Annotated in this window: 48 protein-coding genes and 1 pseudogene (2 of these 49 running past the window's edge); 15 read left to right on the forward strand and 34 right to left on the reverse strand. The window is 47.6% G+C overall.

Features of this window, described 5'->3' with window-relative positions; translation table 11 throughout:
- Positions 1–557, forward strand: partial view of an aminomethyl-transferring glycine dehydrogenase gene (gene gcvP, locus GZ78_RS24655; RefSeq protein WP_034842341.1) — the end only. The gene continues 2374 nt to the left of window position 1, outside the view; the window shows 557 of its 2931 coding nt (coding positions 2375–2931); the start codon falls outside the window, past its left edge; it ends in the stop codon at positions 555–557.
- A 144-nt stretch (positions 558–701) separates the two neighbouring features.
- Complete coding sequence (gcvT, locus tag GZ78_RS24660; RefSeq protein WP_034842343.1) at positions 702–1820, forward strand: glycine cleavage system aminomethyltransferase GcvT; 1119 nt, start codon at positions 702–704, stop codon at positions 1818–1820.
- Positions 1821–1877: 57 nt separating this feature from the next.
- Here the strand turns inward: gcvT and GZ78_RS27875 are convergent, their stop codons facing one another.
- The 6 genes from GZ78_RS27875 to GZ78_RS24690 form a co-directional block, all read right to left on the reverse strand.
- Positions 1878–2909, reverse strand: a complete 1032-nt coding sequence (locus GZ78_RS27875; protein ID WP_051786517.1) for a Wadjet anti-phage system protein JetD domain-containing protein — start codon at positions 2907–2909, stop codon at positions 1878–1880.
- A 5-nt stretch (positions 2910–2914) separates the two neighbouring features.
- A complete protein-coding gene (locus GZ78_RS24670) occupies positions 2915–7774 on the reverse strand; it encodes a coiled-coil domain-containing protein (protein ID WP_034842345.1) in 4860 nt (1619 codons plus the stop codon).
- Positions 7761–8579, reverse strand: a complete 819-nt coding sequence (locus GZ78_RS24675) for a hypothetical protein (protein WP_034842349.1) — start codon at positions 8577–8579, stop codon at positions 7761–7763. The genes GZ78_RS24670 and GZ78_RS24675 overlap by 14 nt, the downstream gene beginning before the upstream one ends.
- Positions 8576–9970 (reverse strand): hypothetical protein, encoded by a 1395-nt coding sequence (locus GZ78_RS24680; RefSeq protein WP_051786518.1) that lies wholly within the window; start codon positions 9968–9970, stop codon positions 8576–8578. The genes GZ78_RS24675 and GZ78_RS24680 overlap by 4 nt, the downstream gene beginning before the upstream one ends.
- A gap of 144 nt (positions 9971–10114) precedes the next feature.
- A complete protein-coding gene (locus tag GZ78_RS24685; protein WP_034842351.1) occupies positions 10115–11416 on the reverse strand; it encodes an anaerobic C4-dicarboxylate transporter in 1302 nt (433 codons plus the stop codon).
- Positions 11417–12035: 619 nt separating this feature from the next.
- Entirely contained in the window at positions 12036–13631 is a 1596-nt protein-coding gene (locus GZ78_RS24690) for a bifunctional aspartate transaminase/aspartate 4-decarboxylase (RefSeq protein WP_034842353.1), read from the reverse strand.
- 301 nt (positions 13632–13932) lie between these two features.
- Between GZ78_RS24690 and GZ78_RS24695 the strand changes: the two genes are divergently transcribed.
- Positions 13933–15015 (forward strand): hypothetical protein, encoded by a 1083-nt coding sequence (locus GZ78_RS24695; RefSeq protein ID WP_034842355.1) that lies wholly within the window; start codon positions 13933–13935, stop codon positions 15013–15015.
- Here the strand turns inward: GZ78_RS24695 and GZ78_RS24700 are convergent.
- The 3 genes from GZ78_RS24700 to GZ78_RS24710 all read right to left on the reverse strand — a co-directional run bounded on the left by GZ78_RS24700 (position 14993) and on the right by GZ78_RS24710 (position 17333).
- Positions 14993–15271 (reverse strand): hypothetical protein, encoded by a 279-nt coding sequence (locus GZ78_RS24700; protein ID WP_152558930.1) that lies wholly within the window; start codon positions 15269–15271, stop codon positions 14993–14995. The genes GZ78_RS24695 and GZ78_RS24700 overlap by 23 nt on opposite strands.
- A gap of 357 nt (positions 15272–15628) precedes the next feature.
- Positions 15629–16105, reverse strand: a complete 477-nt coding sequence (locus tag GZ78_RS24705) for a LabA-like NYN domain-containing protein (RefSeq protein WP_034842357.1) — start codon at positions 16103–16105, stop codon at positions 15629–15631.
- Positions 16106–16172: 67 nt separating this feature from the next.
- Entirely contained in the window at positions 16173–17333 is a 1161-nt protein-coding gene (locus tag GZ78_RS24710; RefSeq protein WP_034842359.1) for an RNA-guided endonuclease TnpB family protein, read from the reverse strand.
- A 68-nt stretch (positions 17334–17401) separates the two neighbouring features.
- Between GZ78_RS24710 and tnpA the strand changes: the two genes are divergently transcribed.
- The 5 genes and pseudogenes from tnpA to GZ78_RS24735 all read left to right on the forward strand — a co-directional run bounded on the left by tnpA (position 17402) and on the right by GZ78_RS24735 (position 22448).
- A complete protein-coding gene (gene tnpA, locus GZ78_RS24715; protein ID WP_034842362.1) occupies positions 17402–17842 on the forward strand; it encodes an IS200/IS605 family transposase in 441 nt (146 codons plus the stop codon).
- Between the two features lie 78 nt (positions 17843–17920).
- Positions 17921–18537 (forward strand): annotated as a pseudogene (locus GZ78_RS30520) (IS1595 family transposase); the annotation flags it as partial.
- A gap of 145 nt (positions 18538–18682) precedes the next feature.
- Complete coding sequence (locus GZ78_RS24725) at positions 18683–20494, forward strand: RING finger protein (RefSeq protein WP_034842364.1); 1812 nt, start codon at positions 18683–18685, stop codon at positions 20492–20494.
- 338 nt (positions 20495–20832) lie between these two features.
- Positions 20833–21930 carry a hypothetical protein gene (locus GZ78_RS24730; protein WP_152558931.1) on the forward strand — a complete coding sequence of 366 codons (1098 nt, stop codon included), beginning with the start codon at positions 20833–20835 and terminating at the stop codon, positions 21928–21930.
- A gap of 173 nt (positions 21931–22103) precedes the next feature.
- Positions 22104–22448 carry a hypothetical protein gene (locus GZ78_RS24735; protein ID WP_152558932.1) on the forward strand — a complete coding sequence of 115 codons (345 nt, stop codon included), beginning with the start codon at positions 22104–22106 and terminating at the stop codon, positions 22446–22448.
- A 338-nt stretch (positions 22449–22786) separates the two neighbouring features.
- On the opposite strand, the gene GZ78_RS24740 is transcribed toward GZ78_RS24735, so the two are convergent.
- On the reverse strand, positions 22787–24532 hold the full coding sequence (locus tag GZ78_RS24740; protein ID WP_034842371.1) for a hypothetical protein: 1746 nt from the start codon (positions 24530–24532) through the stop codon (positions 22787–22789).
- On the opposite strand from GZ78_RS24740, the gene GZ78_RS30095 reads away from it, so the two are divergent.
- Entirely contained in the window at positions 24511–25023 is a 513-nt protein-coding gene (locus tag GZ78_RS30095; RefSeq protein ID WP_201772795.1) for a hypothetical protein, read from the forward strand. The two genes, GZ78_RS24740 and GZ78_RS30095, sit on opposite strands and share 22 nt — an antisense overlap.
- Before the next feature lie 969 nt (positions 25024–25992).
- Here the strand turns inward: GZ78_RS30095 and nqrF are convergent.
- From nqrF to GZ78_RS24780, 7 genes are all read right to left on the reverse strand, one after another.
- Positions 25993–27219 (reverse strand): NADH:ubiquinone reductase (Na(+)-transporting) subunit F, encoded by a 1227-nt coding sequence (nqrF, locus tag GZ78_RS24750; RefSeq protein ID WP_034842374.1) that lies wholly within the window; start codon positions 27217–27219, stop codon positions 25993–25995.
- Positions 27220–27234: 15 nt separating this feature from the next.
- Positions 27235–27831, reverse strand: coding sequence for an NADH:ubiquinone reductase (Na(+)-transporting) subunit E (gene nqrE, locus GZ78_RS24755; RefSeq protein WP_034842376.1), 597 nt, complete (start codon positions 27829–27831; stop codon positions 27235–27237).
- A gap of 3 nt (positions 27832–27834) precedes the next feature.
- Positions 27835–28500, reverse strand: a complete 666-nt coding sequence (locus GZ78_RS24760) for an NADH:ubiquinone reductase (Na(+)-transporting) subunit D (RefSeq protein WP_034842378.1) — start codon at positions 28498–28500, stop codon at positions 27835–27837.
- Positions 28500–29288: a Na(+)-translocating NADH-quinone reductase subunit C gene (locus tag GZ78_RS24765; protein ID WP_034842381.1), complete on the reverse strand. Its 789-nt coding sequence runs from the start codon at positions 29286–29288 to the stop codon at positions 28500–28502. The genes GZ78_RS24760 and GZ78_RS24765 overlap by 1 nt, the downstream gene beginning before the upstream one ends.
- Positions 29288–30487 carry an NADH:ubiquinone reductase (Na(+)-transporting) subunit B gene (locus GZ78_RS24770; protein WP_034842382.1) on the reverse strand — a complete coding sequence of 400 codons (1200 nt, stop codon included), beginning with the start codon at positions 30485–30487 and terminating at the stop codon, positions 29288–29290. Before GZ78_RS24770 ends, GZ78_RS24765 begins: the two co-directional genes overlap by 1 nt.
- Before the next feature lie 6 nt (positions 30488–30493).
- Entirely contained in the window at positions 30494–31843 is a 1350-nt protein-coding gene (locus GZ78_RS24775; protein ID WP_034842385.1) for a Na(+)-translocating NADH-quinone reductase subunit A, read from the reverse strand.
- 763 nt (positions 31844–32606) lie between these two features.
- Positions 32607–33389, reverse strand: a complete 783-nt coding sequence (locus GZ78_RS24780; RefSeq protein WP_034842388.1) for a TatD family hydrolase — start codon at positions 33387–33389, stop codon at positions 32607–32609.
- Between the two features lie 220 nt (positions 33390–33609).
- Between GZ78_RS24780 and GZ78_RS24785 the strand changes: the two genes are divergently transcribed.
- Positions 33610–34842: a dicarboxylate/amino acid:cation symporter gene (locus tag GZ78_RS24785; protein WP_034842393.1), complete on the forward strand. Its 1233-nt coding sequence runs from the start codon at positions 33610–33612 to the stop codon at positions 34840–34842.
- Between the two features lie 176 nt (positions 34843–35018).
- Here GZ78_RS24785 and GZ78_RS24790 read toward each other — a convergent pair whose 3' ends face one another.
- The 13 genes from GZ78_RS24790 to GZ78_RS24855 all read right to left on the reverse strand — a co-directional run bounded on the left by GZ78_RS24790 (position 35019) and on the right by GZ78_RS24855 (position 45940).
- Complete coding sequence (locus GZ78_RS24790) at positions 35019–35288, reverse strand: hypothetical protein (protein WP_152558933.1); 270 nt, start codon at positions 35286–35288, stop codon at positions 35019–35021.
- Positions 35289–35470: 182 nt separating this feature from the next.
- Positions 35471–35815, reverse strand: coding sequence for a PilZ domain-containing protein (locus GZ78_RS24795; RefSeq protein ID WP_034842398.1), 345 nt, complete (start codon positions 35813–35815; stop codon positions 35471–35473).
- A 164-nt stretch (positions 35816–35979) separates the two neighbouring features.
- Positions 35980–36972 carry a DNA polymerase III subunit delta' gene (locus GZ78_RS24800; protein ID WP_051786520.1) on the reverse strand — a complete coding sequence of 331 codons (993 nt, stop codon included), beginning with the start codon at positions 36970–36972 and terminating at the stop codon, positions 35980–35982.
- Positions 36972–37613, reverse strand: a complete 642-nt coding sequence (gene tmk, locus GZ78_RS24805) for a dTMP kinase (RefSeq protein ID WP_034842403.1) — start codon at positions 37611–37613, stop codon at positions 36972–36974. The genes GZ78_RS24800 and tmk overlap by 1 nt, the downstream gene beginning before the upstream one ends.
- Complete coding sequence (gene mltG / locus GZ78_RS24810; RefSeq protein WP_034842405.1) at positions 37613–38659, reverse strand: endolytic transglycosylase MltG; 1047 nt, start codon at positions 38657–38659, stop codon at positions 37613–37615. The genes tmk and mltG overlap by 1 nt, the downstream gene beginning before the upstream one ends.
- Positions 38652–39500 (reverse strand): aminodeoxychorismate lyase, encoded by an 849-nt coding sequence (gene pabC, locus GZ78_RS24815; protein WP_051786521.1) that lies wholly within the window; start codon positions 39498–39500, stop codon positions 38652–38654. The genes mltG and pabC overlap by 8 nt, the downstream gene beginning before the upstream one ends.
- 243 nt (positions 39501–39743) lie before the next feature.
- Positions 39744–40997, reverse strand: coding sequence for a beta-ketoacyl-ACP synthase II (gene fabF, locus GZ78_RS24820; RefSeq protein WP_034842408.1), 1254 nt, complete (start codon positions 40995–40997; stop codon positions 39744–39746).
- Between the two features lie 622 nt (positions 40998–41619).
- Positions 41620–41853, reverse strand: a complete 234-nt coding sequence (gene acpP, locus GZ78_RS24830; protein ID WP_034842413.1) for an acyl carrier protein — start codon at positions 41851–41853, stop codon at positions 41620–41622.
- Positions 41854–42099: 246 nt separating this feature from the next.
- A complete protein-coding gene (gene fabG / locus GZ78_RS24835) occupies positions 42100–42846 on the reverse strand; it encodes a 3-oxoacyl-ACP reductase FabG (RefSeq protein WP_034842416.1) in 747 nt (248 codons plus the stop codon).
- Between the two features lie 173 nt (positions 42847–43019).
- On the reverse strand, positions 43020–43952 hold the full coding sequence (gene fabD / locus GZ78_RS24840) for an ACP S-malonyltransferase (RefSeq protein WP_034842418.1): 933 nt from the start codon (positions 43950–43952) through the stop codon (positions 43020–43022).
- Positions 43953–44152: 200 nt separating this feature from the next.
- Complete coding sequence (gene plsX / locus GZ78_RS24845; protein WP_081870027.1) at positions 44153–45199, reverse strand: phosphate acyltransferase PlsX; 1047 nt, start codon at positions 45197–45199, stop codon at positions 44153–44155.
- Between the two features lie 72 nt (positions 45200–45271).
- Complete coding sequence (gene rpmF, locus GZ78_RS24850) at positions 45272–45451, reverse strand: 50S ribosomal protein L32 (protein WP_034842420.1); 180 nt, start codon at positions 45449–45451, stop codon at positions 45272–45274.
- A gap of 3 nt (positions 45452–45454) precedes the next feature.
- Complete coding sequence (locus tag GZ78_RS24855; protein WP_236631687.1) at positions 45455–45940, reverse strand: YceD family protein; 486 nt, start codon at positions 45938–45940, stop codon at positions 45455–45457.
- Positions 45941–46294: 354 nt separating this feature from the next.
- On the opposite strand from GZ78_RS24855, the gene GZ78_RS24860 reads away from it, so the two are divergent.
- Both GZ78_RS24860 and ccoM read left to right on the forward strand, forming a co-directional pair.
- Positions 46295–46879 (forward strand): Maf family protein, encoded by a 585-nt coding sequence (locus GZ78_RS24860; protein WP_034842548.1) that lies wholly within the window; start codon positions 46295–46297, stop codon positions 46877–46879.
- Positions 46880–46979: 100 nt separating this feature from the next.
- Positions 46980–47096 carry a cytochrome c oxidase subunit CcoM gene (ccoM, locus tag GZ78_RS30835; protein ID WP_330217634.1) on the forward strand — a complete coding sequence of 39 codons (117 nt, stop codon included), beginning with the start codon at positions 46980–46982 and terminating at the stop codon, positions 47094–47096.
- A gap of 23 nt (positions 47097–47119) precedes the next feature.
- Here the strand turns inward: ccoM and GZ78_RS24865 are convergent, their stop codons facing one another.
- Complete coding sequence (locus GZ78_RS24865; protein WP_034842424.1) at positions 47120–48040, reverse strand: LysR family transcriptional regulator; 921 nt, start codon at positions 48038–48040, stop codon at positions 47120–47122.
- A gap of 500 nt (positions 48041–48540) precedes the next feature.
- Here GZ78_RS24865 and GZ78_RS24870 point away from each other — a divergent pair, with 500 nt between their 5' ends.
- Positions 48541–49623, forward strand: coding sequence for a porin (locus GZ78_RS24870; protein WP_034842427.1), 1083 nt, complete (start codon positions 48541–48543; stop codon positions 49621–49623).
- A gap of 761 nt (positions 49624–50384) precedes the next feature.
- Positions 50385–51470 carry a porin gene (locus tag GZ78_RS27880; protein ID WP_152558934.1) on the forward strand — a complete coding sequence of 362 codons (1086 nt, stop codon included), beginning with the start codon at positions 50385–50387 and terminating at the stop codon, positions 51468–51470.
- A 312-nt stretch (positions 51471–51782) separates the two neighbouring features.
- Here the strand turns inward: GZ78_RS27880 and GZ78_RS24880 are convergent, their stop codons facing one another.
- The 3 genes from GZ78_RS24880 to rluC form a co-directional block, all read right to left on the reverse strand.
- A complete protein-coding gene (locus GZ78_RS24880; RefSeq protein WP_051786523.1) occupies positions 51783–52769 on the reverse strand; it encodes a S49 family peptidase in 987 nt (328 codons plus the stop codon).
- An 87-nt stretch (positions 52770–52856) separates the two neighbouring features.
- Positions 52857–53519: an HAD family hydrolase gene (locus GZ78_RS24885; RefSeq protein ID WP_201772796.1), complete on the reverse strand. Its 663-nt coding sequence runs from the start codon at positions 53517–53519 to the stop codon at positions 52857–52859.
- Positions 53520–53698: 179 nt separating this feature from the next.
- A complete protein-coding gene (rluC, locus tag GZ78_RS24890; RefSeq protein ID WP_034842433.1) occupies positions 53699–54682 on the reverse strand; it encodes a 23S rRNA pseudouridine(955/2504/2580) synthase RluC in 984 nt (327 codons plus the stop codon).
- Between the two features lie 569 nt (positions 54683–55251).
- On the opposite strand from rluC, the gene rne reads away from it, so the two are divergent.
- Positions 55252–57671, forward strand: partial view of a ribonuclease E gene (gene rne, locus GZ78_RS24895; RefSeq protein WP_152558935.1) — the 5' portion only. Its footprint extends 565 nt past the window's final position; only the first 2420 of its 2985 coding nucleotides appear in the window; it begins with the start codon at positions 55252–55254; its stop codon lies off the right edge, out of view.

Raw genomic sequence — 57671 nt, forward strand, 5'->3', positions numbered from 1 at the left:
GTGAAGTAGCCATACTCAACGCTAACTACATGGCCGAGAAACTCTCTTCACACTATGACGTACTGTATCGTGGACGTAACGATAAAGTGGCTCACGAGTGCATTATCGACATCCGTCCTATCAAGGAAGCCAGTGGCGTTACTGAAGAAGACATCGCCAAACGTCTGATGGATTATGGTTTCCATGCGCCTACCATGTCCTTCCCTGTGGCAGGGACGTTGATGATCGAGCCTACCGAATCAGAATCCAAAGATGAAATTGATCGTTTCGTCAGTGCCATGGTGGCTATCCGTGAAGAAGTTCGTAAGGTTCAGGAAGGTGAATGGCCTGCTGAAGATAACCCGCTATGCAATGCCCCGCACACTATGTCGGACCTGATCGACAGTGACTGGAGCCATCCCTACAGCCGTGAAGAAGCCGTCTTCCCGCTCAAGGCTGCCTTCCCGTTGAAAGGTTCTATTGCTTCCAAGTACTGGCCAACCGCTAACCGAATCGACAATGTCTACGGCGATCGAAACTTTATCTGCTCCTGCCCATCGATTGAAGACTATCGATAAGAAGACTATCGATAAGAAGACTATCGATAAGAAGACTATCGATAAGAAGACTATCGAGAAGAAGACTAACGTCGTCTGAAATCCAGCATTGAACCGGGGACGTTAACTCCCCGGTTTCTACACTATTTTCAGGGAGTGTCTGTAATGACCGAACTCAATAAAACACCACTGCACAGCCTGCACGTAGAGCTGGGCGCGAAAATGGTGCCTTTCGCAGGCTTCGATATGCCTGTTCAATACCCTCTGGGCGTTAAAGCTGAACACTTGCATACCCGTTCTAAAGCAGGTCTGTTCGATGTTTCCCATATGGGACAGATTCGTCTGACCGGAAACAACCCGGCCAAAGCGCTGGAAGCTCTGGTACCCGTAGACATTATTGATCTTCCTGAACGCAAACAACGCTATGCCCTGTTCACCAATGAACAGGGGGGTGTGATGGACGACCTGATGGTCACCAACGAAGGTAATAACAGCCTGTATGTTGTGGTGAACGCTGCCTGTAAGGATCAGGACATTGCTCACATGCAGGCTCTCTTGCCTGAAGACGTGATACTCGAAGTTCTGGATGATCGTGCACTGGTTGCTATCCAGGGTCCGGAAGCCAAAACAGTTATGGCACGTCTGGCACCTGAAACTGAGAAGATGGTGTTTATGGACTCTGTCCATATGACCATTGAAGGCGTGGAAGTCTACATTAGCCGTTCTGGTTATACCGGTGAAGACGGTTTTGAAATTTCTATTCCACAAGCAGATGCTGACACATTCTGTCGTATGCTGCTGGACCAGCCAGAAGTAGAATTCATTGGCCTGGGCGCCCGTGACTCGCTGCGTCTGGAAAGTGGACTGTGCCTCTACGGCCACGACCTGGACACAGAAACTACGCCTATCGAAAGCAGCCTGATCTGGGCCATCAGCAAGAACCGCCGCAACGGTGGTGAGCGCGCTGGCGGATTCCCGGGCGCAGACAAGATCCTGAGCCAGATAGAAAACAAGGACTTCTCACGCAAACGTGTAGGTTTGATGGGCAGCAGCCGGGCACCGGTTCGTGAAGGGACTGAAGTTGTTAATGCCGAAGGCGAAAAGATCGGTGTTGTCACTTCCGGTACTTTTGGACCCACCATCGGTGCACCCGTAGCCATGGCATATGTATCTGTTGAGTATGCAGCTCTGGAAACAGAAGTATTCGCACTGGTACGAGGCAAGAAACTGCCTATGACGGTGAGTCGCATGCCGTTCATTGAACAGCGTTACTATCGCGGTTGATCCAGTGAAAGAAAGCCCGGTTTCCTGGGCTTTCTTGACTATGAAAATCTTCCCGACTTAAACGTTATCAGGCAATTTCATCCATTGTTGATCCTCTATTCCTCCAAGGAAGTACGCCTTGATGACACTATTTTCCAGGCTCTCCTGATCCAGTCCATTTGCATAACGACTGTCTCCTGCATTCTTCTGCCCTTCCTTACCCACGGCTTTTACATAAGGGTGATGAAAACCTGTTTCCACTTTTTCAATCATGGGTAAATAAAGATGGCTCAAACGACATTGTGGGTACTGTTGTCTGATTGCACGGTAAATCTTGATCCCTTCATGATCAAGATCCCCCCAGAAATACAGTTTCGGATGATCTAACAATGTCAGAAGATCCTGCTCGGCCCCTCCTCTGGAAATACCCACAACTGACTTTCTGTTTTCAATGACCTGAAGCCAGCCCAGTCCATAGCCAAAGGTGCTTACTAATCCAATTCTTTCATGTAAACCCAGCTCTATACAGGCCTCAAAACTTTGGGGATTTTCTATCAACAGCACTTGCTCCGGATGCTCCGGGCCCGCCGTCACCACATAGCTGATCGGTTTTCTGAACAGATCCGGATCAATACCAAACAACTGAAGGTTTCTTTTGCCCAAGGCTTCAAGCAGTTTTGATGAGCCCAAAAGATATCGGGCTGACGCTTCAAACGCCGTCATCTGATAAGCATCGGGCAAATCTGACTTTAGTGCGAGCAGCCCCTCAAACAGTGTCTGCATGTTCTCTTTAGACCAGTCTGACAGCACCCCGTGACAAGGAGCCAGTGCAGCGCCATCAGGACTATGGCTGAGAACTTCATACCAATACCGCTCTGTTAAAGGCTCTGTTGGCGTCACCAGACAGGATAATTTTCCAAAGCGGACATCATTCTGGGAAGAGATGATTTTATCTTCCTCAGCCAAGGCCTTCAGTATCGCCTCAATAACCAGAAGGCTCTCTATTCCAAGCGCTTTCTTAATCATATTGGGCGCTGAACTGGCATTGGTTTCTGTCCGCTTTTTTATAAACCAGTCAAGCACTCGCACTTTGTCTTCTTCAGAGAACATTACAACTACGCCTTCTCATGATCTACATGCAAATGGAACAGGCTGGTTTCCCCAGTATTTCGTCCGACAGAAGCCGGGCTGACCCGAACACCTTCCTTCACCGTGACATGACCTCCCTGCCCCTGAATACCGCCAATCACATTGCCCACCAGATAAGTCGGAAAAATGCCCGAATCATTCTCATAATTAGGGTTGTGAATCAGCCCCACCATCTGGAACCGACCACGGGTATTACGCAGGGACTCCAGTGAGTCCTCAATTAACTTCTTATGAGAAAGCTTACTGAAGAGACCGTCGAGAATGATGACCGACTCACTGGATTTCCGCTCTTGCCGGCGATACTGGCTGGGCACTGATTTCAGCTCTCGCTCAATGGCAAACTCAGACAGTTTTACTAACCACATCAGGGAAACGGCTTCACGCTGCCCCTCACTCATGTCCTCATTGAGGCTGAAAAGGTTACCGTGTGGACGAATAGCGTCGTGTTTCAGACGGATACTGATATGGGTAAAAAGTTGACGATAGATCTGACTGCGAAGATTCTGACTGAGTTCCTTGCGCTGTTTTTCTTCACTGCCAACAGGTAGATTCTGAGCTTTTCGAGTGCGAATCTGGCGCTGATTGTCTTCAATTTCTGCCAGTAGACTGCGAACCAGGTTTCTAATCCCTTCCTCGCTGACGATATCCGCCTGAATCACAAAATAAGCGTTATCTCCGGTAGAATGCTGAGCCACACGTTTCAGGATTTTGAGGTTATCCACCGAGTGCATAATAATGCTGGATAGCCGCTCATGAAGCTTATCTTCATAACCATTCATCGATTCCTGAAGTTCATCGAGAATACGGGTGCTGTGGTCGATTTGCTCATCCAGGGTACTGATCATACTGGCGAGCTCTTTTAAAGCGCTCTCGCCTGCTTCGTTCAAACCCGTTAGCCGGGTCTGCTCTGTAGCGTTAAACAGCTGTCGCTCACTATTCTTAATACGTCCGAGTACATCCCGGAAACCTTCTTCGTGTTCAGAATGTGCTTTTTCCTGCCGTTTAAGTTCACTGCTCAGCTCTTTGATGTTCTCAAGTTCCAGTTGTTCACCCAGAGCCAGAGAACAGTGACAGATCTGATCCCTCTCCATCACGTCTAACCGGCAGGCTTCCTGATACTGCTCTGCTTTTTCAAAAAGAGCCATTTCTTCCAGCTGCTCAAGGTCGGGAGCGGGCAGCTCTGCCAACATGGATTCACTGAAATGAGAAAGCTGCTTTAACCATCGCTCAGCGGTCTCATCTATCTGATGAATCGCTTTCAGTTGCTGAGGCTGTTCATCCTGAATTCTGCCGATCTCAGCATTTTTGTCGTCCTGTACGTCTCTGGCTCGATTGATATGACTTTTAAGATCTGCAATCTGTTTTTTCAGAGCCGCGGTACCGCCTTCGTCGCTGCGAGCATTCAGATAGGCCCGGATACGATCAAACTTCAAACTGGCACAGGCCTGTGCCTGCTCCAGCTGGTTTTCCAGTGATGTCTGAGTCGCCTCTGCCCTGTCCATAAACTCAGGGCCACCGTCCTGAAGGTATTTATCCAGTGAAGCTAACAGATCCGCTTCTCCTGGCTGATAAACATTATCCAGCTGAGCTTTTCGTTCTGTGATCTGCCTTTGATAGCTGTCCAGAGTTTCCTGACAATTCACCAGAGCTTCAGACAACTGTTGCTGCTTGATGGTTTGCAGCTCAATCTCAGCCTTTAATTCATCCAACCGCGCTTTACCGCCATCAATCAGGAATTGCTCTGCCTGATCCAGCTTGCGACGGTTTTCGCCACTGAGTTGACTTTCCAGCTCACTCAGCTGCTGCGTGAGCATATCCAGCTTTGACTGCAAATGGTTTAAAGAGTCCTTCAATACTTCGACCTGAGCATTACCGCCCAGTTCTAGAAATTGTTCCGCAGAACGAATCAGTTTGCGATTATCCGGAGCCAGCTGTTCCAGTAATACGCCCAGGCGGGAGCCCATTTTCTCCAGAGCCATCCGCTGAAGAGGCAACTCTTTCTCTGCCTGCGCTTCTACAGCTTCTACTGCCGACTTTGCCAGTCGCACGCTGTCAGACTCAGGATGGTAGAGCTCAAGCCCCTCATGAACATCCACCCGCTCAGCCTGAAAGCCTTCAAGCTTAGCCTTTAACTGCAGCTTCAGTTCCTCAATCAGTTTAGGGTTCAACAGAGCACGAACCGCCAGACTTTCATAGCCGATAACAGCGCCTAACAGCGATCCATTCTCTGCCACTACTTTATGCAGCGAATCCCTGGTAAAAACCGGTACCGGCTGGCGATTTTGGGTAAACAGTTCTGCCGCCTGTCTGGCCTCTTCAAGGGAGTTTAAAACAGGGGCAAACAATAGATTGTGAGCTTGTGCCAACCACTCAGACTTACGCTCGTCGTCGCCTTTAAGTAATTCTGCAATAACTTCGTGCAGAGGCTGATGCGCCATACTCTGTTCATTGAGAACACGGGCGCATTGAACTTCTGCAGCACTGGGGCTGATCGGATTGGTTTTTAAATCTTCCAGTTGTCGTTCAATATCGAGAATTCGGGACTGGATCTCTTCATGTTGCGTCAACAACCGAGGATAAGCCTGAGTCGCTTTAAGCAACCACTGGGACGCTATGACCCCGGGAAAATCTTGCTCAAACTGTTGCAGGTCTGAAGCCAGTATCTGCAACTTGCCTACTCGTATTTCCTGCTGGGAAATCGCTGCATCCAGTTCCGTTTTTTCCTGCCAGAGTGCTTCCTCCAGGCCTTCAGGTTGCTGCCCTGGATACTGTTCAAGAAAGGCATTGTATTGTGGCTGGAGTCCTAGAAGAGTCTGTAATTGACTCTTGGCATGTGCTCGTTGCTGAGTATATTGACTCTGACTGTCTCTGAACTGCCGCTGCTGATGCTCCAGCCGACTGATCAACCCTGAAATATCTTCTCCGGGAAACAGTGTCTGAACATCATTAAAGCTGTTACTGAGCTTGTCTAATCGTTGAAATTCCGATTCCAGTCCCGGCAGTTTCTGCCCAATAACCTGCAACTGACTATTGAGCTCCCTTTCTTGTCCTTGATATTTATCCTTGTGACTTTCTAACTCCACCAGCTGATGACTCAGCTCTTCCCGTTGCAGATCCTTCTCCTGAATCAATTCATCGGGAACCGCCTCATGACCATAGTCACGCTGGAACGTTTTCCAGCGATCCACTAACCCTTTGAATCGCCCCTGGGTTTCCAGAAATTGTTCGTAGCTACCCTTAACCGCTTTCAACCGGATTTTGACGCTCGCCTCTGTTTCATCCGGAGCGTCTAACTCCTGTTCGGTAAACAGCCCCTCTTTCAAGGCATCGGTATAGACAGTTTCATTGTCAGTAAATTCTTTATCCCTGTTCACCAGGACTTCGTGCTCACTTTCCAGCTTTCGCTGGCTCTCCTTCAGTTCCTGGCACTCCACTTTCAAGGTTTTCAGATACTCCTGATCCGCGAGATAGCTCTCCCGAAACGGGTTAGTATCCAGATCAAGAAAGTGGTCGACTGCCTCCTCCAGAGTTTCCAGACTATTAACTCTATCAGCGTCATCCTTAAACAACTGTTGGCTGTCTTTGAGAAACCGGATAGTTTTTCCAACAGGATAAAGTCGCATGGACTTGCCCCCTGCCCAACTGGCTTTCGGGCTATACACGACGGCCGTCCTGTCATGACGATAGCCAGACAGCTGTCTGCTCTCCAGATACTCTTCTACCTTGCGGGCACCACTGCCCGTAATTTTTGCCAGTGCAGAGAGAGGAACCAGAGGTTCAACCTCACCGGGTCGAATCGCCATTTCACCCGCTAACTGTGAAACCGTTTCCTGCTCATCGTGGCTGGCAGGAATTCCGGGCAACCCTTTATCGCTAATGGTTGCCAGACAGATCGCCTGTGTTTCCAACTGCTTTCGAGCCCTGTCGCGCAGAGAACGGGTTTCAGCCAGCTTGCCACCGGATCGATCAAGTTCTGCAAGACGCTCGGCCTTATTGCGATTCCGCTGAAGATCGAGGGTCTTTTCATTAATTTTGTGGCGCAACTCAGATACATTGCGACCGGAATTAATGACCAGATCTTCAATAAACTCTTCGGACTCGTCGGTTTCCCCCTGGCTGGCACCCGCCAGAACTTGTGGCGCCAGCACTTCATAAAAGAATGCCTGATCTGCCTTTTCGCCTGGACGGGGTTTTATCGCATTAAAGATCTGACTTTTATCAGCTCCCCCTTCTTTTTGAAAAGAGGCCAGCTGCTCCAGTTCCTTCCGGCTGATATGAAGACTGATAGCCTCCAGCCAGGATTCACGATCTTTGGGCCGCTCTGGCTTCAATTGCTTAAAGCTGTGCTGAAAATGATCGTTACTGAACAGTTGCAGCTTGCTGTCTGCAGTAATGCCACTAACCGGTAGCTGCTCAAGACGACCATGAAAAAAATAGAAGCCGACATCAGTATCACTGTGCCCGTACATACCAAACACCCATTGCTCGGTACCGCCCACACTGTCACCGGCTGCAGCCAACATATCGGATTGTCCGACATGGCCGGACGAATAACTGAACTCCACCCGAATATGTGTCCATGGACGCCCATCTCTGGAAGGCGACATTTTTCGACGGGTTTTTCTTATCAGACTCCGGTCACGAGACAGCATTCCAATCAGAGCATCGGACAATGTTGTCTTACCAAAGCCATTTTCCATATTCATGGCGGTGGATTGACCACGCAGGTTCAACAGCAGGTGACGCATTTTCGCGTCCCATGGGCTGCTAACATCGCCATGTTTATTCAACAAACTGGCGATTTCAATACGATTAATGACGGACATCGACAGACTCCTGAACCGTTTGTATTTCTTCTTCGGGCTGACGGCTCTCTGCAGGCAGAATAATCCGTTGGGCAATATCGTCAGGAATCAGGTGTCGCAAGTGATTCAAGCCACTCTGCTCCACTTCCAGCGCCCCCAGCAGAGTTTGCTGGAAAATATTCTTACCCTTTTCGGTAAGAAGACTGGCATCCATCAGACAATCAATGAAGTTCCGAACCCGACGGGAAATATCTTCACCTTTTTCGGTCAGAAGAATAGCAATCTGACGGGGAAGCTCCTGATCCTGAAGCCCTCCGCGTCGCAGGGTTTCCAGATGCGTCTTAAGGGCATCCAGCAGCTCTTCCTGACTGAATACCGCGTCCTGATAGAGGCTGACATCGGAAAGAGCCCGATTATTGCGCGTATAGAGAAGCCCTAACATCAGCATCCAGATGTGTATAAACCAGACCGCTGTTGTTTCCTGTGATTCCTTACGGATACTCAACTTCTGAATCAATGGCTGCTGGCTGAACATGGTGGGCAGCTCTGCTTCAGGATTGCGAAGCATCAGGTAAATCTGGCCACCGGGTGGAATGCCCGGGTAGTCCGCACTGTCGAACATAGCCAGTTGGAGCCCCTGACCCGCCAGAAAAGAGCGGAATTGCTGCATCTGTTCTTCATCGGCATCCTTCAAGATGCAACAGGCATCTCTCTCAGAGATCAGGCCTGTCTGGGACGAGCGGCGTCGACGTTCCTGAGGCTGACTTTCAGCAATTCGATGGCGAAGCAGAAAGGCATAGACTTCACCCATTTCCGTCATATTCATGAATGGACTTCCCTGGAAAGATTGGAACCTTGTGTCATAAGAATAGGATTATCACCATGCAAACGACGACCGTCAGGTAACTGGATATTGAGACCATTGTATTCAATTGCAACCGTCAAATCAGACTGTAACTGCTCAGTATCCACAAACATATTAATCAACTGGGGCAAAAAATCTTCCTGCTGCCCGCTTTCATGATGAGTGTGCCAGCCATTGCAAATGGCCTCCCCCAAAGAGAGTGGCCCTTCCTGAAGCCGGTCACGAATAGGTTGCCCAAAAAGATTAAGAAATCGTTGCAGCAACAGGGATTCTGCACTCTCTTCTTCAGAGTCTTCATACACCAGACTTCTTGGGCTGTTGTCGGCTCGCTGGTTATCCAGCATGCCCTGAAAATCACCGGGTGCAGGAAGGTTAACCGCCAGACCAAAAGGCGCTGTCTGAGCGAAAACAGAGGTTAGCAAATCCATGGACGGAGGGGTCCAGGCCAGGTTCAGCGCAGCCTTATGAAAGTCTATAACGCCCATACTCTGGATACGGCCTTCAGCAATATCTCTGAGCAGATCCGTCAGCCGCCGATTGAGGTTCTCCAATGCATTGAGAATTCGACTGAAGGACTGGTTAATCATGGACAAATCCCAATCCAGTTCCTGCTGTGCCGCCCACTGATAAAAACGTTCGTGAATTTCCGGACGCAAAAACTGATTCTGGCAGTCCATAATGGTCGCTTGAATATTTCGAGCCGCCATTTCATAGTGCTTGCGATTATTTCGAAAAGATTCCAGCTTACCTTCCAGAGCTGGGTTCTCCCGAATTCGACGAACCTCCTGGGTTAAGCCTCGAATGGAGAGCAGGATGGAATCGCAGATCCCGGGAATTCGATCAAAGTCACTGCGGGCAATAGCAGAAACTATTTTGGCGGCGTCATGCTCGCTGTAGAGAATATCATCGACTTGCCTCGATAAGATGACACTCTGCCGACCAGCCTGAGACAGTCGTATATGTCCAATCTGGGACTGTTTCTCCAGCAGAGCCGTCCCTTTGGTACTGGCCGTCACAGCACCTTCCTGCTCACTTCGCTTACGAAAGTAAAGTTCGCTGGGGGTACTGAGCACATTGGCAATGTAAGCCAGATCTTCGGCTGTCAACTCTGGAATCTGTGGCTGTAGATGATTCAAACAGCGTACCTGAGGAATGTACTGGCCGTTAGTACGGTAGTCTTCCTCAAGTAGAAACTCCAATAGCAAGCAAGCGATATCCAGCCAGTATCCATCACCCAGTCCAGGCCGGCTCTCTACAGAGACATTGATATTTTCTGAATGCCTTTCGTGATTACTGTCGTGTAGATCCAATAAGCGCAAAGTGGATGACAGTAGGTGAACCCATGGGGTCATGCATTCTCCGGATTAGCTAAAAGTTTTTAATTATAACGGGAAATTATAATGCAGATATAGATTGATGAGGGGAAGAAAATAGGCAAAAAAACGTTGGAGGCCAAGGACAAGCGACCTGCCTGAAAAGGCAGGCCGGAGTGTCAACTAGACAATCATGGGAGCTAGAACGAAAGCAAAAGCCACACAAAGAGCAATACAAATAGTACCAGGCAGGAAGAATGGGTGGTTGAAGACCAGCTTACCGATACGGGTTGAGCCCGTTTCATCCATTTCCACTGCCGCCAACAGTGTGGGATAAGTCGGTAATACAAACAGTGCAGATACGGCTGCAAAGGAAGCAATGGCTGTCACAGGGTCAACCAGTGCCAGAGCCGCTGGCATCAGAGCTCTTGTGGTAGCAGCCTGAGAGTAAAGCAACATGGAAGCAAAGAACAAGGTAACCGCCAGCAACCATGGGTAGCTGTTCAGGACATCACCCGCCAGCGCTTGAATAGAGTCAATGTGTGCGCCCACAAAAGTGTTACCCAGCCACGCTACACCCAGTACGCAGACGCAGGCACTCATACCTGACTTGAAGGTCTGGGCATTAAGAATGTTAGCGGAATCAATCTTGCAGAATATAGTAATCAGGCCTGCCGCAATCATCATGAACACCATAATGGCAGAGTCCCGTGGCAAAACAGGGTTTTCAATTAAACCCACGTTACCACTAATGGCCGTAGCATAAAGGACAACGGCCAGAATGCTCAGGGCAAAAATAGCCACTGACAGACCTGCACCTTTCTTGCGTTCTCTGCGAGCCTTGTTTTCTCTCAGAGTAATCTGACCGGCTTTCAGCCTTTCCTGATAAATAGAATCTTTATCAAGATCCACACCCAGGAAGTTACAAATAACCGCTGTTACCATGACGGCAGCAAAGGAAGTCGGAATACAAATGGCCAGGAGATTCAGATAACCGATGCCATAAGGCTCAAGAAAACCACTGAATACCACGACGGCTGCAGAGACCGGAGATGCTGTAATCGCTATCTGCGAAGCAATCACGGCAATGCTGAGAGGGCGGGATGGTCGAATGCCATTTTCTTTCGCGACTTCAGCAATAACAGGCAATGTAGAGTAAGCGGTATGACCGGTACCCGCCAGAAGCGTCATAACGTAAGTGACAGTAGGTGCCAGAAAAGTAATGTATTTGGGTTTACTGCGAAGAATTTTTTCTGCCAGTTCAACCAGATAATCCAGACCACCCGCAACCTGCATGGCAGCCACCGCACCGATCACTGACATGATGATCAGAATAACATCGACAGGAATCGCGCCAGGTTCCATTCCCAGGCCCAGGGTAAGCACCAGCACCCCCATACCACCGGCAAAACCTACGCCGATACTACCCAGCCGGGCCCCAAGAAAAATGGCCCCAAGTACGACAGCTAACTGAACCCAAAGCATGAGTGCTTCCTCTTTATACTAATACTGCTTCCGACAGGTCATGACGAGCACTCCCTGACACGAAAAAATTAAGTATTAATATGTTAACCAATAATCAACAAAGAAATAATTGGTTTCTATACTAAGTATTTGCGGCTTACCGAAGACTTATACCAATCGCACTTTCAAAATCCCCTGCTGTGCAGCCATTTGAGTCCAATATTCTGCGTTGGGGATCGTCCCCATAGCTACGGCTATGACTCCTCACCCCGCCTTTATGCCCTGTGGGTATTGCCTATTGGACTCAAATGGCTTGCTCATAACGGGGTTTGAAAGTTTGATTGGTAGTACTCGTAAAAGGGTATACACAACTGATTGGCGGTCGAATAAAGACCACCCCATTGAGCGAACACTGAACAGTCTGAGTCAGTTTTCAGAGAGAGAAAACCCTGAAAATCCGGGCAATAACTTCTGCCGAATTCGCACGGTAAAAGACAGACAACTGGCACGAGCACTACTTCAGATATTCGGGGAAACAATGGATCAGAACGACCCACCCTCGAAGAAGTAGTGAAGAGGCTGCAAGCATTGACACCATGAATTCAGTGAAATAATTGAACGCAAAGCCCCCGACTTTCCATCAGGCTGAATCCTCATCAAGATACTGCTGATAAAATTCATCCAGAAATCTTTTAACCGACTGACCGATCAGTTTGTATTGATACATAGTCAAGTTTGCCAGGGATACCCGGGCTGAAGGGTGTTCAATTTCAAAGCCTTTACCGGGCAACAGCACCACTCCAGTCTCTTCAGCCAGTCGGTATAGCAGCCTTGGCTTATCATCCAGCTTTCGGACCCAGTCTTCAAAAGGACTGCCATGTACCTCAAAAGCAATTTCATACAGATCCAGCACTGTGTAGTATTCAGCATTCCCCGCTAATTCCGGTGCCTTTATCCCCATGCTCCTGTAGAGCATTTCGAATCGGTCATGAATCAGTTGCCTTGCTGATTGCTTGTAGGTATCTGCTTTATCGAGGAGACTGGACAGGGCAAACAATGTCATTTGAACCTGCTGTGGCGTTGAAAGCCCAGCGGTATGGTTAAGAGCAACATCCCGACTGTCAGCAACGAGACGATCGATAAATCCGAGCGCTTCTGGCTCTTTGGTCAGCGATGAGTAGCGTCGATTGATCACCTCTTTCTCTTCTTCCGGCAACGCTTTCAGCTTCTGATCAAATACATTGTCCCCGTTAAGACAGATTGTCCCCAACCGCCAACCTGTCGCCCCATAATATTTTGAAAAAGAGTAAACACAGACCGTGTTTCTGGGACAAACCGTGAACAAGGAGCGAAACGCTTCGGTGAAAGTCCCATAAACATCATCGGTAAGAATCATCAGATCGGGCCTCTTATGCTCAACAAGATCAGCCAGTGCTGAAAGCGTAAGATGATTCATACAAACAGAGGTTGGGTTGGCAGGATTCACTACACACAATAATTTGATCGCAGGATTTTCCAGCTTATGGAGTGCTTCTTCAGTGAGTTGCCAGTCATTGTCGGGGCTCGATTCAATTTCAACGACATTGAACTGGTATTCCGGCAACTCAGGAATTTCCAGATAGGGAGAAAAGATAGGAGTTGCTAGTGCAATGGTATCGCCTTTATTCAGCAGGCCGTTGCTGAAAAGACTACGAAACAGGTAGGTCATGGCAGCCGTTCCACCTTCCGTTGCAAACAGCTCAAAGTCACTCTGACTCCGATTCCCTTTGTTAATTTCCTGAATGATAAACTCGCGAACAATAGCCTCTGCACAGGGAAGCATTCGGGGTGGACTCGGGTACGAACACCCCAAAGTCGCTTCCACCAGCTCACTCAAAAACACTTCTGCCTGAATCCCCAGATGACTATTGGCATAAGAAGCGGCTGCCTGAAGGAAGTGAACGCCCTGCTCTTCCGGATTCGCCCGAACAAACTGATCAAATCGATTGACTACCCCAGAGTGATCAGGCCTTCCTCCAAAACCGCCATGGAGATGGCTAAAAGATCTTTCAGCCTCTGACAGAGAAAACTCATAGAGCTTAAGAAAGGCATAACGAGGTAAAGTGGCAATAAAATCCGGATTCCCTCTTCCGGCATTCAACATCATGCTTTCATGTTTGCTCCTGGCCAGTTCAATCAACCGATCTTTTATTTCGAAAGGACTGAGATCATCGGACATTTCATCGATCGACTGCATACTCACCACCCGGTTTCAGACTTATTCAGCCAGAATTTAAAAACAGATTTCTGGAGATTAGGCCAATATTCACATCCTCCCAAATGTTGAATCCCATTTGGGTTAAATCAGAATTAGCGGTGGTGATTAGACAGGAACTTACTACAGCTCATGGCTCAGGCTCATACAACTGGCGGAATGCACCTACATTCTCCGCTCATCCTGAGCCTGTCGAAGGATACTGGCAATACGCTTCTTTGAACTTTCCAACAACAGGTGTGTCTAACTGCCTTGTTCTTATAGACAAGGAATGTAAAACACTATGAACAGCCTGAGCCCCAACCCCTCTCCTGACGTCACCAGCGATGCAGCCGTTTATGATCAATGTCATAAGCCTGATGGTATCTCTGTGACAGAAGCAAGACAGGAACCCGGTCTCAGAAGCCCCGATGTCCAGCCAGAGCATAAAGCAAAAATAACCAGAGATATCACTTTACCCGCAACTCATCCATCAAAAGCATTCAACGTCACTTTCAATTGGGCTCAAGTACCCGTAGATAACTTTGGCAAACATATTGAGCTGATTCTGGGCATATTCATGGATCTCGGGCTTTCAAAACCGGAACAAGCTGGCGTGGAGTATACTCTTCAAGCGTACAATGACAATGTTATTGCACTTCAGACCAACACCCTGCCCGATCACAGTGTCCTATCGGAGTTTGTTTATGGTGACTTAGCCAAAGAAACCAAACATTTTCCCAAGAGCCTTCAAAATGAACTCAACATGCTCAGCCTGCACTTTCGTATCCTTCAGGCTTCCGAGTTTTATAACTTTGCTTTGCTGGATAAAGAACTAATGGCTGACCTAAAAGCGTTTATCCAGGAACAGAAAGATCCCAGAGTTGAAGAGTTGATGGCCGGTTCAGGCTGGCTCAATAAGTCACTGACAGAGCTGGGAGTCGATGTTGTCTCCAGTGATAACTTCTCACTGAGAGGAATCAGAACCGCTTTTCCAGAAGGCCTGGCCAAAGCGTTTGGAATACAGGAGCACTACCACCTTATGAGACCTGTTCCTGGAGCAACGGTAAGACAGATCAATGCCATTAATGCATTGCAGGAAAGCGATAGAAACATCGTTCTGATGTGCTATCCAAACCCCAACCCGACCTACCTCCGCAAATTACTGGATGAAAGCAAGCGCACGGGCAAAGTGGTTATTCACATAGCTCCTGATGGGGAAAGCTTTGACAAGCTCATTCCTTCAGAAAAATCGGGAAGTACTTTTGAAGTCCTCAAGAATGCTCCCGTTTCAAAAATCAAAACCCAGATTCTCGAGATAGGTTACTGGAAAGATCTTCCCAAGCCCTGGCAACCTGTGACTCCTAGAGCTGAACTTCCACAGTAAAAGAAACCTGATCACTCTGCCCGCCCTGATCCGTCACTGAGAGCTGATAAGTTCCCGGCTCAGGCATAGCCATTGTTAATCGGGATGACCTTTCATCCAACAACTCCCCATTCAGGAACCAGTACCAGTCCGGCTGCCCGCCAATAGCCTCAATCTGTAATTGTGCCTGTATTGCCGTTGTATCGTGAGCCATAAAACTACTGCCGTCGGTTAAACCATGAATGCGAACTCCACTGACAGGTAAAAGCTGGGACAAATCCTAAGTTGTTCAATGCCCCATCGTAGGCCACTACCCAGTGCAATAGTCCAGAAGTCTCCAGGAGAACATAGGGACTGTTCACCAGGTTCACTTAAAACATCAACTGAAGAAATACCTGCATCAGTGAATAATTTTTCGACAGCAGCTGATGTCGTGATTCTATCCCATGGGTTGAATTCTGAATAATGCGGGGTTGATCACGAATCAATCAGGCTGCTGCGGGCTCGGGTCATGGAGACTCCTGTTCGATAGGGTAAAAATCAGGAACAGGAGGAAAATAGTTCAACCGCTCGGTTGATCAAATGTATAGATGTCTCTTATATCCTCAGTTATACCTTAACGCTTACCTGTTAATTATTTCAGTAGCAGAGACTCGTTAATTGGAATGAATTTACTTGAAGCGTCAATTAACGCAGTAGACGTTAAACTTGGCACACCATACACTTCCACATTCTTGCCCCGGTCAATTCTAAGCTTTTTGGCAAGAAGGTCGAAGTCGCCATCTCCCGAAACCAAGACAATGGTATCTGCAAGATTGGCATATTCAATTGCATCTATAGTTATGCCCACATCCCAATCACCTTTGGCAGAACCATCAGACCTTTGTATGAAGGGCTTCAGTTTTACTTCAAAACCAATGGCTCTCAAGATATTTTGGAACTCACGCTGCTTTTTATCACCACGATCAATGGCATAAGCAATAGCCTTTACTACTTCTCTACCACCTGTAGCAGCCATCCAAAATTTATTGTAATCAAAGTTACGCCTATAGGTTTGCCTGGATGTGTAATAAACGTTTTGTACATCAACAAAAAGCGCTACTTTTTCCATGATTGGATTCCGGTATTTTTGATAGTCGTGACTGCTCCTCGCCCTATCGGGCAAGGCTTCTGACTTCTTAGGCAGCAACCGGCAGTGTGCCGGACTTACGCTGGCCTTCATCAGCAGAGACGGACAGCCCTTCCGCCTTTAACTTCAAAATGCCTTGCCGCTTTATGTTGATGGCGGCGTTAATGTCCCGATCATGGACAGCTCCACAATCACACGTCCATGACCGGACATTGAGCGGCATTTCCTCTTGCTTTCGATCACAGCAGGAACAGGTTTTTGACGAGGCAAACCACTGGTCAATTTTCACTAGATGTTTACCGGCCTGTTTCGCTTTGTAGTCGAGCTTGATGACGAAGGAATGCCAGCCTGCGTCGGCAATGGATCGGGCAAGGCAATGGTTCTTGACCTTCAGCGTCTCCACAACCACCGCTTGGTTTTCGTCAACGAGTTGTCTGGACAGTTTGTGCTGGAAGTCATTACGGGCAAAGGCGACACGCTCATGCGCCTTTGCAACAAGTAGTCTGGCCTTGGCTCTGCCTTTGGAGCCTTTCTTGCAACGGGACAGCACTTTCTGCTTGCGCTTCAGGTTTCTCTGGGCGTTCTTCAGGAATCGTGGATTACTGGTCTTCAGCCCATTGCTGGTAATGGCGATATCGGTCAAACCGGCATCTATGCCCACAACCTTGCTGGCTTGCAGGGCAGCAACCGGTTTACTTTCTGACTGGCCATCTTCGGCAAGAATGGAAGCGTAATACTTGTCGCTGGCCGTTCTGGTCAAGGTGATAGACTTAACCTTCCCGGCTATCTCCCGGTGAACTCTGGCCTTGATGGGTTGGCATTCAGGTACCTTGATCCAGTCATTGCCCACGGAAACGGAGGTGCAGTGGTAGCTACTTTGCTTACCATGCTTTGACTTGAATCGGGGAAACCGGGCTTGCAGTTTAGGGTTAAAGAAGTTCTGGAAAGCCTTGTCCAGATTGATAATGGACTGTTGCAGTGCAATCGAATCAGTCTCTTTCAGCCATGAGTACTTGCGGCTTTTCTTGGCAGTCGCCAGCAATGGCTTCAGGTCTTTTTTCGGGGAGAGGTTCTGTTCCCGTACCCTGTAGTAATGGGTCTTGATAGCCAATACCTTGTTCCACACAAAGCGCACAGAACCGAACTGGCGATTGAGAAAATCCGCCTGTTTCGGTGTCGGGTAGATGCGTACTTTGGTGGCTTTCAGCATAGCTATTTACAAGTGAGCGTTCATTACTACAATGCTTGAAATAATATACTTATTACGGGTTATTTCAAGTGAGTGTACACGATAAGGATTTACTGCATGACTACCTTCGCAGACGGCATAGTGTTACGAAATTAGTGGTTCATCTGGTATTCACCACGAAGTACAGAAGAAAGTTGTTTGATGGCTACATGATCCAACAATTGAAGGAAGCATTTGAAAGCTCCTGCCAAAAACTGGAGTGCGATTTGCTTGAAGTGAACGGTGAACAGGATCATGTGCATCTACTCATTGCTTACCCCCCAAAGCTGGCGATCAGTGTCATGGTAAATAACTTGAAATCAGTATCGTCCAGACGGTTAAGAATGCTGAATACACACCTTATGACGCAGAGCAAATCTGGAAGGTTGTGGTCACGATCTTATTTTGCCTGTAGCGCTGGAGGTGCAACTATTGAGACATTGAATGAGACATTGAAAGAGTACGTGAACAGTCAGAGTACACCCGAATGATTGAACCAACTTGCAGGCGGAACGCTCTGCGCGTTCCCGTCTTATATCCCCGCCCGCATTGGGCGAGGGTTTACGACGATTTTGCTAAAGACGTCTTTTCGTTGGAGGCATCGTTTTCTTCAGGTGATCGAGCAAGATCAGGCAGAAGAGCTTTCTGGTATTGTCGAGTTAGATGAAACTCTGTTTCGGGAATCATTCAAAGGCCAGCAATCTCGCATGCCCAGGACGTCCCGCAAACGGAGTAACGATAAAAAGCCCTTGCCGAAAATTTCCTGTAATGGTGGCTCGCGATCGTCAGTCTCAAACAGTTGATGGCCTACTGGAAACGACCAATGGTGATCAGCTCTGCAATATCTAGCATCTCTATAGAAGCTGTGATTAGAAGCTGTGATGTGTGCTGATGCACATCTTGCTCATGAGAAACTGGCCAGAAAACCGGGGTTTACTTTCAAAGAACTGGTCAATTCAGAGGGTCAAAGAGTGCTGGATGACATTTTTCATATACAGCATGTGAATGCTTACCACAGCCATCTCAAAAACTGGGTATCAGCAGTCTTTCACAGCGTTGCCACGAAATATCTTCATCGTTTCCAGGCTGGAGGCGACGATTGACAGAGGCTCGGAAGCTGTCTGTAAAGAAATTAACTGAAGCTATTGTGGATCATTGGGTCAACCAACCCTTAAAGGTAACTTAGCCCGTGTGCACAATGACAGCAAGGAGGCAGGATCAGCAAAAAATGATTTAAAACTCTTAAGTCAGGAGCAATTTAATTCGACACCAAGCAAATTACATCTATATTCCTAATTCGGATCTCGGGAGAAAGACGTTAATAATTAATCATGAGAATCACTTTTATACTTCGAATAATTATCCTTCTTTCGTCGTTTTCTTTGTCAGCCGATGTAATTCATCCGGTAAAAGATGACTCAAGAACCACGCAAAACAGTTATTTTTTCGATGTATCCGAATGCGGAACATCATTTGAAATTTATAACAAAATTATCCACTTTGAGAGTGTTACTCAATCTGACTGGGATACACTATGGCAGTCTTTTGCCTATTCAGGCGTTATTGTTCCCTTAACCATTGCTTCGTCTATAAGATCGGGCATTTATTTTTATAGGTATTTTGGTCAGTCGACTAAGCATTGGCTTTCTTATGCCGCACTTATTGCAGCGGGATATTTTTATATTGATGCTGTATTGTCAAGGCTTCTGACAATACAGAACTTGATTCTAGGGCTCTTAGAGCTAGAGCGACCTGCCCCCCTGATTGCAACAGGGGTTGCCTTACTATCAATTGCGTCAATAGAAAAAGGTGACTACCTGGGAACATTTTTCAACTCAAAGTTATATATTCTTATGCCATTAGCCGTCGTAATGGTTCGCCTTGCTGGCTTGAACTCCGATCAGGATGACCAGCCGTATGAAATAAGACATCTTGCATTATCAGGCAACGCAGCCAGACACTTTGTGATCACAGCTGCATTCGAGCGAATCCAGAATAATCAGCACCTTTCGCAAGAGATGCCGGAAATGGCCACCTATGGACTTGACCGCATTCATTTAGACTCTGATTATGGAGAAGGTGGTGAAAATGATCCAGATAGCTATAGCCGTTTGGCACATGTAATGGACGACCTGAACCTTGTAAGCCTGATTTTAGATAGGCAAGTCAGCGAAAACCAAGAGATCGCCGTTCTTGGTGAGCGAGCCTCTGATAGAAAGCTTGTTATGTCAGGTAATATAATTCTGGAAAATAATCAGGCGTCGAAGTGGTTCAATCCACATATGACTGATGAGGATACGCGATTAAGAAGTGTTGACCGGTTCATGCTATCCCCCGATGTTATTGGTGCAATTGCAGATTATATGGAATCGAAAAGAACTTTGATTTATGCATATACAAAGCCCAAACCACCCTCTTCTTCAGATGATTTTATTAGAAAAATGGAGGATTATGTAAAAGCGAAAGTCGGTAAAACCGGCACATATGAATATTACAACTACGACATTTTTACTTTTTCGGAGGATTTTACCAAAGAAAATCTCGGAGTCACCTTGGGTATAGATTATTCCGAAAATGATAACATCACAACATTTTTACTACCCGGCGCCCAAAAAGAGCTTGCAGCAAAACTCAGGTTTGATTTAAACAACTGGAACATAGCGTTACATATTGGTCATGAGGGTCAGGAGGATAATGTTGAGCAGTACATTTCTCCTCTGTGGTTTAACCGTATTGTATTCACGTGCCTGAAATCTATCGGACCAAAGTATATTTATTCCTGGGTTTCAGAAGCTATTGACTACTGGCTCCCTCTTTCTAACGTCATCTATCTGAATCAGATGACCGAGTATGAAGAGGAAAACACAAATGAAGATACAAAATGCAGTACATGCTATGCCGTCATTAAAGGAAGCGTAGCCGCAAAGAAAGCCATGGAAAAAACGCCGAAAAATCATGAGCAACACCTATCGCCCGACACGCTCACCGAAGTCGATACATTACTCAAAACACACTGCGGGCACATTTTTTGCCCTTCATGTATTGACAAAATCCGGCAGACTAAAATCTCCAGAGCCAGTGATTCATGGAATTTGATTAATTTTCATATCAATTGTCCATACTGCCGAAATTCGATTCATTGATATCGTGGTACACGGGTTTTCTCATGAAAGTTTATTTCTTGTGTGATGCTACCTCACCGTTTTTTCGACGAAATACTCTATATGTATTTATCGCTCTGCTGACTCTGCTTGCAACCAGCTCAGGCTGGGCACACACTGCCCCATCATTACAAAACCAGCCAGACACTGACGAGGTTTCAGAAAACGCAACGATTTGTTTTTCAGAACTCCAACAACTACTGGGATCAGAACAGGCCGGTCTGTCAGATGACAATGAGCCAGTAACGGCAGAAAAGCTTAACCTCCTGATTTCAGCCATAGAAGACCAGATTCAGAACATCTCTGCCTGCACTACCTTTATGCAAGAGTATGAAAGTCTTTTAGTTCAGGAAGAAGAATATTTTGATAAGGAAGAATTACTAAAATACATCCCACATCTTTCACCATCCCCATCAACACAGATGGACTGGCTGGAGTGGGGCCAAGGGATAGCTTATAACTCTGCTCACTCAGTTATGAGTCAATATTGGCAAAACAGCCCCGGGATTAGCATTCTCAGCAGCATTGCCAGCAAGCTCAGAAGCAATATTAACTATTATTATAAATCGTACAGAGCAAAACAGAAACCTAAGAAAGCACCTTATAGCGGTTATTTTACGAACTGTTTTCTGAAAAAAAATCTCGACGTCTGTTTTTACAGCTCGTGGGTGGTTCACTCTTTAACATTAATGGCTTCGGCTACCGTTGCTTATACGAGCTATCGTCTTATGGACTACGGCGGAGGATATATTCCTTCCAATGCTTTTATGGTAATGGCAGTGGTTGCAAACAGTCTGAGTTTTTCCTGGTGGCCAGACCTTTTTAGCTTTGGATTTATTGGTAGCCTTACGGCTCAGACCTATTTTATGCTCGCTGACAAGCATCGGTTGATGATAAATTCGAAAAAAATGTTGCAGATGTATTCGGCGTCTTTTTTCCTTAATGACGCAATATTAGTATTCCTGAGAAGCCTTTATACAGGCTTCTGGCACAGTGCTCTGCTCGACTCACCCATTCAGCTGACTATTACCAGCTTTATCGCATTGCGCTCGTTAATCTCTTATGTAAGAAATATTGATAGCAGGGAGGCCATTTTTTTACCAATAGCTGATGGAAAAACAACCTCGTATACGATCATGGCTGCCGCCGCTTTATTTTATCATATCCAAACGCCTTTCATGCACTGGCACCTGGCTTACATGTACGGCGGGTTGATCTTTAATTCATTGGTCACCAGTAGTAATTTAAACACCGTTATACCGGTGCTGACTCATTCTCTTATGTTCACATTTCACTTCGCTAACAACTTAAGAGTACATGCTGTTGACGTTATAGAGGAATTCGACAAAATCTCTTATTTTATCTACAACATTATCCTCCCTCCTGCCATAATTTTTGGTTTGCTTGACCGCCGATAAAATTATTTTCTGAAGAGGGCTGCCGTGCTGCGAAGGGTAGTGCTGTGTCCCTTGACAGAGGGGAGGCTCATATGTGTTATCTGCGCTTTCTAATTTGTTGGCAATTCTAACGAACTATTTGACTGTTTTAAGATCAAAAATTAATAAAGTGATAACATATTAGGATGTCGACTATGAATTTTTTGACAATCAGTTCTTTGACCCAAGTTGCAGCTACTGTTTGTAAGAATACTTTCGGTTGCTCTGGTAATGTTATGAAGGTCTATGAAAAGGAGCGTGATCTACTTTCTAAGCCATTAACGCCAGATAATGTTAATAAATTAATAAAGTGTGAAAATCATGCGGCTATATATGGATCAGGAAAATCTATTCAAGACAGAATGGCCATAGCATTTGTGCCTATCAGATACTTTATTGCTCATAGTGCAGCATATTTGTTAGTGACTTCACATGAAGGTTTTTTTAGTGACAACAGATATTCCAAAGAAAGTTTTCTTCACTTAATCGAAAACTTCTAGCCGATAGAATTAGCAGTTAGTTGGAGCACATAACGAATCTGTAGAAAAAGAAGATAACAATATCAGCTTCCTTTCCAAGAGATAAAAAGGGCAGAGATAAAATACCACACAACCAGAAAGCAACATGAATTCCATTTCAGCCCAAACCTTTCTGAACAGCTCATAGTTTCCTTATTGGTATGACCGTAAAGAAGACAAATCAAGGAGAAAACGCTGAAATCACTTTTTACAAGAATAGAGAACCTATCTCACCAAAAGATTTCAGCTATGATTCGACGCATGAAACTGAAGAATTGAATCAGCCAGACTGAAATAAACGACTACAGTTATGCAACCCCCTATTGAATTGAAATCACCCACAATGGTTTGTTGGCTTTTTTTGATGCAGTGATAAGAAACGAAAGAGGAGCAGTCTGGGTTTTACTTGGCTCAAGGTCCAGTATGTCTAAAACCGCTTCTGAGGGGGTCGGCTTATAAGTTGATGTGTAGGGTTGCTTTGGCTCAATGGCTAATACCAGTCTGCGAACAAGGCTGTCATCAACTGGCCGCGTCAATATCTTTGCAAGAACATATTTCCCTGCTTTTCGAAGCGACATTCCCGACCAGGCAACCGGATTAAAGACAGTTCCTGCAAGCCCCTTCTGGTATTCAAACCAGAAACTTGCATGCCAGGCCATGGCAGCCTGAGTTCTCTTCCAGTCCCGGGTCAGATCAATCCCTTCAGGCAGATCGAGAATAAATGCTACAAACCACTGAGTGAAAGCTCGATCCGTCAGTGTGTTAAAAAAGCCTCTGGTATCTGGCTTAATCAGCATTCTTGCCTTGTGCCTTTCGCTCGTTGTGAGCGACTGGTTGTGATGTGAGCCTGCAATCGTCCAACGGGACTCAGGTTGATCCTGATCATCTATTAAAAAAGTACTGAAATGGTAAAAGCTCATAGGCTGAGACAATTTAAGGGTCTCTAATAGCAATAAGCCTTCAGCATACTTTTCGGCAGATAGACCCGCTTCAGCATACAACTGCGCTACAGCCTCCCAGCGACCATAAGACTTTGGTTGAGTATCTTCAGAATCAGAAAGTTCAGGCAAGGAAAGTAACCGGGGAATCACATAAGCAGCACAGGCAATAAATACACCCCCAATAGCCAGGTATGATACGCGGTTTTTGAAAATTCTGGGGAGCTGGAACGGGTTATTTTGTTGAGCGACTTTTGCTGCAGCAACTGTCCCGGTTTTGAGAAGGTCAGTGCCGCTTTCAGTGCTTAAGCTTGAACGTTGATCAAGGTGTTCACCTGTGTTCCCGACAGGCATGAGGGGTTCCTGATCTTTCAGTGGCTGACCATTAAAGCTGTCAGAAATGATATCGTTCGTTAGTAGCTCATTCAAAATCACTTTGCTCAACAGCTCAGTCTCACTTTCAACCTTTTCGCTCTCTTGTGTTGAGGTCGTTTGTCGTTCTTTATTTTCACTATCCTCACCACTTTCAATCACTGGATCAATCACTGGATCAATCGCAGCCTGAACAAACTCACCTGCAGTTATGTCGTCATCGCCCCCCACTAAGTCAGTCTCAGTACTTGTAGACGTAAGGCTATATCCAGTACCTGTATTATCGAGGGTTTTTTTCTCTGAACTGTTTGTAAACAAACGATCGGGGGACTCTAGTGGTTTATCTTCATTATATAAACTGCTTGCTGTCGAAACTGTCGCTGGAGGAATAGGCGGTACAGATGTAGCTGTATTATGACTAGCGGGCGAGTCGCTGATCCCAAGTGCTCTTTTATACGCTTCCATTGCGACGGGATCATCGGGGTCCGGAAAATCATCTATTGGCATAAAATCAGTTTCTGCATAATCCGTTACAGGATTGCTGAAAACATTAGTCCTCTTGAGTTGACTGTTTTTCGTTTTTTTAGGTGTCTCTTTATCCTTTACAGGCTTATCCTTTACAGGCTTATCCTTTACAGGCTTACCCTTTACAGGCTTACCCTTTACAGGCTTATCCTTTACAGGCTTATCCTTTGGAGGAGGATCATCCTGTAATATTGGTTCAGAGGGTGGATTTGACGATTTTTTTTCTTCCACGATCTCTTCTTTTGGTGACGGGTTTTCTTCCAGAGCTTTATCTTCAGGAGGTTTCTGGTCATCGTTTTGAGGCTGTGAAACAGGCTCATTCGGTTGAGGTTGAGGTTGAGGCTGAGGTTGAGGCTGAGGCTGAGGCTGAGGCTGAGGTTGAGGTTGAGGTTGAGGCTGAGGTTGAGACTGAGGTTGAGACTGAGGCTGAGGTTGAGTCTGAGGTTGAGGTTGAGTCTGAGGTTGAGGTTGAGACTGAGGTTGAGGCTGAGGCTGAGGCTGAGGCTGAGGCTGAGGCTGAGGTTGAGATTGAGGTAGAGGTAGAGGTAGAGGTAGAGGTAGAGGTAGAGGTAGAGGTAGAGGTAGAGGTAGAGGTTGAGGTTGAGGTTGAGGTTGAGGTTGAGGTTGAGGTTGAGGTTGAGGTTGAGGTAGAGGTTGAGGCTGAGCTAGAGCTAGAGCTAGAGGTAGAGGTAGAGGTTGAGGCTGAAGCCAGCTCTGGGTAACTCCATTCAGAGTGCCACTTTCTGTCAGATGGAGCTGATAAAGAAAACCATTCTGCAAACTCGTTAAGAGGCTAAACGCCGGATTAGCAGCAACTTCAGGTGAGGTACGTATGCTGTCTAAGAGAGTCGGTGTATCTGGATGTGGGCAGAAAAGGTAAATATGTCCAGGTATTAAAAAGGCCATGAACAAATGTACAGAATCAGTTCTGCATTTCTCAGCTACGTGTTTCGCTAATGACTGTAACGGCAAGGGGACCTTATTAATATCGTCAAAATATATAACTCCGCCAGAGTTAACCGAATTACTTATTAGTAGTAATGCCAGTGACAGGAGCAAGCAGCGCCATCTCAACATAGCGACCCTCAAATAAAAATAAAAATAAAAATTAATGTTCATTTTTAAATGATTCATTGTAGCTTGATTGAGCATTACTGCCTGTGCAGGGGTTTCTAAATGATAAAATTGCAAGGTAGGTAAGTTTGTAATACCAATCGTGCTTTCTAACTACCGTAATGAGCATGGCAAGCTGGATGACAGAACAAGGCGGAACGACGAGTAATACCAATCAAACTTTCAAACCCCGTTATGAGCAAGCCATTTGAGTCCAATAGGCAATACCCACAGGGCATAAAGGCGGGGTGAGGAGTCATAGCCGTAGCTATGGCGACGATCCCCAACGCAGAATATTGGACTCAAATGGCTGCACAATAGGGGATTTAGGGGATTTTGAAAGTGCGATTGGTATAATAGCCAGGCTATTGCGAGGAGTTCCAACGCAGGGCTGGCGTTCAGATTACCAGCGCAATAGCGTAGTTAGAAAATAGGATTGGTATAATGCCCGGCATTGCAAACAGCGTGAGGCACATCAAATGAGTAAAACAAAAAAACCGGTGTACTCCTGAGAGTATCACCGGTTTTTTGTCAGGGATGCCTGAGCCCCCCAAGCAACACCGCTTTAGACCGATGGATTAACCACCAAAGTCGTCCAGCAGGATGTTTTCAGGCTCAACGCCCTGATCTTCAAGCATCTTGATGACCGCAGCGTTCATCATGGGAGGTCCGCACATATAGAACTCACAGTCTTCAGGCGCAACGTGCTCCTTCAGGTAGTTGTCGAACAGTACCTGGTGGATAAAGCCGGTTTTGCCTTCCCAGTTATCTTCTGGCTGAGGATCAGACAGAGCAAGATGCCAGGTAAAGTTAGGGTTCTCTTCAGCCAGCTTGTCAAACTCTTCTACGTAGAAGGCTTCACGCAAAGAACGTGCACCGTACCAGAAAGAGATTTTACGAGTCGAAGACAAACGCTTCAGCTGGTCAAAAATATGAGAACGCATAGGCGCCATACCTGCACCACCGCCTACGAAGACCATTTCGTTGTCGGTTTCTTTCGCGAAGAATTCTCCGAATGGTCCGTAAACGGTCATCTTGTCACCTGGTTTCAGGTTAAAGACGTATGAAGACATTTTGCCTGGCTCAAAGTCAGTACCCGGAGGCGGTGAAGCGATACGGATATTGAACTTCAGGATACCTTCTTCTTCAGGGTAGTTAGCCATGGAGTAGGCACGAATGGTCTCTTCGTTCACCTTGGAAATGTACTTCCACTGGTCAAACTTGTCCCAGTCCCCCCGGTACTCGTCCTGAATCTCAAAGTTCTTGTACTCAACAGTGTGAGCAGGCGCTTCAAGCTGAACATAACCACCGGCTCGGAAGTTTACGTTTTCACCTTCAGGCAGTTTCAGAACCAGCTCTTTGATGAAAGTAGCAACGTTGTCGTTAGAAACAACTTCACATTCCCACTTTTTAACACCGAAGAGTTCTTCTTCAACTTCGATTTCCATGTCCTGCTTAACGTTCACCTGACAGGACAGGCGCCAGCCTTCCTTTTCTTCACGTTTGGTGAAGTGGGAACGCTCGGTAGGCAGCATTTCACCGCCACCGTCCAGTACTTTACACTTGCACTGTGCACAGGTACCACCACCGCCACAGGCAGATGGCAGGAAGACGCCCGCGCCTGACAAGGTTGTCAGTAGCTTGCCACCGGCAGCAGTGGTGACTGCTTTTTCGGCGTCTTCATTAATATTAATGGTCACATTACCGGTGCTGACCAGTCGTGAGCGAGCTGCCAGAATTACCGCTACGAGCGTCAGCACGATAACGGTAAACATGACTACGCCCAATACGATTGTAGAATCCATATTTACGCGATCTCCTTACAGCTGTACGCCGGAGAATGACAGGAAGCCCAGCGACATCAAACCTACAGTAATGAAGGTGATGCCCAGACCCTGCAGGCCCGGAGGTACGTCACTGTACTTCAACTTTTCACGGATACCGGCCAGGGCGGCAATTGCCAGAGCCCAGCCAACACCAGCACCCAATCCATATACCGCAGACTCACCCAGGCTGTAGTCACGCTCAACCATGAACAGGGAAGCACCCATGATGGCGCAGTTCACAGTAATCAGCGGCAGAAATACACCCAGCGCGTTGTAGAGAGACGGTACAAACTTGTCCAGGAACATTTCCAGAATCTGAACCAGGGCTGCGATAACACCGATGTAGGTGATCAAACCCAAAAAGCTCAGATCGATACCGGCTGCCAGCGCGCTATCTTTCAGGATGTTCTGATAGATCAGGTTGTTGATGGGCACAGTAATGGCCAGTACCGCTACTACTGCAACACCCAGACCCAGAGCTGTTTTTACCTGCTTGGACACTGCCAGAAAGGTACACATGCCCAGGAAGAAAGCCAATGCCATGTTTTCCACGAACACTGCTTTCACAAAAAGTGAGATGAAATGTTCCATGGCTTAGTGGGCCTCGCTGAACTGGGTGTTGGGAGCCATCTTGAACTCGTTGTCTTCAACCTGATCCGGCTTGCGACTGCGAATGACCCAGATCAGCAGACCAATCAGGAAGAACGCACTGGGAGCCAGCAGCATCAGACCATTAGGCTGATACCAGCCACCGTTGTTGACGGTCTTCAGAATTTCAATACCGAACAGATTTCCGGCACCAAACAATTCACGGAAGAAAGCAACAATCAGTAGAACCGCGCCGTAACCCAGGCCATTACCAATACCGTCCAGGAAAGACAGTTTGGGACCGTTCTTCATAGCGAAGGCTTCGGCACGACCCATTACGATACAGTTGGTGATAATCAGACCTACGAATACTGACAGCTGTTTGGAGATGTCATAAGCGTAAGCTTTCAAAATCTGATCCACCACGATTACCAGAGAAGCAATAACGGTCATCTGACAGATGATTCGAATGCTGTTAGGTATGTAGTTACGAATCAGGGATACGGCCAGGTTGGAACAGGCTGTTACGCCAATTACCGCCAAAGCCATAACCAGGCTGACCTGCATGCTGGTGGTCACCGCCAGCGCCGAGCAGATACCAAGAATCTGCAGGGTAATGGGGTTGTTGTTAACGACCGGTTCCAGCAGGATATCTTTAGTCTTCTCAGACATTATGCATCCCCCGCTTTCAGGTTAGTAAGGAACGGTTTGAAGCCTTCGCTGCCCATCCAGAAATGAATCAGGTTGGTCACACCGTTACTGGTCAATGTTGCACCGGACAATGCATCTACCTTGTAAGGGGACTTCGGATCTGCTCCGCCCTTAACAAGGCCTGCTTCTACTACACCTTTGTTGTCGTAGATTTTTTTGCCAGGCCACTTTGCTTTCCAGATCGGGTTATCAACTTCACCACCCAGTCCCGGAGTTTCCTTCTGGTCATAGAAACCAAAACCCTTAACGGTGTTCAGGTCACTGTCCAGTGCCATAAAGCCATACATGGTTGACCACAGTCCATAACCGTGAACCGGCAGAATGATGGTCTCCAGTTTGCCATTTTTCTCAATGACATACACTTTGGCGATATCAGCCTGACGCTTGATACTGGCGATGTCTTCAGCACCTTTCAGGGCACGGGACTCATCAGCAACTTTGGCGGCTACACGCTGGTCGTAGTTGACTGCAGTCTGACCTTCCGGTGTTTTCTCAACGAATTTACCCGTCTTGAGATCGACCAGGCGAGGCTGAATCTGCTTGTAAAGCTCAGCGACTTCACTGTTGCTCAGAGCCTTGGCGTCTTTAGCCAGACCAGAGATACTCAGAATGTTGCGCTGAACGTCGAGCTGGGCGTTTTCTGTCTGCTGTGGCTTCAGGAATACTGCGGCTGCAGAAACCACTACAGAACACACCAGAGAGAGAAGAATCGTTACAAATAACGTCTTCTTAATACTATCGTTACCCATCAGGCACGAGCCTCCCTACGCTTGATGTTGGCTTCAACCACGAAGTGGTCAATCAGCGGCGCAAACAGGTTGGCAAACAGGATAGCCAGCATCATACCTTCCGGGTAAGCCGGGTTTACAGTACGAATCAGAACTACCATGATGCCGATCAGGGCACCAAAGAACCACTTACCAGTGTTCGTCATGGAAGCTGACACCGGATCAGTGGCCATGAAAATCATACCGAAGGCAAAACCACCCAGAACCATGTGCCAGTACCAGGGCAGACCAAACATCATATTGGTGTCAGAGCCGATACCGTTGAACAGGGTAGAGGTAGCCACCATACCCAGCATCACGCCCAGCACGATTCTCCAGGAAGCAATACGGGTTGCCAGCAACACAGCACCACCAATGAAAATGGCCAGTGTTGAAGTTTCACCCACAGAACCCTGAATAGTACCCAGGAATGCGTCGAACCAGGTGATACCGTTGGAAACTATCTGATCAATCCCACCCTGTTGAGCCAGACTCAGCGCAGTGGCACCGGAGAAACCGTCAACAGCGGTCCACACCAGGTCACCGGAAATCTGGGCTGGATAAGCAAAGAACAGGAAGGCACGACCTGTCAGAGCCGGGTTCAGGAAGTTCTTGCCTGTACCACCAAATACTTCCTTACCGATGACCACACCGAAGGAAATACCCAGAGCCACCTGCCACAAAGGAATGCTAGGTGGAACAATCAGGGCGAACAGCACAGAAGTCACAAAGAAACCTTCGTTGACCTCGTGACCACGAACAACGGCAAACAGCACTTCCCAGAAGCCGCCGACAAAGAATGTCACAGCGTAAATAGGCAGGAAGAAGACCGCACCATAAATGAAGTTATCCCACAGACTTGCAGGATCGTGACCCGCCAACAGGCTGATCAGTGCGCCATGCCAGTCAGCAGGTGCAGCCAGACCACCGGCAATCGCAGTGTTAGCCTGAAAACCAACATTCCACATACCAAAGAACATGGCTGGGAAGGTGCAAAGCCAGACAAGGCCCATCATACGCTTCAGGTCGATCGCATCGCGAACGTGAGCAGTATTGTGCGTCTTGTTGGGTGGGGTATAAAGCAAAGTATCCACTGCTTCAAACAGTGCATACCACTTCTCGTGCTTGCCACCTTTGATAAAGTGGGGCTCGAGCGTGTCGAGGAGTTTTCTCAAAGCCATGATCTGTTAGCCCTCCAGCTCGATACGGGTGAGGTTGTCGCGCAGGATGGGACCGTATTCATACTTACCGGCACACACGTAAGTGCACAATGCCAGGTCGTCCTCTTCCAGTTCCAGAGCACCCAGTTTCTGGGCCATTTCTGTATCACCCACTACAATCGAACGCAGCAACTGAGTCGCCAGGATATCCAGAGGCATGACTGTTTCATACTGACCGACTGGCACCATTGCACGCTCGCCACCGTTGGTGGTGGTAGTGAAGTTGAACAGTTTGCTTCTGCTCAGACCCGAAGTCAGTACGTTCAAGACGGAATGACGGTTCACGGTCGGGTTGACCCAACCCATAAACAGACGTTCATTGCCTTCTTCCAGAACGGAAACCTGTGTGTGATAACGCCCCAGAAATGCGAAGGAGCCTTTTGAAGTACGACCACCAAACACAGAACCAGAGATAATACGGTTATCACCTTCTTTCAGTTCACCTGCCGTCAGCTCTTCGATGTTGGCACCCACACGGGTACGAACCAGACGCGGCTTCTCAACCTGAGGGCCCGCCAGAGAAACAACCCGATCGGTGAACAGTTTACCGGTAGTAAACAATTTACCGACAGCGATGACATCCTGATAGTTGATCTGCCAAACGGTTTTTTCGGCATTCACTGGATCCAGGAAGTGGATATGGGTGCTGGGCTGTCCTGCAGGATGAGGACCGTCAAACTCTTCTGCCGTCGCGATGCCAGCAGGAATACGAGCACCCGGTGCTTTACACAGGAAGATCTTGCCGCCGCTGAGTTTACCCAGGATATTAATACCCTGTTCAAACGCTTCAGCATGTTCACTGACGATCACTTCAGGATCAGCTGCCAGAGGGTTGGTATCAATGGCTGTCACAAAAATAGAATTTGGACGTGAGCCAAGGGCAGGCACTTTACTGAACGGACGGGTGCGCAGGGCAGTCCAAAGTCCAGAGTCGTTCAACTGCTCTTCTACCTGCTCGGCAGTCAAGCCAGACAGTGCTTCAGGCTTGTGCTCAGGGAAAGCCACTTCTTCGCTACCCCTTTTGTCGCTCTCGGCAACATCAATGACAACTGACTGAAGAATACGCTTCTCGCCACGATTAATCGCAGCAACAACACCGGCAGCAGGCGCAGTGTAGCGCACGCCCGGTGTTTTCTTGTCGGTAAAGAGCTCTTGCCCCTTCTTAACTCGATCTCCGACAGCAACCGCCATAGTAGGTTTCATACCTACGTAATCAAAGCCTATCACAGCGACAGAGCGAACCGCTCGGCCCTCCGATATGCTTTGTTCAGGCGCTCCTGTAATCGGAAGATCCAGCCCCTGTTTGATTTTGATCATACCTTTCGCCTAATCAATCAATTTTCAGGTCCGGAAAAACCCGCCTCTCCGGTGATAACCGACAACTGACCAATATAACCCTGAATATCCAGCCTTCATTCAACATGAAGTCAGAACAAAAGCTCTGATTTCTGCCTCAATCGAATACACAGCAAAAAAGACTTCACTCCAATGGAATGAGTCCTGATTGTGTATATTCTGATTCAGGCAAACTGACGATAAACTGGCCTCAAGTCTCGTGCTGCATAGCTGAGACTCAAGTGCAATCGCACATCAACTCATCGTTATGTGGCCGTAACGGCTCACCATAGAAAAAATGGTGGCGCAATTATAAAGACAGTCTCTTGGATATGCTATAGCCGAATGACCGTGGAATTCCTTAATGTTTAAAGCAGTTACCATTATACGTTCAACCAAAAATGAGTAATGTATCGCTATCGCGAATCATAAAAACTGATCAAACGGTTGAATACCTGAATTTTCAGCCATAACTCGACGAATAAAGGTATCGGTTTCAGGCACGTCCTGACCGAAGCATTCATCAGACCCGAACACCAGACAAGCCCGGAAATTGGTTCTTCCCCGTTCTAAGTATCAAGCTTTTCGTACACATCAGAAAACGAACATCCCAGTGTTTCAGCAGTCATTTTCTTGGTCAGAGCGGCTTTGTGAATTTTCCGGGCTAATTTTCCGGGCTAAAGTGCACGATGAATAAATATGAAAGACATGACCCATCGAAAAGATGAGCCATTGGGAGTGGTTTTTAGCAGGATGCGGCTTTGGGGAAAAGTCGAAAAAAGTTTTCAGATGTCACTTCGGCCAGCTCTTCTCCAGAAATGCCTTTTAACTCTGCCACACATTTAGCTACGTCGGGCAAGTAGCGAGGTTCGTTTGATTTACCACGATGAGGTACCGGCGCAAGGTAAGGAGAATCTGTCTCAATCAAAAGACGGTCCAGAGGGACTTTCTTAACCACCTCCCTTAACTCAGCGGCATTTCGAAAGGTGACAATACCGGAAATGGAAATGAAGTAATTCAGCTCCATCGCCTCTCTCGCCATTTCCCAGCTTTCGGTAAAGCAGTGCAATACACCCGCTCTATCCAGGTTACCGTGCTGACGTATGAGATCCAGCGTATCTTTTCTGGCATCTCTGGTGTGAACAATAATAGGTAGCTGTGATTGCGCTGCCGCCTGAAGATGAATTTTAAATCGCTCCTGCTGTACCGCTTTATTATCTGCCGAGTAGTAATAATCAAGACCACTCTCACCAATGGCGATCACCTTTGTATGACGGGCATAGTCTAATAAGGTCTGCAGGTCCGGCTCCGCTGCGTCTTTCTCCAGGGGGTGTATACCAACTGAGGCATAAACATCCTGATAGGTTTCAGCCAGATGAATCACAGCATCGGCATGCTCAAGATCAATACCGACACAGAGCATCCTCTCAACACCAACCTGACGGGCTGCGTTAAGTGCTTTTTCCAGGTCACCGCCATAACAATCAAGCTTGAGGCGGTCGAGATGGCAATGGGAATCAATCAGCATGATAGGTCGTATTTAATTCAGCAATATTAAAAGAGGTCATTCTTTATCATACCTCATTCATTACCCCCTTTCCTCAGGGAAGCTATAAGCGCCCTCCTGCCCTGACAATCACCCAATTAAGCTACCCACATTACTCAGTATTTATGCGACTATCTTTTTAAACGACGCAAAGCTAGCATCCAATTCCTAGAATAGAACAGATCAACCCAGAATCAGAAAAATGCAGTCTCAATCTGTCAGCATCTCCCGCTTGAATGTCCAGTGGCCAAATTATTTCATGGCTTTACTGCTCGGCGCTGTGACCGGAATTTTAATACCCGAACTTTCTGATTTTCTGGCCCCTCTGGGTGTCATCTTCATCAAGGTCATCAAGATGCTGGTCATACCGATGATCTTTTTCTCCATTGCCAATGGCATTTTGCAACTCAGCAAAGTCGATTCAATGAAACGAATTGCTTTGAAGACCCTGGTCATATTTCTTGGCAGTATGGCACTGACCTCGATCATTACACTGATCATCAGCCAGCTGCTCAATAACAGCTGGGGTTATTACTCCGTTCTACCGAATTACTTCCAACCTACCGCACAACTGCCTCAACTGTCTGACCTGGCTGATAAAATCATTCCGGAAAACCCCATTGCAGCGATGATGCATGGAGAAGTAATGGCTACTGTTTTCTTCTCCTGCCTGCTGACTGCCGGTATTCGTTCGAGCGGTGAAAAAGGAAAACCATTAATTGATTTTCTGGAAACATCAGCGATGGTGGTCAATCAAATGATCAAGCTGATCATGAAGCTGGCCCCACTGGGCATCTTCGCTCTGGCTGCCGACAACTTTGCTAATAGCAATCTGGTGTTGATCAGCGAACTGACCACTCTGGTGGGTATCACCTGGGGATTAACGGCCCTCATCATGGTGGCAGGTTTCAGCACTGTCCTGATGTGTATGAAGCTGTCTCCGGGAACCTTCTTTCGCAAAATGATAGCGCCGCAGATCATGGCCTTCACAGCAGGCTCCAGTTCAGCCACACTGCCCGTAAACATGTCAGTGACCGAGAATCAATTGGGTGTCAGTAAACCCATTAGCCGATTTGTGCTCTCTCTGGGTTCCGTCATTAATATGAACGGGCTGGCGATCAACCTGACGATGATCGCAGTCTTTGCTTCCCAGATTTTCAACCTTCACCTTACCTTCGATGACTATCTGCTGATTATTGCCATCAGCACCGTATCAGCCATTGGTGCTGCAGGAATCCCGGGCGCCTTTCTGCTGTCTTTAACGTTGCTACTCGAAAGCCTTGGCATCCCACTGATGGTTCTGGCCATCATAGCGGCAGTGGCCCAACTGTTTGAAATGAGCGGTACAACACTCAATATTACCGGTGACAGCCTGGCGGCTGTAATAGTAGCGAAGTGGGAAGGTAGCCTGGATGAGGAAACGTATAATAGATAGTCATCGCCACAGATCACTCTATTTTTGTCAGATTCCCAGGCGTCCTTGTTAAAGTCACTCCATCAATTCAGAGCAGCCACCACTAGGAGCCTGACCGAGAATAGACAGCCCGGCCTAAAACCCAGAAAGAACGGCCATCTTTTCCACTGAATTTTATGCTCGGACGCTATTCTCGGTCAGCCTCCTAGAACAAAAGCAAGAACCATTCCAATCACATTACTAACCAGACCAGCAGCTCCGCTATTTGGGCCCACCGACTCTGACTGCGTATCCGGATTTACTGCAATCACAGGATCTGTGGCAGGCTCTATCGGTGTTTGAGTATTAGCAAACTGACTGCCCGGAGGACAGGAAGCTCTGCCTGCAAAGCCAACAGCGCCTTCAGCGCCATCCAACAGGCAACCCAGGCACAGTTCACCGGCAGATATATCTTCCCGGTTACCCATATTCCGAACACCCTGAACTTTCTGGTGATAATCACAGAAATTCAGTACCACATACCAGAGAATCAGGTTCGGTATTAGACTAAAGAATCAAGATTAATCTTACATAACTGTACGACCACTTAGTCATATAGTTGTTTTTTAACGTCCGTGCAGATGATCTTTTAATCATCATCACTCAACCATTACATGGTACTGGTTTCGCGATCAGACTGAAGTGCACCTGCCAGATAAGTTTCTATTTTTGTTCTCACCGCATCCGTGGGATCGGTAAACTGAACCCCGATACCGGCCATGCGGGACGAACCCTGGGGAGTAATCCAGACAACCTTGCCCGGAACCGGTAATTTATCTACCTCATCCATCAGAGTCAGACGAATAAAGACCTCATCCCCCAATGAATAACGCTTTGAAGTCGGGATAAACAACCCGCCACCGGTTATAAACGGCATATAGGATGAGTAGAGAGAAGAAGAGTCTTTGATTGTCAGAGACAAGATGCCTGACATACCACCCTTTCCACGATTCATTATTCTTCTCCTGCATCTATTTATTATTGATCGTGAAGAACCTATCTTACTGACAGTAAGGTTAAGCAATGACCCCTGCCAGCTAAAGATAAATATTCTTTACTCTTGTTTGTTTTACAACACTGTATCTGAGTTTAACCCGTCCAGCATCGGGTTGATAGAACTCACGCCAAAACCAGATCAAGGCTTCGACAGAACGTGCCTTCCATCAACATTTGAGGATTCAGATTCCCTCCTTCCAACAGAGACTGTCTTTGCGACATCAGCCAATCTCTCTCTTGCAGAAGTGCTCTGGCATCACTTTTTCTGGATATATATTCCAGCATTTTCAGCTGGTCTCGATTTCTGAGCACGGAAGCGTCTGCATTTAAACCCAGTTTAACCGCATCATCCAACCAGCCAATGATCCAGCTCAAGGTCAGAGCCAGATCCGATGACTGCCAGTTTTTTGCCAGCTCGACCGGTGTCACTTTTCCTTTAAAAAGCCCTTTCAGACCATCAGCCAATGCTTCTCTCTTTTCCAGTAAACCCTGATCCGCAAAACGCTTGGCTTCCAGGGGAGAATTAACGGTCAGATCCAACAACTGATTAACCATTGCCGGATCATCCAGCTGAGTGGATAACCATTGCTCCGCGACTTCTCGCACAGGTGTAGAAAAGTTCAGTTGCTGACAACGACTGCGGATCGTGGGCAACATATCACCGGAACGGGCACTGACCAGCAGAAAAATGGTATCGTCTCCCGGCTCCTCAAGGCATTTAAGCAGAGCGTTGGCAGCATTGACGTTCATGGCTTCTGCCGGACTCAGGATAATCACCCTTCGCCCTCCCTGCTGAGCCGTTTTATGGGCAAAGTCATTCAGTTTTCTAATACTGTCGATTCGAATGGGTCGGCCCGGATCATCCGGCTCCAGCAGGGTAAAGTCCGGATGAGTCCCCGCCTTGAGCAACTCACACTCTTTGCAATGGCCACATGCGCCAGAACCCCGAGGATTCAGGCATAACAAATAAGCAGCCAGCGCTTTAGCAAACTGAAGCTTTCCTGTTCCCGGCACCCCCTTCAGAAGGTAGGCATGAGCCAGATTATCCGACTGCTGACAGTGGACCATTTGCTCCCACTGAGTATTTTGCCAGGGCAATATGCTCCAGTCTTTCATCAACGTGCCCCCAGTCTTCTTTCGAGCACATCCAACAACTGTTTCTGAACACCTTCCAGAGACTGCCCCGCATCAATCACTTCGAACTGTTCCGGAAACTGCCTCGCTCTCTCCAGATAGGCATTACGCACCCGGATAAAAAAGTCCATTTTTTCCTGTTCAATACGATCCAGCTCACCACTTCGCCCTTTAGCTCTGGCCATTCCGATTTCAGGATCCACATCCAGAAGAATCGTCATATCCGGACGCAAAGCCCCCTGCACCAGATTTTCCAGCGTCTCAACCGGCTGTGTATTCAGGCCACGCCCTCCACCCTGATACGCATATGTGGCGTCGGTAAAGCGATCACAGAGAACTATCTCCCCTGCTTCAAGCCCGGGCAAAATATTATGAAACAGATTCTGCGATCGAGCTGCAAACATCATCAACAGCTCGGTTATATCAGACAAAGGCTCACCATGATGCCCAAGCAAAAGCGCCCGCAGCTCTTCCGCAACCTGGGTACCGCCGGGCTCACGGGTTTCAGTAAATGCCAGTTGACGGTCACTCATCCAATGCTTGATGAAATCGACCGCTGTCGTTTTACCCGCGCCTTCTCCACCTTCAATCGTCAGGAAAAAACCGGATGGGGCATTAGCCATTATTGAGTCTCCACAGTCGAGCGGTAATCTTCCCGACGCTGTTCAATCTGATACTTTCTGACAGCTCGGTTATGCTCTACCAGTGTTTTCGAAAAATAGTGAGTGCCATCGCCCTTGGCGACAAAATAGAGTGACTTGCCGTCTTTGGGATGCAAAGCAGCATGAATCGCTTCCCGCCCAGCCAGTGCAATAGGTGAAGGTGGCAGCCCACTTATTACATAGGTGTTATAGGGCGTAGGCTCCCTGAGCATACGACGACTGATATTCCCTTTATAGCGCTCACCCAGACCATAAATCACTGTAGGATCGGTTTGCAGCCGCATCCCCTTTCGCAAACGTCTGACAAAAACACCTGCAATTTCTCCTCGCTCATAGGCTACCCCGGTCTCTTTTTCGACCAGAGACGCCATAATCAGCGCCTCGTAGGCACTCTTATAAGGAAGTCCTTCAGATCGTTTTTGCCACTCTTCAGATAATACGCTACTCATTCGTTTGTAAGCACGCCTGAGTATGGATTCAACACTCGCATCCGCCTGAAAGAAATAGGTATCGGGATAAAAACGCCCCTCAGGATTCCCTTCTATCTCAAGGCTTTTATAAAGCGTCTGCATAGCCTGATCATCCAACGGCGAAGATAGCTTTTCGTGCTTATTAAGTACTGCTACCACCTCTTTCAAAGTATGACCTTCGACCAGCGTCACATTGTAGTAACGCACCTGACCGGAAGTGAAAATGTTCAGCAATTCCCGATGCGTAACCCCGGCCGGAATCAGATAATCCCCGGCATGAATCCCTCCAGCCACTTTCTCGACTCTGGCTAAAATCACCAATACTTGCGGATGTTGAAGCCAGCCTAGTTCGGCCAGACTATCAGCCACCCGAGTCATGGACTCACCCTGAGAAATGGTAAATTCCAGACTATCGACACTGTCAGGAGCTACTACTGGCTGATCCCCATACCAGTCCAGCGCCTTCCATAAAATAACGACGGCCAGTAACCCGGTGAGCAGCAGACCCACCAATGCAAATAAGAATTTTTTAAGCATTCAAAACTTCCTGAACTCTATCCCTGACTGTACAGGTCACGCTGCCTACTGACCAGTTCAGATCACCACAGGCAATCACCGGCCATATCCCGTTAACACTGTTACAGACAAAAACCTCTTCAGCTCCGGCAAGGTCCTCAAGGGAGTAATCACCCGTTTCCACTTTTAACCCCCAACCCTGAGCATGCTCCTGAATAAACTCCCTGCACACCCCATTGACCCCTGCTCTGCCAAGATCGGGAGTCAACAGCGTGCTACCCGACACCATAAAGAGATTACTCATCGTCCCTTCAACAAGCCGGTCATCCAAACCCAGTAACAGCCCCTCCAGACAATCACTCCCCTGCCATTCCGAACGCGCCATGACATTCTCAAGACGATTGAGATGCTTTAATCCGGCAAAAGCATGATCACCCATTCTGGTTTTACATTCATGCAGCCTGATACCACTGAGACCAGGCGAACCCTTATAAGCCGGCAAAGGATGAAAGGATAAAATACGACGGGGGTTTTCACATCCGACAGGATTGTATCCACGACCACCAGAGCCGCGTGTCACAATGGCTTTGAGCACGCCTTCCGGCAGTTTCTGCGCTTGCAAAAACTCACCAACTTCACGTTTGAAGCCTTCAAGATCAAAAGGAATTCTGAGTACAGCAGCCCCGGAACACAGTCTTTTACAATGGAGATCGAAAAGGGTGGGCATACCCGCCTGAACTCGAATCGTTTCAAAAAGGCCATCCCCATAAGCCAGCCCTCTGTCATTGATTGACACCAAAGACGCTGGCTCCCCGTTGACCCAGCTGACAGGATTACAATTATCCAAAACGTTCCTACTCATACATACTCCATTCATCCTGAGTTTGTCGAAGGGTGCTGGTCATGCACCTCACAGGCTCAGTGCGAACGGTATAAAGCAAAAGGCGGCTGTACTAGCGCAGCAAAAAAGACGACAAACGCATCGATAGACCTAAATAAACCAGACGCCAGGAGCCTGTCGGACTTAAGCTTTCGAGCACCTGATCTAAAGTGCACCCTCACAAAACCGTCAAACTCCGACGTTCTATCTGGGCGCAGCTTAGCCCTAATCAAGCTTCGAGAAAGCCAGGGTAACATTCGTCCCACCAAATCCGAACGAATTAGTCAGCACATGTTCCATCTCAATATTTCTGGCCTTACCCGGTACATAATCAAGGTCACAGCCCTCATCGGGATTATCCAGATTAATCGTGGGAGGAGCCTGATTATCCAAAAGAGATTTTACTGCAAAAACCGCCTCAAGCGACCCTGCCGCGCCTAACAAATGGCCGGTCATAGACTTTGTAGAACTCACAGCCACATGCCTGGCCGATTGGCCAAAGACCGTATGAATCGCCCGGGTTTCAGCAATATCACCAGCAGCAGTGGATGTACCATGAGCGTTAATATATGAAACCTGCTCCGCTTTAAGACCTGCGTCATCCAAGGCTGATTGCATTGCCCTGGCAGCCCCTCGACCATCTTCAGGTGGAGACGTCATGTGATAAGCGTCACCACTCATACCCACACCACTGAGCTCTGCATAAATAGTAGCGCCACGTCGTACAGCATGTTCGTACTCTTCCAGCACCATAACACCCGCACCATCACCCAGAACAAAACCATCCCGGTCCTTATCCCAGGGTCGACTGGCGGCTTCAGGCTGATCATTTCGGGTAGATAAGGCTCTTGCAGCAGCAAAACCTGTCATACCCAGTGCAGAAGAAGCCTTTTCAGCGCCCCCCGCCACCATAACATCGGCGTCACCGTATGCAATCGTTCTGGCAGCAAGGGCCAATGCATGACTGCCCGTTGCACAAGCTGTAGAGGTCGCAAAGTTTGGCCCCTGGAGGTTGTAATGCATGGACAACCACCCTGCGGCCATATTGATGATGGCAGCCGGTATAAAGAAGGGAGATATACGACGTGGACCAGACTTATGAAGCGTGTCATGACTCTGTTCAATAGAAGTAATGCCACCAATACCGGAACCGATTACAACACCGTAGCGACCGACATTATCACCTTTGAGCAAATCACTTCCATCCAGCCCTGCATCTTTCATGGCCTCAATGGAAGCAGCCAACGCATACTGGATAAAAACATCCATTTTTCGAGCATCTTTAGGATTGAAATAATCACCCGCCTCAAACCCTTTTACGGTACCGCAGATACTGACGCTGAACTTCTCTGTATCCAGATGATCTATCGTATGAATACCACTACGACCTGCCAATACAGACTGCCAGCTCTGCTCAACCCCCAGACCTACCGGAGATAACGCACCCAGCCCTGTTACTACTACCCTTCTATGCGACAAAACAATTCACTCCTGCATCAGATTCACTGATTTTCTTCTTGTACCGAAGCCCACACTCAGCCCTGAGCCATTAACAGCCCTGAGCCATTAACAGCCATGAGCCATTAACAGCCATGAGCCATTAACAGCCATGAGCCATTAACAGCCATGAGCCATTAACAGCCATGAGTCCCATTCGAATACATGACGGCTTACGACTGCTGGTTTACAAAAAATCATGCTTTCTGATCATGTAAAAATGATGACATTATCCTTGTGTGTGAGTGTGTAATATCCCAATCAGGCTCATAGGAGGCTGACCGAGATATACGATAACGTTTCGTGTTTGCAGTCATCACTCAAACGAGCCGACACACACTGTTATTTTTCACTGAGAAACGATGCCCGCTGCACTGAACAGTAGTCTCTTTCTTTCGTCCTCAGTTGCCTTAACGACACCCAAACATACCTATGCCCAAGAGCCTGACCAACAGAAGAAAGCACAGCGCTTTAAACCACCTGACACTTCCCACATCAAGACAAGATTTCTAATATTTCTCAAAGTAAAAACACAAAAGCCGCACGCATTTTACTGCGTACGGCTTTTTCAGGATACAGCTATTAGCCTGCAGCCTGGACAGAATCAGGAATGAGCAACAACGTAGTCGATTGCTTCCTGAACGGTGGTGATTTTTTCAGCTTCTTCGTCTGGAATCTCAGTTTCAAACTCTTCTTCCAGAGCCATCACCAGCTCAACAGTGTCCAGAGAGTCCGCGCCGAGATCCTCTACGAAAGACGCACTGTTGGTGACTTCCTCTGCTTTTACGCCAAGCTGTTCGCAAACGATCTTTTTGACGCGCTCTTCAATGGTACTCATACCTGTTTGTGCTCCTATCGATATTCGGGTGCAGAAGGGCGATTTGAAACCCGCCCTTACTGCGGTCAATTACTATATATAAACGCTTGCAGTAATTTCAAGGACAGGCCCGCGATATTACCGCAATTTTCATCTTTTTCAGAGAGGTTTTGACACCAATCAAGTGCAAATAACCCTGCACACCCTCTGATCACGAGGCCTGAAGCCTGTCAGACTCATGTTTTCGAGCATGAATCCGGCAGAATCCTAGCCCATGTACATTCCACCATTCACATGAATGGTTTCTCCGGTAATGTAACCTGCTACATCACTAGCCAGGAAAGCCACAACACCGGAAATTTCTTCAGGTTGCCCCAGACGACCCATTGGCACCTGGGACTGCAAAAAGGTTCTGTGTTCTTCTGGCAGATCACGGGTCATGTCTGTATCAATGAAACCGGGAGCTACTGTATTCACAGAAATCTGACGAGAGCCAATCTCCCGGGCCAGAGAACGACTAAAGCCCTCTACCCCAGCCTTGGCTGCTGCATAATTCGACTGCCCCTGATTGCCCATGGAACCGACAACGGAGCTGATGTTAATAATACGCCCCCAGCGAGCTTTGGTCATGCCCCTCAATACCGCTTTACTCATTCTGTAAATAGAGCTCAGATTGGTATTGACCACATCATCCCACTCATCATCCTTCATTCGCATCAGGATATTATCACGAGTAATACCCGCATTATTAACCAGAATCTGGGGTGCGCCAAATTCGGATGTTACTGCTTTTACCACTTCAGTACAGCTATCTGACACAGAAACGTTCAGCACCATACCGCAGCCTTTGATATCCTCAGCCTGCAGCATCTCGGTAATTCTTGCAGCGCCAGGCTCTGAGGTAGCCGTGCCAACCACAATAGCTCCCTGCTTGCCCAGATCAATGGCAATTGCTTTGCCAATTCCACGACTGGCGCCAGTAACCAGAGCAACCTTGCCTTCAAGGTTCGACATAGTTCTATCCTGTTGTTCTACCGCGAAGTAACCTTCAACTTTTACAGATGAAAAGCTGTCTCATCGCTTATGGCAATTGATCAAAAAAGCGCTTTACTCACTGAGCCCCGGGATTTTAACGAAACCCAGATTCAGGAACACTTTCCGACTCAGCATGGCTGAAAAATCAAGCATTAAGCCTGCCCAAGCAGATCTTCAAATGAGGACGCAAGCTCAAGCGTTGCTACAGGCGATCTGCGCACTATCCGCTTGTTAAGACCTGCCAGCACTTTACCTGCACCACACTCTGCAAACTGAGTAACACCCGCTTCATGCAAGTGCTGAACTGTCTCTACCCAGCGAACAGGACTATAAAGCTGCTTAACAAGATTTTCACGAATCTTTTCTGGTTCTGAGCAGGGTTCTGCAGTGACATTCTGAATCACTGTGATAGCAGGCTGACTCAATTCTATGGAAGCAAGCTCTACTGCCAGTTTCTCTGCTGCAGGCTTCATGAGCGCACAATGCGAAGGAACACTCACCGGTAATGGCATTGCCTTGCGCGCACCCGCTTCTTTAGCGAGCTCAACAGCACGGGCAACCGCCTCTTTTTCACCTGCAATAACCACCTGCCCCGGAGAGTTGAAATTAACCGCTTCAACCACACCACCTTGAGCGGCATCATGGCAGACTGAAATCACCTGCTGATCTTCAAGACCCAGAATGGCTGCCATGGCTCCGGTTCCAGCTGGTACAGCCTCTTGCATAAAGAGACCACGCTGGCGCACAACCCGGACAGCATCGGCAAACTTCATCGCACCAGAACACACCAGTGCCGAGTACTCACCCAGACTGTGGCCCGCCATATAAGAAGGCTTAACGCCCCCTTTCTCCAGCCAGAGCCGCCAAAGCGCCACACTGACTGTCAGCAGAGCAGGCTGAGTATTTTCAGTCTTGTTGAGCTCTTCAGCAGACCCTTCACTGATCAACTTCAGAAGGTCAAACCCGAGCACTTCGGCGGCTTCAGTAAATGTCTGTACGACAACAGGGTGATCAATATGGTCTGCAAGCATGCCTACCGACTGGGATCCCTGCCCCGGAAAAACAAACGCAAGTAAATCCGTCATTGCTTTGGGTCTAGTCCTGAAATAGCTAAATCGTTGAAAGAAGCGCACCTTTTTCCGGCTCTTCGCTTCTTCCGAGAAAAAAACTCAGGCAATTATAGAAAAAGTCGAACCCAAGGTGGGTAATTTTATGTTTCTAACTGAAAACAAATCTCACCAACAGATTCAATTTCTATACGCAGACGATCTATAGCAGCCAACGACTACAACAATCGCTCTTCAACCTCACGGGCAATCCTGACCGGAACTTCATATTCCGCCTCTTTCACCGCCTGACATATCGCACGATAGAAGCCTTTTTCATCAGCCCCACCGTGACTCTTTATAACGATTCCCTGCAACCCCAACAAACTGGCGCCATTATGCAAAACAGGATCAATCTTGCGATTAAACTCTCTCAATAGGGGGGAAATCAAAAAATAAAGAAAGCGATTCAGTAGCGAACGCTGAAAAATAGACTTCAGGCCGTCTCGTATCAGGCTTGCAACACCCTCTCCGGTTTTCAGCGCAACATTCCCGACAAAACCGTCGCAAACAATCACATCTGCACTACCGCTGAAAATATCATGACCTTCAATAAAGCCAATATATTCCAACCCCTGCTGTGCTCCAAGCTTTTCCTGAAGGAGGTGATGAGCCAACCTTACCTGCTCATTCCCCTTCATCTCTTCAGTACCAATATTCAGCAAACCCACCCTGGGTGACTCCACACCATAAACAGATGAAGCCAATTGCGCGCCCATAATGGCAAACTGATAGAGATGCATGGAGGTACAGTCGACATTAGCCCCCATATCCATCAGCAGGGCGCTACCGGTCGAGGTAGGAACACTGGCAGCTATGGCTGGCCGATCTATACCTGCAAAGGTTTTAAGCACATAACGACCCATAGCCATAAGCGCACCCGTATTACCTGCGCTGACACAGGCTTGCGCCTCGTTCTTGGCAACCAGCTCAAGCACTTTCCACATAGAGGAATCTTTTTTTCCCCTGAGCGCCAGAGAAGGCTTGTCATGCATGGTAACCGTCTTATTTGCATGAATCAGGGAAATACGAGATCGATCGGTACACTCCATATCGGAGAGGTAATCTTCGATGAGCGGTTGATCGCCGACAAGTTGGAGATGAAGAGAATTGAAGCGATCGAGCGCTCTGACGGCAGCCCGGATACGAGAACGGGGACTATCGTCCCCGCTCATAACATCAAGAGCAACCGTCATCATTGAGTCTGCGTTTGCACCCGATGTCATTTTATTCCTTGTCCCTGGAAGCCAGCTTTTGAATCACTGAACTCATTCCTTTAGTCAAACCGACCGAAGCACTTAGTCTTCGCTGGTTTCAACTACTTTCTTGCCACGGTAGAAACCTTCAGCAGAAACGTGGTGACGACGATGAGTTTCGCCGGAAGCTGCTTCTACAGACAGCTGAGCAGAAGTCAGACTGTCGTGGGAACGGCGCATGTTACGCTTAGAACGGGTTTTACGGTTTTGCTGAACAGCCATGTGTCAACTCTCCTGGATCGTAGTATCTGTTTTCAATTTGGCCAGAACGCTGAAAGGGTTACTGTTCTTGCGCTCTTTTTCTGCCTCGACGGCAGCCGCCTGAGCCTCATCTTCAGACTCAGTGGTATAGTATCGCTGAGCTGAACAGTCTTCAGGCGGATGATAGGCCACCAGCGGAAGTGCCAGAATCAGCTCTTCCTCGAGAATAGGCAATAATTCTACCGGCTCATCACCGAACATTAACGGTTCGAAATTTTCCGGCAAGGCTTTGGCCTGCTCATCAGTCAGCACCCCCATCAAATGGAGATCAGCTCGCACCGGTAGCTTGGCCACCTCCAGACAGCGCTGGCAGATCATGCTCAGTTCCGCCTCAACATGCCCTTCCAGCACAACCCGGTTATCTTCGCTCAATGAAAAGCTCAGATCGACCTGGACCTCGCCTTTGTCATCGACCAGACTGCCTACCAGTCGGTCAAACTGACTCAGCACCAGCGAACCTTGATACTGCCTGCCTTGACGCGCGAGTTTACGCGGATCAAAGGTTTTGGGTAATTGTCCGATAGCCATAAGCTCACGGGTTGGTTGTCATAAGCGCGCCATAATAGGGGCAAGAAAACTCCCTGTCAAAGGGTTTAAGCGCTTTAAACGGCTTAACTTTCAGTCATTTTGCCAGCAACCTTGAAGGCCGCAATAACAATATGTAATTTCCACCCTGGCGACATACGCTATCGAATCTTATTTCAAACAGAGCTATAAATCAGAACAGATTTCCCTTAGCTCTTGATATCACAGCCAAAAAGCTCTATTCAAGAAGAACCGATCACCCTTCCAGAACCAGAATTTATGAAAATCATCCTGGCTTCCAGTTCTCCTTATCGAAAGTCGCTATTAAAAAGGATCGACCTTCCCTTTGAATGTCACTCACCTGATATTGATGAGACTCCTCACTCTGGAGAGTCCGCTCAAGCTTTGACCATGCGCCTCTCCAGGCAAAAAGCCGAAAGACTCAAACAAGCGTACCCAGAACACCTGATCATTGCTTCGGACCAATCCGCACAGCTCAGTAAAACACTGCTCGGCAAGCCAGGATCAGAACAAAAAGCGATTGAACAGCTCATGAGTTGCAGCGGTCAATCAGTGACCTTTTATACCGGCCTCTGTCTTTTGAACACTCAAACGAATAACTGCCAGGTAGATACCGTCACTTACACCGTACACTTCCGACACTTAAGCCAACAGGAGATTGAAAACTATATAAGGAAGGAAAAGCCGCTGGACTGTGCAGGCAGCTTCAAGTGTGAAGGACTGGGCATAAGCCTGTTTTCCAAAATGGAAGGCGACGATCCTAACAGCCTGATCGGCTTACCTTTGATAAAGCTCACCAATATGCTGATTAAAGAAGGCATCAACCCCCTGCTCACGAACTAGTTAAGATTTTAATCAATCGCTCAAACATTGACTCAGATCAACACCACACCCCTTGCACAACCCTATCCTGAGGAAAACAAACACTCAGGAAAGCCATAATATGTACATGGACACAGTCGTAATCGCAGGATTACTGGCCGTCGCAAGCACCATTATCTTTGGTTGTGCAGTGGTCGGCTTCATCATTAATGACAACCGCAAAAACCAGGGCAAATAAGCCCTGGCTCTCCTGCGACATTACTATTCGCCCTTCTCGAAAAACGACTGCAACCGACTTAACAGAAACCCCCTCATCCACTGATGTGCCTGATTGAACTGCCAGTGCTCTGGCCAGACCAACTCAAATTTGAGAGGCGGAGAGTCGGCTAAGGTAGGCAATAGAACATAATCACCAAATAGATCCATAGCCAGATATTCCACATTGGTCACAATGGTAAAGGCATCATTGGAACGAATGGCCTTCAAAGCAGCCTGCAGACTTGGCAATTTGAGCCAGGGGTTTCTTAAAAACTCATACTGCTCTCGAAGACCATTTATATAAGGACTGGCAGCAATAACCGCTTGAGTGATCACAAAGGGATACTTTTCCATTTCGGTCAGGTCGAGGGTTTCACAACCACTCATCGGATGAGTTTTGTGCATCAGAACATTAAACGACGCTGCTGCCACTACCTCTTTACAGAGACTCTCGGTCGTATCAGGTAAGGTAACTATGACACCCAGGTCGAGCTCACCCGATTCCATGGAGGAAATCATATTTTCACAGGGCAGTGACACAGAACTGGTCACACCCGGAGCAACCTGCTTAAGCTCGATCAACGCCTGAATCAGAAAATTCTCAAGAATGACCGACCCCGTACCAATCCGAAAATGATGCTCACTGGTTGCAGGATCAAAATACTGATTTTCAAACAGCGTTTCAGAATCTGCCATTAACTTTGAAACCAATGGTTGAACTTGACGCGCTTTTTCAGATAGAAAAATATGATTCCCCTCCCTTATCAGGATTGGATCATTTAACGTCTCTCGCAACTGCGACAAAGTCCTGCTCATTGTGGACTGAGTGACATGCATCTGATCTGCTGCACGGGTTACACTGCCGGTATCCAGAATAGCCTGCAAAGCCGGCAGCAAACTCATTTTCAGTCGATTACTGGCCATGAGTACAACTCTCTCTATTAGACATTAGAAATGCCCATAGCTGAAAACGGGTGGCCCAGATTACTCGTTACAAGCTCTGAAACAAACTGTTTTCGCTCTATGAAAGCACTTTGTTTTAGCCTCTTTTTGATGAAGAGGTGAAGACAAAACCCTTTCACACATTCTGATAACCCGGAGAAACCACAATACTGACAAAAAAAAACCGGCATCAATGACTCTGAGCCGATGCCGGCAAACACACACAACACATGAATCGGAGTAAGTGATTCATAGCGAAAAGATTACGCAGTTCGCCTCACCTGAGCCAGTGAAAGAAATCACTCAGCCCATTGAACTGACCGATAAGCACTTTACCCCCCTCCCCTCCCCCCCCTCCTCACCACTTAACACATTCACGATTTCGATCTTGTCATTGGAGCTTTCAACGTGACCCCCTGGCACCAATTACATAACAATCTCGGCTCAACATTTAACACACAGTCAGTTGGGATATAGAAATCGTGTACAAGAAGATTCTGGCCGTAGCCGTAGCCACAGCAGTGGCAGGTCCAGCAATGGCATTGGACGTTTTTGATGATGGTACTAACAGCCTGAGCATCGGTGGTCGTATTGGAGTCGTCGCCAAGAGCAAAGATGGCGACAACACATTAAATAACGACAGCGCTCGTATTAACTTCAAGTTTGCTCATAAATTTGAAAGCGGATGGACGGGTGTCGGTGTCGCTGAATGGGGATTTCGCGCCAAAGACGAATACACTGATATAAAAAATTCAGTCGGTAAAGTCATTGGCTCTGAAAAGAAAGATACTTTCTTTAACCGCCTGGGGTACGTTGGCCTGAATCATGATGAGATCGGTGCATTTACAGCAGGTAAAAACTGGAGTGTGACATACGACGTTTCGGGCTGGACCGACATGTACGCAATCGGCGGCGGTAATGCCATGGGTATTTACGAAGGCCGTAATGGCGGCGACTTCGATGGTTCTGCCCGAGCCGATGATACCATCCAATATCGCAATAGCTTTGGCGGCCTGAACGTTGGCGTTCAATATCAGATGCAGGATCATTCAGTCACCGACGCAAGACGTGACTCTGGTTATGGCCTCTCTGCCAGCTATGATCTGGCCATAGGACTCTCTGTGGGTGCAACTTACTCTGAGACCCGATACGAAGAAACAACCCAGTATGCAGGCCAGGACAAATCCAAGTCCACTACCGCCGGCCTTAAGTTCGAGAACGAAAACCTATACCTGGCCGCCATGTACGGCGAATTCAGAAATAAAACCGAACTGGGTGACAAGCTGAACGCAAAATCCAAAGGCGTTGAATTATACGGTCGACTGGCCATGGATAATATCCTGCAAGGCTTCTCTCTGCAGGCAGGTTACAACGAGCTAAAAGACGACAGCAAGACAACCGCCGACCAAACCAAGGCTACCTTCAAGGAAACCATGATGGGTGCCATTTATGAGACCGGCCCAATGCAGTTTGCCGTCGAATACGCTAAAGATGACAGCAAAAACATGGATGGCAAGAAAGAAGCTGACAACACGCTATCCCTGCAGGCTCGTTACTACTTCTAAACCCACCAAAGCAATAAAAAGACCGGTAATCACGCCGGTCTTTTTATAAATAGAATAAATATTTTCATAGCTCCCCCCACACAATTCCCCAACCTGACTTCCAATACTTTGACATCAAGAAATAAAAAAACAAAAGCTATGATTAAGGGAAACAAATAGATTTAAAGTTCGAAAAATACCAGAATTGAAATATATAGATTTTGTATAGTTATCTATACAAAAGGTAAAGACAGGGATTAAAAATAGAAAATAAAATCAGAGAAAACAACCCATACACAACACTTATGAGTATAATAAATAATCTCAATATCATTAAATAACACACATAGAAAAAGCCTAACAATTTCTGAAAAAGCCATAAAAACTTAACAACCAAGCGTCCTCAAAAAAGACTTAAACCAACTTCTCACCTCACTATTCACCTCACTATTCACCTCACTATTTACTGCACAAAAAACCAATCAACCAACACACCAAAAAGCCACACACAGCAAGACTTACAAGCCTTAAAATCAGAAATAACTTTAAGCGAAACAATCAATCAATTGTGCAAAAAAAAATGCTTAAAAATTAATAAAGCTACCGACTTAAATAGCACTTTAAAGAACAATAAACAAAAACAGTTAATCATCATAAAAAACAATCAAAAATCCTTTATTTAAAGAAAACCAAACAAAATCCACTATTGATTTAACCCTTTTAATTAAATAAAAATTCAAACCGCAACACTAAAACTATACACATGAGTGAGAGTCTAAATCGTGCATAAGAAAATACTGGCCGTAGCAGTAGCCGCTACCGTGGCAGGTCCAGCAATGGCACTTGAGGTATACGATGATGGTACTGACAGTTTAAGCATTGGCGGAAAAATTGGCTTTTATGTCCAGAACAAAGACCATGATGAAGAACTGAACAACGACTGCAACCGAATTAACTTTGAATATGCTCACAAGTTCGCCAGTGGCTGGACAGGACAGGGGGTGATGGAATGGCGTATTCGTACTGTTGACGAGTACGAATCAGACGGTGAAAAGAAAGACTTTATTTCCAACCGTTTGGGCTTTGTCGGACTTAGTCACGATGACTACGGCTCTTTCATTGCCGGTAAGAACTGGAGCGTCACTTACGACGTTTCTGGCTGGACTGACAGTTATGCCATTCTTGGGGGTAACGCAATGGGAGTATACGAAGGCCGAAATGGCGGTGATTACGATGGCACCGCCCGCGCTGATGACGCACTCCAGTATCGCAACAGCTTTGGTGGCTTAAACATCGGTTTGCAGTACCAGCTGCAAAGTGACCCGGCAACCCAAAACGATACGAACAACCTTACCGACGATAACGTACAGCGTGATCACGGCTACGGCATTGCTTTGAGCTATGAATTACCCATGGGTCTGTCCGTGGGCGCAACCTATAACGAAACGCAGTATGAAGACATTGCCAAATACGCTGGCCAGGATAAGTCGAAGTCTGCAACCGCCGGTCTGAAGTATGAGAATGAAGGCCTTTATCTGGCAGCCGTGTATGGCGAGTTTCACAACAAAACAGAACTGGGAGACAAGCTGAACGCCAAATCTAACGGTCTTGAGCTGTATGGCAGACTGGCTCTTAACAACGTATTGCAGGGCTTTTCAGTAGAAGCCGGATACAACGACCTGAAAGACGACAGCAAGGCAGAAGCAGACCAGACTGAAGCCACCTTTAAGGAAGCCATGGTCGGTGCTATTTACGAGACCGGACCTATGCAGTTCGCTGTTGAATACGCCAAAAACGACAGCAAGAACGAAATAGGTAAAAAGGACGCAGATAACACTTTATCTCTGCAGGCCCGCTACTACTTCTGATTTCAGCCAGCCCAGAAGCAAAAAAGGTCAGCGACTATGCTGACCTTTTTTGCTTCTGGAAGAATTATACACTTCGGCTAAGGATTTACCCCAAAATAACTTCCCGATTTTCACCCGGATTCCGTTCGCCCTGAGCTTGTCGAAGGGTTATGGCATTGGGCTTCGACAAGCTCAGCCCGAACGGATTTTGAGCAGATTTGAATAAGGAAGTTATTTTGGGTCCTAAGCCAAGTAAAACAATGAAAAAGCTCAGAGCGGCTCCGAATAGCCTCAAACTACCTATTCGGAGCGTTAACCATGGCTACTGCATGGCTACTGAAGGGACAATGAATTCAACCCAAGCACTTTAACGGCGGTGGAGGCAACGCCCGCACCAAAGTCCCGAGCAAAACGCTCAAAGGGTGTCAAACGGAGTGAAAAGTCGACAATTTCTTCTTCGCCAATCACTTCACGGGCAACATAGCCTGCACTACCCAGCCCATCCAGCAAACCCAGCTTTACAGCCTGCTCGCCAGTCCAGACCATTCCGGAAAAGATATCCTTATCATCTACCAGACGATCGCCACGCCCCTGTTTTACGACATTGATAAATTGATTATGAATCGTATCCAGAGATTGCTGCCAGCGCTCTGTAGCTGCCGCATCCTGAGGCTGAAAAGGATCATTAAACGCTTTAAACTCACCTGCAGTGTATGTACGACGACTCACACCGAGTTTTTTCATGGCCTCAACAAATCCAAAGCCTGAAGAAATCACCCCGATTGAACCTACCAGACTGGCCTTATCTGCGTATATTTTATCCGCCGCAGCCGCCACGTAGTAACCACCTGATGCTCCAATATCCATGACAACCGCATAGAGAGGAATCTCTGGATAAAGATCTTTAAGGCGCCTGATTTCGTCGTAAATATAACCCGACTGAACAGGGCTGCCACCCGGACTGTTAATACGAAGGATAACGCCTTTTGTTCCCTTATCTTCAAAAGCCGCACGCAACCCCGTGACAACAGTGTCTGCATTCACATCATCTGTACCAATAACACCATCCAGTTCAACCAGTGCAGTATGAGAAGCACTGGTGGGTGCATTCACGGTATCTACCTGCATGGTGTTGTAGATGACGCCAATGGAGACAAATAACCAGGTAAAAGTCAGCAGCTTGAAGAATATCCCCCAGCGACGCGCACGACGCTGCTCTTTCAACGCCCCCTGAGCCAGACCTTCAACCAGCGTCCAGGCACGCCCTTCCCTATCATCAGACTGTTCATAGTCATCACTCTCATTCCATGAACTTCTCACTCAACTCACTCCTGTTATTTTCAACAAGCCTTTCTGTCCCCATCGAGCCCGACAAGAGAACAAAATAACGTTTTTCATTTCTGACAGTCAGTGTCTGCCCAACCAATCAATTAACTCATCAAAGGAATCCACAGTGTGTACCGGCTGATACTCTTTCAGATTGCTTTTATTTTGAGCACCATACGTCACTCCCACACTGTCTATCCCTGCATTAGCAGCCATAGCCAGGTCAAACCCGGAATCTCCAACCATCAAAGTCTGGTCAGCAGTAACATGAAACTCATCCAGCAACTGTTCAAGCATCATTGGATGAGGCTTTGAGTGCGCATCATCCGCCGTTCGGCTCGCTTCAAAAAAGGACTGATAGTCATTAGCAGTCATTGAACGATTAAGACCCGCTCTTCTTTTACCGGTCGCCACTGCCATTTTAATTCCGGTATTTTTCAAAAACTCCAACCCCTGAGTAACACCGGGATAAGGCCGTGAAGGCTGCTGTTCAAGCTCAAGATGAAAATCCCGATAGGCCTCACGATAAGCGACCAGACGGTCTTCATCCAGATCAGGGTAAAGCGTTGTAATAGCCTCCCCCAGACTCAAACCGATGATACCTTTATAAACCTCATCTGCCAGAACTGGCAACCCCAAGCTCTCAGCGGCCTTTGCCAGAGCAGTAACAATATTTGGCACAGAATCAATCAAGGTTCCATCCCAGTCAAATACAACCAGCGAATACTCTTTTCTTTCCATCATACCCAATCAAATCACTACTTCTTAAATGCCCATAGCACGTAAAATGCCCATAGCACGTAAAATGCCCATAGCGCGTAAAATGCCCATAGCGCGTAAAATGCCCATAGCGCGTAAAATGCCCATAGCGCGTAAAATACCCATAGCACGAGAAAAAAACCAAGAGCAACTTCACAAAACGCTCAATGACTCAGCGTTTCAAGCACACCATCAAGATCTTCTGGCAAAGCTGCATCAATCGCTAACGCCTGACCTTCAGGCAACACCAACTCCAGTCTGGCAGCATGGAGAAACAGTCTTTTCAGACCAAACTCCCTGAACCGTCTATTGTCTTCATCCGACGTATATTTATCATCCCCGAGAATGGGATACCCGGCATGGAGACAATGCACCCTGATCTGATGAGTCCTGCCGGTAACCGGGCTAGCCTCCACCAGTGTGGCCGTTTCATTGGCATGACTATACCGTTCAAGAACTTTATAGAGTGTTTTTGAACGCTTTCCTTCCAAATCTACAGTAACCACCCTCTCTCCTGAACGCAGAGTATTTTTCAGCAGAGGCGCATTAACCAAAACCTTCCTGCTTGGCCAACGACCCAAAACAAGAGCGTTATAGATTTTATTGATCTTACCTTCTTTCAACTGGGCGTGAAGATAACGAAGCATGCTTCGCTTCTTGGCAATCATCAGGCATCCTGAAGTGTCGCGATCGAGGCGATGCACCAATTCCAGACTCCGCTCTTGCGGACGAATATTGCGCAACGTTTCAATCACACCATAAGAAATACCACTGCCACCATGAACCGCAATACCAGCTGGCTTATTGATAATGATCAGAGATTTATCTTCATACAGAATGGCGCCTTCCAACTTATGAATGATGGCCGCACTGGGACTGGCTCTGGAAGTTTTTTCTGCAACTCTGACGGGTGGAACTCTTAACAAATCACCGTCCTGCAGGCGGTAATCTGCTGTCACACGCTTTTTGTTTACACGTACTTCACCTTTACGAATAATTCTGTATACCCGTGTTTTAGGTACACCTTTGAGAATCCGCACTAGATAATTATCGACCCGCTGCCCGGCATCTTCGCTATCAATATTGATCATTCTTACCGCTGGGCGGGATTCCCCGGCTTGCCGGGAGTCGTTCTGATGTCTATCCATCGCGCTATAGTATCAGCTTTCCCTCATTTGAAGCACTTACTGATTACTGATATAGTTGTGGCACTGCCTTGTGCATATACGAAAAGGCAGTTCGATTTACGAAACCTGAGAGCGGCCGGCAGCGGGAAAGGCAAATATGAAAGAGCCATAAAGCCCCCTGAACCGAAGCCGATGACACTCAGGACTATTGAAACACCATCACGGCTCTGCCGTGTAAGATAAACAGCGCTACTCTCTGTCAAGCTGTGCACCCCCGGATTCCGGGCGTGAGGAAAATTCCGGGAAATTAGACACTATTATCGGCCTATTTTTTTATCGAGCCTTTAGATATCGATAAGCGCCGAAAGATCCCGGCAGAACCGAATTCCCCGCCCAAGGTGGCCCGTCTGAATCAAGGCCTGGTCACCAGTTTGATGCTATATCGTTACAAAGCAGGTTAAAGAAGTACTGGGAAGTAAGTCTGATAGCACAGATTATAAACCGGCAGTTCCGCATCAGTGACGGACCGGAAGACAAGAAAACGGGCAGTGCCGGCTTGAGAGGCTAGCCTCTGAATGTATCGGTACTCTATGAAGAGAATGTTAATCAACGCAACTCAGTCTGAAGAGTTGCGCGTTGCGCTGGTTGATGGCCAGCGTCTTTACGACCTGGACATCGAGTCTGGCGCTCGTGAACAGAAAAAAGCCAACATCTACAAAGGGAAAATAACCCGGGTTGAACCCAGCCTGGAAGCCGCCTTTGTGGACTTTGGTGCTGAGCGACACGGATTCCTTCCTCTGAAGGAAATATCTCGTGAATATTTTTCCTCTCCACACCATGGTGGACGCCCGAATATAAAGGACGTTATCAAGGAAGGACAGGAAGTCATTGTTCAGGTAGATAAAGAAGAGCGTGGCAATAAAGGTGCAGCCCTGACTACGTTGGTCAGTCTGGCTGGTCGCTATCTCGTACTCATGCCCAACAACCCTAGAGCAGGCGGTATTTCCCGTCGGATCGAGGGTGATGAGCGTGCAGAATTGCGCGAAATCCTGAGCAATCTCAATATCCCTTCAGAAATGGGCGTCATTGTTCGTACTGCAGGCCTGGGTCGCTCCAAGGAAGAGTTGCAGTGGGATCTCGATTATCTGCTTCAACTGTGGAGCTCCATTAAAGATGCTGCACACAAGCCTGCCCCTCTTCTGATTTATCAGGAAAGCAACGTCATTATCCGGGCTATCCGCGATTACTTGCGTCAGGACATTAGTGAAGTGCTGATCGACAAAAACAGTGTTTTTGACGAAGCTCTGGATTTCATCAAACAGGTCATGCCTCAGTACCAGCACAAAATCAAGCTGTATAAAGATGGCATCCCCCTGTTCAACCGCTTCCAGATTGAATCCCAGATCGAAACAGCTTTCCAGCGTGAAGTTAAGTTACCATCAGGCGGCTCTATTGTTATCGACCCGACTGAAGCACTGGTTTCCATCGATATCAACTCTGCCCGCGCAACCCGTGGTGGTGATATTGAAGAAACAGCCCTGAACACCAACCTGGAAGCGGCCGATGAAATCGCTCGTCAGCTCAGACTCCGTGATATCGGCGGTCTGATCGTGATTGACTTCATCGACATGAGCCACAATCGCAACCAGCGTGAAGTCGAAAACCGTATCCGTCAGGCTTTATCCATGGATCGCGCGCGCGTTCAGACAGGACGCATTTCTCGCTTCGGTCTGCTGGAAATGTCACGTCAGCGCCTGCGTCCGTCTCTGGGTGAAACCAGTGGTGTTGTCTGCCCAAGATGTTCAGGTCAGGGCACCATTCGTGACATAGAGTCTCTGGCCCTGTCCATTCTTCGCCTGATGGAAGAGGAAGCTCTGAAAGATAAAACTTCAGAGATCCGTGCCCAGGTACCGGTAACTGTTGCTGCATTCCTGCTGAATGAAAAGCGTCAGACTATCGCCAAGATTGAGAAACGACACAAGGTTCGCATTGTTGCTGTTCCCAATCCAAACCTGGAAACACCTCACTACGACGTCCAGCGCCTGAGAGATGATCACGTAGTAGAAGGCTCAGAGAGCAGCTACGAAATCATCACTACAGAAGAGCCTCAGGAAGAAGAAGCACCGGTTTCACAGACCAAAGCAACTCCCCGTCCGGAAGCTGCCGTCAAGAACGTTGCACCCGCTAAACCTGCGCCTGCTCAGCCTGAAAAACAGGGCATGCTGAAGTCTTTTGTCAAAGCTATTGGCGGCCTCTTTGCAGCCGAAGAAACGACAGAACAGCCTGCTCAGCCAGAAACGCGCAAGCCTGCACGCCAGCAACGCCAGCAACGCCAGCCAAGAGACCGCGACAATCAGCAGCGGGATAATCGTGGACAGCGCCAGCAGCGTAACAAGCCCCAGCAACGCAAAGAGCAGCCTGAAGATCGGCCGGCTCGTAACAACGAGCGCCGCCGTGGCAATAGCCCTCGACAACAGGACGATAGAAAGGAAAGCACACCTCGTCAGGAAAGACAGGAGCGCAGTCCTCGCCAACAGGAAGAGCGCAGCCCTCGCCGCCAACAGCAGGAAAGACGAGAGCGTCGCGAACCGGTAGCTGAGCCGAAGCAACAGGAGCAAGCAGCTTCCGTTACTGAGCAGCAAGAAGATAACCGTCGCCGTCGTCGTCCCGGCTCTGCTCAGCGCAGAAGAAACAACCGCCCCTCTCAGAGAGACCGTAGCCAGCAGGAGCAACCTGTTCTGCCTTCTCTGTCTCAACCTGAAGAGAGCAAAGCAGAAGCACCAGCACAACCTGCTACTGCCAAAGCGCCTGCAGAACAGACTGCTCAGAAACAGAGCCCTAAGCCTGTAACTCAGCAAGAAGTTAAAGCGCGACAGGAAGCACCCACTGAGAAGGCAGTATCCAGACAGCCTGAACAAAAAGCAGCCAGCCAACCTGAAAAGGTCGAAGCGGTTGTGGAAGCTCCTGTAACCAAGCCCACTGAGGAAGTGACTCAGCAACCAGCTCCAAC

The sequence above is a fragment of the Endozoicomonas numazuensis genome, assembly GCF_000722635.1.
In the GTDB taxonomy this organism is placed as follows: Bacteria; Pseudomonadota; Gammaproteobacteria; order Pseudomonadales; family Endozoicomonadaceae; genus Endozoicomonas_A; species Endozoicomonas_A numazuensis.

Coding starts and splice junctions, on each gene's coding strand:
- GZ78_RS24690 (WP_034842353.1), bottom strand. CDS start 13,631: ATGCAGTCGATCGATGAAATGTCCGATGATCTCAGTCCTTTCGAAATA.
- nqrE (WP_034842376.1), bottom strand. CDS start 27,831: ATGGAACATTTCATCTCACTTTTTGTGAAAGCAGTGTTCGTGGAAAAC.
- GZ78_RS24735 (WP_152558932.1), top strand. CDS start 22,104: ATGAATTTTTTGACAATCAGTTCTTTGACCCAAGTTGCAGCTACTGTT.
- GZ78_RS24725 (WP_034842364.1), top strand. CDS start 18,683: ATGAGAATCACTTTTATACTTCGAATAATTATCCTTCTTTCGTCGTTT.
- GZ78_RS24795 (WP_034842398.1), bottom strand. CDS start 35,815: ATGAATCGTGGAAAGGGTGGTATGTCAGGCATCTTGTCTCTGACAATC.
- GZ78_RS24695 (WP_034842355.1), top strand. CDS start 13,933: ATGAACAGCCTGAGCCCCAACCCCTCTCCTGACGTCACCAGCGATGCA.
- GZ78_RS24685 (WP_034842351.1), bottom strand. CDS start 11,416: ATGCTTTGGGTTCAGTTAGCTGTCGTACTTGGGGCCATTTTTCTTGGG.
- gcvT (WP_034842343.1), top strand. CDS start 702: ATGACCGAACTCAATAAAACACCACTGCACAGCCTGCACGTAGAGCTG.
- ccoM (WP_330217634.1), top strand. CDS start 46,980: ATGTACATGGACACAGTCGTAATCGCAGGATTACTGGCCGTCGCAAGC.
- tmk (WP_034842403.1), bottom strand. CDS start 37,613: ATGGCTAATGCCCCATCCGGTTTTTTCCTGACGATTGAAGGTGGAGAA.
- GZ78_RS24730 (WP_152558931.1), top strand. CDS start 20,833: ATGCAAGAGTATGAAAGTCTTTTAGTTCAGGAAGAAGAATATTTTGAT.
- GZ78_RS24860 (WP_034842548.1), top strand. CDS start 46,295: ATGAAAATCATCCTGGCTTCCAGTTCTCCTTATCGAAAGTCGCTATTA.
- GZ78_RS24785 (WP_034842393.1), top strand. CDS start 33,610: ATGCAGTCTCAATCTGTCAGCATCTCCCGCTTGAATGTCCAGTGGCCA.
- GZ78_RS24675 (WP_034842349.1), bottom strand. CDS start 8,579: ATGAATATGACGGAAATGGGTGAAGTCTATGCCTTTCTGCTTCGCCAT.
- GZ78_RS24705 (WP_034842357.1), bottom strand. CDS start 16,105: ATGGAAAAAGTAGCGCTTTTTGTTGATGTACAAAACGTTTATTACACA.
- GZ78_RS24865 (WP_034842424.1), bottom strand. CDS start 48,040: ATGGCCAGTAATCGACTGAAAATGAGTTTGCTGCCGGCTTTGCAGGCT.
- GZ78_RS24765 (WP_034842381.1), bottom strand. CDS start 29,288: ATGGGTAACGATAGTATTAAGAAGACGTTATTTGTAACGATTCTTCTC.
- GZ78_RS24775 (WP_034842385.1), bottom strand. CDS start 31,843: ATGATCAAAATCAAACAGGGGCTGGATCTTCCGATTACAGGAGCGCCT.
- GZ78_RS24780 (WP_034842388.1), bottom strand. CDS start 33,389: ATGCTGATTGATTCCCATTGCCATCTCGACCGCCTCAAGCTTGATTGT.
- rluC (WP_034842433.1), bottom strand. CDS start 54,682: ATGGATAGACATCAGAACGACTCCCGGCAAGCCGGGGAATCCCGCCCA.
- fabG (WP_034842416.1), bottom strand. CDS start 42,846: ATGTCGAACCTTGAAGGCAAGGTTGCTCTGGTTACTGGCGCCAGTCGT.
- GZ78_RS27875 (WP_051786517.1), bottom strand. CDS start 2,909: ATGTTCTCTGAAGAAGACAAAGTGCGAGTGCTTGACTGGTTTATAAAA.
- GZ78_RS24790 (WP_152558933.1), bottom strand. CDS start 35,288: ATGGGTAACCGGGAAGATATATCTGCCGGTGAACTGTGCCTGGGTTGC.
- plsX (WP_081870027.1), bottom strand. CDS start 45,199: ATGACATCGGGTGCAAACGCAGACTCAATGATGACGGTTGCTCTTGAT.
- GZ78_RS24885 (WP_201772796.1), bottom strand. CDS start 53,519: ATGATGGAAAGAAAAGAGTATTCGCTGGTTGTATTTGACTGGGATGGA.
- pabC (WP_051786521.1), bottom strand. CDS start 39,500: ATGAGTAGGAACGTTTTGGATAATTGTAATCCTGTCAGCTGGGTCAAC.
- fabD (WP_034842418.1), bottom strand. CDS start 43,952: ATGACGGATTTACTTGCGTTTGTTTTTCCGGGGCAGGGATCCCAGTCG.
- nqrF (WP_034842374.1), bottom strand. CDS start 27,219: ATGGATTCTACAATCGTATTGGGCGTAGTCATGTTTACCGTTATCGTG.
- acpP (WP_034842413.1), bottom strand. CDS start 41,853: ATGAGTACCATTGAAGAGCGCGTCAAAAAGATCGTTTGCGAACAGCTT.
- mltG (WP_034842405.1), bottom strand. CDS start 38,659: ATGCTTAAAAAATTCTTATTTGCATTGGTGGGTCTGCTGCTCACCGGG.
- GZ78_RS24760 (WP_034842378.1), bottom strand. CDS start 28,500: ATGTCTGAGAAGACTAAAGATATCCTGCTGGAACCGGTCGTTAACAAC.
- GZ78_RS24770 (WP_034842382.1), bottom strand. CDS start 30,487: ATGGCTTTGAGAAAACTCCTCGACACGCTCGAGCCCCACTTTATCAAA.
- GZ78_RS24800 (WP_051786520.1), bottom strand. CDS start 36,972: ATGAAAGACTGGAGCATATTGCCCTGGCAAAATACTCAGTGGGAGCAA.
- rpmF (WP_034842420.1), bottom strand. CDS start 45,451: ATGGCTGTTCAGCAAAACCGTAAAACCCGTTCTAAGCGTAACATGCGC.
- GZ78_RS24680 (WP_051786518.1), bottom strand. CDS start 9,970: ATGACCCCATGGGTTCACCTACTGTCATCCACTTTGCGCTTATTGGAT.
- GZ78_RS24670 (WP_034842345.1), bottom strand. CDS start 7,774: ATGTCCGTCATTAATCGTATTGAAATCGCCAGTTTGTTGAATAAACAT.
- GZ78_RS24710 (WP_034842359.1), bottom strand. CDS start 17,333: ATGCTGAAAGCCACCAAAGTACGCATCTACCCGACACCGAAACAGGCG.